The sequence below is a fragment of the Pseudactinotalea suaedae genome (assembly GCF_009733815.1).
In the GTDB taxonomy this organism is placed as follows: domain Bacteria; phylum Actinomycetota; class Actinomycetes; order Actinomycetales; family Beutenbergiaceae; genus Pseudactinotalea; species Pseudactinotalea suaedae.
In genome coordinates this window covers 112,474-169,314 of record NZ_WNXY01000013.1, presented here as the reverse complement: position 1 = coordinate 169,314, position 56,841 = coordinate 112,474, and the positions used below count along the sequence as shown (strand labels likewise).

Genomic DNA, 56,841 nt, shown 5'->3' with positions numbered 1-56,841 from the left:
GTGGGGCTCGACCGTGACGGTCTTGTCCAGGGTCACCAGCGGCAGGTCACCGCACTCGGTGTCCACGATGTCCTCGTGGTTGCTCGGATCGAGCGTGGCCACGTTGAACAGCCCCGTGGTCACATCACCAGGAGCCTGATCCGGGGTGCACTCCAGCTGCTCCGGCTCCACGAGCGCCTCACCAGTCGCAGGGTCGGTCGTCAACGCGACCGTCACCCGGATCAGGTACACGTGCTCAGAACCGTTCTCGATCGTGGACTGCGCATCGATCGGCTGCTCGGCAGTGATGACCCGCAGGTCCTCCACACCATCCCAGTCCGGGTTCAGCGCAGCACCCTCAGGCCCGGAGACCACCTCGGTGTCGACCACCTCGATGCCCTCCCCATAACCAGTCAGGTCATCGGTGAGCCCATAAGCACCATCGATCATGCCGGTGTTCTCAGCCACCAGCTCGTACTCCAGCACCCACGTGCCGTCATCATCCGGGCTCTCCGTCGGACCGGAAACCGTCCGCTTGTCGAACTCGTAGTCGATCTGGGCATACCCGAAGTCGATCGTGTGATCGTTCTCCCCCGGACCACCGGTCGTGATCGCGGCATACGGGAACGAACCCGCCTCGGACTCCTCCACCAGACCATCGGAGTCATTCCGGTCAGCATCAACCGAAGCCGCATCACCGGTGTCCGGAACCGTCGGATACCAGTCCTCCAGCGGCCCGCCGGCTGCGTAGTCGGCCGGGTTGTCGACACCCACCACATAGTCGGTGTTGGTCCGCAGCGCGTACCCGTTCTCATTCAGAGCCGGGTTCGAGGAGAAGTAGTACTCACCCAACGCACTCGTGGTCGTCGAGCTGACCAGCGTCCGGTTCCCCTCACCATCCACCTCATAGAGGTTGACCGTCGCACCCTCAACAGGGGCCTCATCCGGATCCTGCACACCGTCGTAATCGACGTCGTACCAGACATAGTTACCGATCTCGATCGGCGCAGCCGAGGCCAGCGCGGTCAGCTCACCCAGACCGTTGCCCTTGGTCGTCGCACCCAGGACGTTGGTACCCGTGATGACGGCTGCCCCGCGCGGCTCGACGACCGCACCGGTGTCCTGGTAGAAGCGCCGAGTACCGACCTGGAAGGAGCCTTCGGCGACGTGGATGCCGGTCTCCATGATGCCGTCCTCGCGGCTCGGCACGACCAGGGTCGCGCCGAGGTGCTCTGCACCGTTCACCCAGGTGTCGTCGAAGAACTTGTCGTCACCGAAGGGCCCGTTGAGCATCGAACCAGTACCGGCCCCCGCGCCGGGGACGCCGTTGACGAGGCCGTCTTGCTCGATCGTCCACGTGCCGTCGCCGTCAGGACCAGCCATGAGCAGCTCGCCTCCGATGGCCCGTCCGATGACGAGCTTGTCGTCGTCCGGCGTCCTGTTGGTGTAGGACCCGAACAGGTCCCCACCGAGGTCGCGGATGCCGATCACCAGGTCACCGTGAAGGAAGCGGGCGTCCGCCACGATCGGGACCGACGTCGTCATGATGTCGGTCGTGGCGTTGTACGCGAGGCTGAACTGCATCCAGTCCGCGGTGTCGGTGCTCCACGGCTGGTAGTCGGCGTTGTGGGCGCCCCCACCGAAGAACCCGCGGGTGTAGTCGAGGGGGAACTCGAGGACCTCGCGCAGATCTGTCGGGTCGGCCGGGTCGAACGCGTACACGTACGCGTGCAGATCGGCGCGATCACCGGTCGACTCAGCGGTGTTGGTGACGGTGAGGTACATCTCGTTCGTCAGGGGGTTCGCGGAGACGCCGTGAGGGCGGAGGTCCGAGCCGTCCGGGAAGTAGGCGTCGAGCTCGTGCTCGACGACGTCCAGGACGGTCGTGCCGTCACGACTGATCTCGATCTCGATCAGTGACCGGTTGTAGAGGTTGACCGCGAACAGCGACTGCTGGTCGTTGGAGATCTCCATGGCGCCGAGCCCGGTGCGTCCGACGGTGTCCCAGGCCTGCGCGTCCCGGATCCAGTCGTAGCTCGGGTTCTCGGCGGTGGTTGCGGGGCGCAGCCCGTTGGGGTCGCCCGGCAGCGCGCCGGGGTCGGAGTCGCTGCCCAGGTCGATGCCCCAGTCGGTCAGATCCACCAACAGGTCGGCGCTGGCCGTCGGCGACGTGAGCTGACCGGAGTCGGGAACCACGCGGTAGATGGCACCGATGCCGTCCGGGCCGAGACCGGAGTGCCGTCGGACGTAGGCCGACGCAAACACCGTGCCGACCCCGCCCGGTTCCTCCGCCTGCTGCCAGGCCGTGCCGTATGTCGCTCCAACCTGGGCGAACGGGACCTGCATGGTCGTCGGCACCGTGGAGTTGGTGTCCGGGCTGACGGCCTCGTACAGGTGTGCCACTCCGGCGAACAGCCCGCCCTGGTCGCCGTCGCTCGCTCCGTAGCGGTACGCCGGCAGGTAGACGTTGGGGTTGTTCTCCACGAAGGTGCTCGGGACCTGGAAGGAGAAGTCCACCCCGGTCGCGCCCGCGCCGTCGACCACGTCGACGAACTGCACCGTGGTGCCGTTGGAGGGATCACCCGCGCGGCCCACGACGGAGTCGCGCCACTCCTCCCACTGCGCGGTGTCGGGGACGTTCGCCTCCACGCGCCAGCGAGCGGCGTCGCTCGTCACGGCGAGCACGTAGCTGCCGTCAGCGCCGGTGAGCGCAGGGCCGGCGACGTTCCCGTCGGAGTCGTAGGCGTACACCTCGATGCCGGCCAGGCCGGCTTCGTAGCTGTCGAAGCTGCCGTTGGCGTCGTTGTCCTGCCAGATCGATCCCGTGATCTGGTCGCCCTCGGCGGCCACCGCTGGAGCGGCACCGGCGACGACGGCGGCCGTGCCGACCAGACTCAGCACTCCCGCCGCGGCTGCCGCCCGTGACAGCGCCCGGATCCGGCGCCTCATAGCATCGCTTCGCTTCGCCACGCTGTTGTTCCTCTTCCCGTTCCCCGACCACGCGCAGACACGGCGCATGCGGTGCACACAGCACCGCCGCTCAGCATCCGGGACAGCGATATCCACGGGCTAATCGCCGGAGGGTGATCCGAGAATGAAATCAGGGTGATCGGGGAACCAAATATGGCCCGGCGATCGGTGTTTTTCCGCCGTCTGGGCGGACGGGACCGTGAGAGGAGACTTCGTACACTTCGCTCATGCCACAGAGACGCGCGCGACGAGCGGCCGGGACGATCGCCGTCCTGGCCGGGGCGCTCGTCGTCGCCGCGTGCGGCGCCGGAACCGATCCCGCGCCGGGTGGGGGCGATACCGGCGCGAGCGACGTCATCCGCGTCCCGGACGATGCGGCCACGATCGGCGAGGCGATCGACCTCGCCGACCCCGGTGACATGGTGCTGATCGCCGCCGGCACCTACCCGGAAGAGGTGACGGTCGACGTACCGGACCTCACGCTGCGGGGCGAGGACCGCAACGGCGTGATCATCGACGGCGGCGGGGTCCGCACCTTCGGCGTGTTCGCCTCCGCCGACGGGGTACGGATCGAGAACCTCACCGTGACCTCGACGCTGTTCTACGGGGTCCTCGTCACCGGCATGCACGACGAGAACGGCCCCATCGCCCACGGCGGTCCCGGCTACACGACCCTGGACCCGGAGGCGTTCCCCCCGGTGCAGCGGTTCTCGATCGATCACGTGACCGCGGCCAACAACGGCCTCTACGGCATCTATGCGTTCAACGCCCAGCACGGCGTCATCGCCGACTCCTACGCCTCCGGGTCCGCCGACTCGGGCTTCTACGTCGGGCAGTGCGAGCAGTGCGACATCCTGGTCACCGGCAACGTCGCCGAGCGGAACGCGATCGGCTTCGAGAACGCCAACGCCTCCGACTCGGTGGTAATCGCGGGCAACCGCTTCTCCCACAACCGCATCGGGATGACCCTCATCTCGAACTACCAGGAGGCGTTCACGCCGCAGCGCGGCAACCTCGTGATGGGCAACCTGATCTCCGACAACACCAGCGCGGACTCTCCCGCGCACGCGTTGGGCGGCTTCGGCGTCGGCCTCTCGCTGGTCGGCGGCCAGGACAACACCGTGGTCGCCAACCGGATCGAGGGAAACCCGCTCACGGGCATCCAGCTCGGCAACACCGAGGACATCGCCGCCTCCGGCAACACGTTCACCGGCAATGTTCTCGGTGACAACGGCCTCGACCTCGGGGACGCGTCGGCGGACCGGACACCCTCTGCCGAGAACTGCTTCGAACCCGCGCCGGCCACGGTCTCACCCAGCTCCCTGGCTGAGGCGGTCTGCCCCAGCGGCAACGAGGGCGGCGGCGTCGACACCACTGACTGGCCCACTCCCGAGGTGCCGCCCGGCATCAGCTTCCTCGACGTCCCGATGCCGCCCTCGCAGCCCGAGATGCCCGACCCCGAGACCTCTCCGTCAGGGCCACTGCCCGAGACCGTGACGATGCCGGAGGCCGCTGGAGCGGTCGTGCCCGACGCCGAGCTTCTCGCCGACCGCTCGGGGGCCTCATGACACGCAGTGCCGTCGCCGCACTGCTCGCCCTCCTCACCTTCGTGGCGCTGGCGGCGTGCACGAGCGAACCCGACAACGAGCCCGAGCCGGCGCGGCCGCTCACGAGCGAGGAGGCGCAGCACCTCGCCCTGGTGCGCTTCCGGAACTTCGACGCCGGGACCCGACCGGTCTCGTTCGAGGTCACCGACAGCGGCCTCACGTATGTGGTCGAGGCGAGCGTCGACTTCGCCGCCGGGCTCGGTTACGGGCTGGTGAGCGACCCCGCGGGCAGCGAGACCCTGCTGCTGGGCTGGAGCTCCACGACGGTGAGCACCACCCCCTGGGCGGGCGGCGAGCCCGCCCCGCTGCCCGCGCCGCCGGTCGACGAGTCCTGGACCACCTCCGCGCTCTCCGTGGAGCAGTCCCGGCTCCACGCCACACTGGCGATCCTGCTGGAGCTCGGCGCCGACCGGCCCGACAACGCGCTGCTGCTGCAGCAGACCGACGCCCGCTGGCTCCGCGACGACGAGGTGACCATCGACTCCGACTCCGACTCCGACTCCGATTCCGTGGCCGTGAGCGTGATCGCCGGACCGACGGCCGACGTCGTCTACGACCCCGAGTCCGGCCTGCCCGACGACGGCAGTGCGGCCACCCTCCGGTACTGGGTCGACGACACCGGCGTGGCCCACCGCGTAGAATTGCGGCTCGGGGCGGGTGGGGACTGGACCGTCGTCGACCTGGGAACGGGAACGGGGAGCGGCATGGCCGATCAGCTCGGCGAGCTCGCCGACGTGCTGGCTGCGTCATGACCGGCAAGAAGAAGCCCGCAGCCGCACGGAGCGCACTGCCGCGCCGTGCCGTGCTCGGCGGCGCCGGGTCAGGTCTTGCAGGGCTGGCGCTGGGCTTCGCGGCCGGCGGCGGCGGGCGAGAGGAACCCGCGAGGGCCGACGGCGGCACGGACGCCCCGGTCGCCGTCCCCGTTTTCGGCGCGCACCAGGCCGGCATCGCGCGCCCGGCCACGCCACAGACCTTCTGTGCGCTCGCCGTCCTCGAGCACACGAGCCCCGGCGCGTCGTCGATCGGTGAGATCGGCGCGGCCGCCGGCCGCGCCGTGCGCACGGCGACCTCGCCCGAGACCTGCGCTGAGGCGGGCCTGCTCGACGGGCCGGGTGACCTCACGGTCACGATCGCCGTCGGACCCAGGCTCGTGGCTGCTCTCGACGACACGCTCCCGGGGGCGACCGCGCTCCCCCTCTTCCAGGGCGACGAGGCCATCCCGGCCGAGCGGCGTGACGGCGACGTCCTCGTCATCGCCTGCAGCAGCGACGCCAACGACGCGGCCACCGCGCTCCAGCACGTCACCGGGGCGCTGCCCTCGACACGGCTGCGCTGGACACAGCGAGGGTTCCGCGCGCGCGGCCAGGGCACGATCACGCGCAACCCGCTGGGGTTCCACGACGGTGTCATCGTGCCGCGCAGACCCGAGGAACTGGACGAGAACGTCTGGATCCCGAGCGGGCCAGCAGCGAACGGAACCAACCTCGTGGTGCGGCGGCTGCGGCTCGACACCAGCGCCTTCCACACCCTCCCGCACGAAGGGCAGGAGCGCGTGATCGGCCGGCGGCGCACCGACGGCGCCCCGCTGTCCGGCGGCGGACCGACCGACGAGGTGAACCTGCTGGCCAAGACACCCGAGGGCGAGCTCCTCGTGCCCGCACATTCGCACGCGCGCGCCGCGCACCCCAGCTTCACCGGCAGCCACCTGATGCTCCGGAGGGGTTACGCCTTCGACGACGGCCGTCGCGTGGACGAGAGCGGGCTCGAGGTCCACGACGCCGGCCTGCTGTTCCTCTGCTACCAGCGCGAGCAGTCCACCTATGTCCGCACCCAGCACCGCCTGGACGAGGTGGACGACCTGATGGACTACGTCACCCCGACCGCGAGCGGCAGCTTCCTGGTGCTGCCCGGGTTCGACGACGATCGCCCCATGGGCTCGACGCTCGCGGGCGCCTGAGGGAAGTTCTGCCCCGAGCCCTCTCAGGGAGCGCCAAGGCTGGTGGGGCATAATCGCCGGGTCCCGCGAACTCGAGACTGGCCGGATGTCGGCGCTCCGTCGGCCGCCAGAGGAAACGCCCGCACACCACCGCGACCATCAGTCGGAGACCATGTCCACCACCTCATCGAGCCTGGCACCGCAGACCTCGCCGATCTCCTACGACGACTCCCGGCGCGCCACCGAGTTGCTCGCGCAGATCGCGCGGGTCTTCGACCAGCGGATCGTCGGCCAGCAGGGCCTGCGCACCGCGCTCGTCAGCTCCCTGCTCGCGGGCGGTCACGTGCTGCTGGAGTCGGTGCCCGGGTTGGCCAAGACCACGGCGGCGCAGACTCTCGCTTCCTCGGTGGGTGGCTCGTTCCACCGCATCCAGTGCACGCCGGACCTCATGCCCAACGACATCGTGGGCACGCAGATCTACAACCAGGCCACCGGGGAGTTCTCGACCCAGCTCGGCCCGGTGCACGCCAACCTCGTGCTCCTGGACGAGATCAACCGCTCGAGCGCGAAGACGCAGTCGGCGATGCTCGAGGCGATGCAGGAGAAGCAGACCTCCATCGGCGGCGAGATGTTCCCGCTGCCCAAGCCGTTCATGGTGCTCGCCACCCAGAACCCCATCGAGGAGGAGGGCACCTACGTGCTGCCCGAGGCCCAGATGGACCGGTTCCTCATGAAGGAGGTGCTCACCTACCCCGCCCCGGACGAGGAGGTGGACATCCTCGAGCGCATCAACAACGGCTCGATGACCGCGCCGCTCACGGTCCAGCCGATCTCGCTCGTCGACGTGGAGTTCCTGCAGCAGCTCGTGCAGAAGGTCTACGTGGACACCTCGATCAAGCAGTACATCGTCGCGATCATCAACACCTCCCGCGGCGGCGGGCCGCGGCCGCTGCCGAACCTGTCCCAGCACGTCCGGGTCGGTGCGTCACCGCGTGGTGGCATCGCGCTGATGCGGATCGCCCAGGCCCTCGCCGTGCAGGCGGGCCGCTCGTACGTGGTGCCCGACGACGTCAAGGCGCTGCGCCACTCGGTGCTGCGTCACCGCATCGTGCGTACCTACGACGCGCTCGCCAACAACGTCGCACCGGAAGCGCTCGTCGACGCCGTGTTCGCGGCCGTGCCGAGCCCCTGAGCGGTACCCCGCCGGCCGCCGGACACGAGAGGACGAGAGCAACCATGGGTCCTGCGTCGTCGACCTCACGACTGGCCAAGGTCCGGGCACGCCTGGACCTGCCGACGGTGCGCCGTGCCTCCGGGCTGCTCGAGGGCCGGCACCGCTCGATCTACTCCGGCCACGGCCAGGACTTCGACGAGATGGCGCTCTACCAGTTCGGCGACGACGTCTCCGACATCGACTGGAAGGCCACCGCCTCGACCGGGCAGCCGGTGATCCGGCGGTTCGTGCGCGACTCCAACCTCGCGATGGTGCTGGCGATCGACACCGGCCGCAACATGGCCGCCACGGCACCGGACGGCAGCAGGAAGGCCGACCTCGCGGTGTTCGCCGCGGAGGTCATCTGCTACCTCGCCCGCAACCGGGGTGACACCGTGGCCCTGGTCGCCGGTGACGACGAGCGCACCGTCCAGATCCCTGCCCGCGGCGGCGGCTCCCACATGGAGATGCTGCTGCGCCGGATCGACGCGATGTTCGACCTCGAGAGCCCGCCGAGCAACCTCAACCGCGTGCTCGACCGGGTGCTCACGTGGTTCACGCGCAAGTCACTGGTGGTCATCATCACCGACGAGGCGCGCCCCGAGCCCGAGCACGAGCTGGCGCTCAAGCGGCTGCGCACCCGCCACGAGGTGATGGTGGTCCAGATCGCCGACCGGCTGCCCACCGACGACCCGAACGAGGTGATCGACGACGTCGACACCCCGCTGGACATCCCGGAGTTCCTCCGTTCGCGCAAGGACCTGGTCAGCGAGGCCGAGGAGTACGCCACGCGCCGCCGTCTGGACGCTGCGGCGCTGCTGCGCCGTCGAGGGGTGGAGTCCGTCACGGCCACCAGCGAGGACCAGCTGATCGACGCCCTGATCGACATCCTGAGGAGGCAGAAGCGTGTTCGCGGCTGACCTCACCCTCGCACCGGTGTGGGCCGTGGAGGTCCACGACCCGGTCGCGCCCGCCGCGTACTCCACGTGGGTCCCGATCGTCGGCGGCGCGCTGCTCGTGCTGATCGGCGCCTGGCTCTGGTGGGTGCTCTGGTACACGCGGGAGCGCCCCTACGACGCCAAGGGCAGCCGCGGCGACCGGTTCTCCGGGCTCCGCCAGCGCACCCTGGCCGACATCGCCAGGGCCGAGGACCGCTACCGCGAGGGCGAGACCGACCTGCGCACGCTGCACCTCGACCTCAACCACATCATGCGCGAGTTCGCCAACGGCCGGCTCCGGATGGACACCAGCTCGCTCACCGTCGCCGAGATCGCCACGATCGCGGGCACCGACCGGCTGACGGCGCTGCTCACCGAGTACGAGGAGCCTGCCTTCGCGATCGACTCCGACGCCGAGGCGCTCGCCGCGACCTCCGACGCGCGGGCGGTGGTCGAGCAGTGGTGAACCACTACATGCACGGCTGGGCGCTGTGGGTCGTCATCGGCGTCGTCGTCGCGATGGGCATCCTCGGCTGGTTCGCGCGCAAGCCCAAGAGCGAGCGCCGCAACGTCACCTGGGTGGCGAACGCGGGCTACCTGCCGACGCTGCCCTCGTTCCGGAGCCGGCTGTCGCGCTACAAGCTGCTGCTGAGCGTCGTGGCGGTGGTGCTGCTCGGCACTACGGTCGCCGCCGGGTTCCTCGTCTCCCGGCCGGTCGACCGGCAGGTCCGCTCCGAGGAGCTCGCCACCCGCGACATCGTGCTGTGCCTCGACGTCTCCGGGTCGATGCTCGAGTTCGACACCGAGGTCGTGGAGCGGTTCCTGGAGCTGCTGCCCTCCTTCCAGGGCGAGCGGATCGCGCTGTCGATCTGGAACTCGACCTCGCGCACCGTGTTCCCGCTGACCGACGACTACCAGCTCGTCGAGGAGGAGCTCCGCTACGCCGCCGAGGTGCTCGACTTCGACGTCGACTCCCTCAGCGACTGGTCGTTCGACCCCGGTCACTACGACCGCCTGATCGACTACCTCACCGGCACCACCGGCATGGGTGACAACGAGTCCTCGCTCGTGGGCGACGGGCTCGCCACCTGCGGTCTGATGTTCGACGAGCAGGAGACCGAGCGCTCGCGCTCGATCATCCTCGCGACCGACAACCAGCTGCTCGGCAACCCCGTGTACACGCTGGCCGAGGCAGGCGATCTCATCGCCGAGCGTCAGATCTCCCTGTTCGGTATCTACGCGGGCGAGTCGACGGCGTCGTCCGCCGCCGAGGAGAAGGAGTACCGCGACGTCGTCCAGGCCCATGACGGGCTGTTCTTCGAGGCCTCCGACCCGAACCTCGTCTCCCAGGTCGTCGACCAGATCGCGGCCCAGCAGGCGGTCGACCTCGACGCCGACTCCGACGTGGTGATCACCGACAGACCCGAGCGCTACTTCGCCTGGTTGGTGGTGGCGCTGGCTGTGTACGTGCTGGCGGTCTGGAGGCTCAGGACATGAGCACCCCTCAGACTGCTCCTCCCCGGCTCCGCTCCTCCGGACGCGTCTGCGGGGAGCTCGCATGACGCTCCGGATGCTCTGGCCCCTGTGGGCGATGATCGCGGTGTTCGTGCCGATGCTCGCGCTGTGCGTGTGGCGGCTGCGGGTCTCGACCGGGCACCGCCGGCTGGACTGGGTGCGCAGGACCGCGATGGTCGCGTGCGTCGCCGTCATCGGGTTGTGCCCGGCGATCCCGAGCACGGAGAACGACGGGCTGGTCTCCAACGCCGAGCTGTACTTCGTCGTCGACCGGACCGGTTCGATGGCCGCCGAGGACTACGACGGCGACCAGCCGCGGCTGGCGGGCGTCACCCAGGACATGGTCGCGCTCACGCAGGCGTTGCCTGGCTCGCGGTACGCGATCATCGCGTTCGACTCCCAGTCCACCCGGCAGCTGCCGCTGACGACCGACTCGCGCGCGGTCCGCTCCTGGGCCGAGACCGTGCGCCAGGAGATCACCGCGTACTCGGCCGGTTCCTCGATCGACCGCCCGCTGGAGCAGCTGCGGACCACGTTGGAGGCTGCCGAGGAGCGCAACCCCTCCAACGTGCGGCTCGTGTTCTTCCTGTCCGACGGCGAGAACACGAACGGGTCGAGCTCCGACGCCGGTGACGGGTTCGCCTCGTACGCCGACCTCGCCCCGTTGGTCGACGGCGGCGCGGTGCTGGGGTACGGCACCGCCGAGGGCGCCCGGATGCGCAGCTACGACGGCACGTCCAGCACCGGCTACGGCACCGACGCCCCCTACATCACCGACGACAGCGGGGCGGACGCGATCTCCCGCATCGACGAGACCGCGCTGCGCACGCTGGCCGACCAGCTCGGTGTGCAGTACTCGCACCGGATCACCCCGGACGACATCACCCCGTTGGTCTCCGACATCAACCTCGAGGCGATCGCCGACGACGGTCGGCGGGACCTGACGACATTTACCGATGTGTACTGGCCCGCAGCCGTGCTGCTCGGGTTGCTGCTCGCGTGGGAGGCCTGGGACCTCTCGCGCGAGGTGCCCAAGCGCAAGCGCGAGGGCGAGCCGCAGCGCCGTGACCGGCAACGTGCCATGGCCATGAGCGGAAAGGGAACGTAGGTATGTCTCTCGACGTCCTGCCACCTCCAGGCGAGTTCAGAACCACCGAAGAGATCCGCGACGCCAGGTACGCGGAAGAGCTGCGGACCAAGCGCAGGCGACTGCTGCTGTGGTCGCTGCCGCTGATGCTGATCGCGTTCATCGCGGCGGTCAAGCTGCTCTCTGCCGTCGCTCTGAACATGGCCGGCAGCTCGGCCTACGAGAACGCGAACCACAACACGGCCGCCGACCGCTTCGCGTCGTTGGAGTTCTTCAACGTCATCGAGCCGTGGAAGGCGCACTTCAACCAGGGCACGGCGATCTACGCGAGCGGCCAGTTCTTCCGGGCGACGCAGCAGCTGGACGTCGCGCTCGACCTGGTGCCGAAGGCTCCGCAGGGCGAGCCGCCGGGCGAGGACGAGTGCTCGGTGCGGACCAACTACTCGCTCGCGCTCGAAGGGCTGGGCGACGAGGCGATGGCCGAGGGCGATCCCGCCATGGGTGCCGCGCGCTATGCCGAGGCCCAGGAGATGCTGGCCAGCTGCGGTGAGAGCGGCGGCAACGGCGGCGAGGAGGCCCAGGAGGCCGAAGAGCGCCAGCAGGAGAGCCAGGAGCAGGCCGAGGAGCAGCAGGAGCAGCAGGAGCAGGAGGGCGAGGGCGAGGACCCGACCGACGGCCCCACCGACGGCGAGTCCGAGACACCCACCGACGGCGAGAGCTCCGGTGGTGAGACCCCGACCGACGGCGAGAGCTCCGGTGGCGAGACCCCCACGGATGGGGAGTCCTCGGGCGAGGGCGGCGAGAGCGAGACCCCGACCGAGTCGACCGACCCGCAGCAGGAGGAGCTCGAGTCCCGCAACGAGGAGGCCCAGCAGTCCGCCGACGCCGAGGAGCAAGCCTCCGGCGGCGGCGACGGCTCCGGCCAGAACTGGTAGCAGCGCACCCGGCGTCCCGAGGATCCTCATGACCATGCGGTCGCAGCGGCGGACGGGCGTTCAGCGCGCCCTCCTCGTGCTCGCGGTGCCGCTGGGGGGTACTGGCGCTCGTCGCTGCCCCGGCAGCTGTCGCGGGTGTCGTGCTCGGCACCGGGATCGTGCAGGGCGTGGTCGACGAGGGCGCCGTCCCCGCCGCCTCGTCGCTGCCCGACGTACCCGCGGGCGCGGAGGTGATCAGCCAGGAGAAGCGGTGCGGCTCGGGTGACTGCTGGTGGGAGCTGCGGCTCCACACGGTCGACGGGCAGTCGCCCGCAGAGCTGGCTGCGGCGATGGGCCTCGACGAGGCGCAACGGCTACCGGGCACCTGGCTCGACCCCCGCGTCGCGCACCTCTCCTCGAACGTGCGCGAGGACGAGCTGCACGTCTACCTCGGCTACGCGGACCCGTTCCCCTGACCCTGCCGGGGTGCGGCGCCGGGGTGGGCAGAAGTCGACGCTGATCGCAGGGAGAGCGCCGAGACAACCGGTTGCCACCCTGATCAGCGACGAGTTCTGCCCGCACCGCGGCGTGCCGTACGCAGAGGTGGGAGGCGAGGTGGAGGCGTCGGCCCCAGGTCGGGCTGCGGGTGCGGGGCGGGTGCGGGTGTGGGTGCGCCCGACGCTGCTGGGATGCGGCCCACGGGTGGGCAGAAGTCGACGCTGATCGCACGGAAAGCACCGAGACAACCGATTGCCACCCGGATCAGCGACGAGTTCTGCCCACCGGGTGCGCCCGGCCGAGCAGCGTGCCGCGCCGCAGGTCGGCGAAGTTCCCCGCCAGGCCGGCCGGGACGATGATGCAGGTGTCAGCCCCAGACCAGGCCGCGGGCAGGATCGTTCATGGTCGCGGCGACGTCCTGGAGCACGCGGGAGCCGAGCTCGCCGTCGACCAGCCGGTGGTCGAAGCTCAGCGCGAGCCGCGTCACCCAGCGGGGCTTGACCTTGCCCTTGTGCACCCAGGGCCGCTTGGTGATCGCCCCGACGGCGAGGATCGCCGACTCCCCCGGGTTGAGGATCGGGGTACCGGTGTCGATCCCGAAGGTGCCGATGTTGGTGATCGTCACGGTGCCGCCGGTCATCGCGGCCGGCGTGGTCTTGCCCGCCCGCGCTGCCGTGGTCAGCTCGCTCAGCGCTAGCGCGAGGTCGTGCAGGCCGAGCCGGTGCGCGTCCTTGATGTTCGGCACCACCAGACCCCGCGGCGTCGCGGCGGCGATCCCGAGGTTGATGTAGTGCTTGTAGACGATCTCCTGCGTCTCGTCGTCCCACGAGGCACTGATCTCAGGATGACGGCGGATCGCCAGGATCAGCGCCTTCGCCGCGATCAGCGTGGGCGTGACCTTGACGTCGGCGAAGTCCCGCTCCTCGCGCAACGTCTTGACGAGCTTCATCGTCTTGGTGACGTCGGTCGCGGTGATGACCGTGACGTGCGGGGCGCTGAAGGCGCTCGCGACCATCGCCTCGGCGGTGCGGCGGCGCACGCTGCGCACCGGCACCCGGGTGGTGCGGCCATCGGCGGCGACCGTGCCGCCGTCGAGCCACGGGCGTTCGTCACCGGGGTAGACGGCCAGCCGCTGGGGCTGCTCGTTCTCCACCGCGGCGTTGACGTCCTCGCGCGTGACGATCCCGCCGGGACCTGTGCCCTTCAACCGCGACAGGTCGACACCGAGGTCCTTCGCCAGCTTGCGGACCGGGGGCTTGGCGAGCACCGCGGTCGACGGCGCTGCTGGCCTCGCCGGTTCTGGTTCCGCTCGTGGCGGGGCCAGCTCGGGAGCGGGCTGTGTCGCCACGGGCTCCGGCGCGGGTCGCGTCGCAGGCTCGGTGGCCTGCGGCGCCGCCGCTGAGGGCGCGTGTCGCCGTGCCCGGCGAGTCTGGCTGGCGGCCTTGGTGCCGTAGCCGACGAGCACGTCACCGCTGGTCTCGGCATCGTCGCCGGGCGCTGCCGGCTCGGCCGGCTGACCGGTGGGGTCGGTGTCGATCACGATGATCGGGCTGCCGACGTCCACGGTGGCGCCCGACTCCACCAGCAGCTCGTGCACCACCCCTCCGTAGGGGCTCGGCAGCTCGACCAGCGACTTCGCGGTCTCGATCTCGACGATCGTCTGGTTGACGGTCACCGTGTCACCGGCCGCCACCTTCCACTCGACGATGTCGGCCTCGGTCAAACCCTCCCCCACGTCGGGGAGGTTGAAGGACTGATAGGCAGGCATGGGTCTCCGGTGCTCAGTATCCGAGGGTGGCGTCGACGGCGTCGAGCACCCGGTCCAGGCTAGGCAGGTACTCCTCCTCGATGTTCGCGACCGGGTACGGCGTGTGGAAACCGCCCACCCGCAGCACCGGGGCCTGCATCGAGTAGAAGCATCGCTCCGTCACGGCCGCCGCGAGCTCGGCGCCGGCTCCGAAGAACGTCGGCGCCTCGTGCACCACGACGAGCCGACCGGTCTTGGTGACCGACGTCGCGACGGTGTCGATGTCCAGCGGCGAGATCGATCGCAGGTCGATCACCTCGAGGCTGCGGCCCTCCTCGCCTGCGACGCGAGCCGCCGTGAGCGCGGTCCGGACGGTCGGGCCGTAGGCCGCGACCGTCACATCCGTGCCCGAGGTGAGCACACGCGCACGCTCCAGACCCGCCACACCGGGCGCGACGCCGTCGGGCCCCTCGATCAGCCCGAGAGCCGCGTCGTCGGCATGGGTGTCGATCTCCTCCTTGTCCCAGTACCGGGCCTTCGGCTCGAAGAACAGCACCGGGTCGGGGCTCGCGATCGCCTGCTGGATCATCGTGAAGGCTTCCGAGGGCGTCGACGGGGTCACCACGCGCAGGCCGGCGGTGTGCGCGAAAAGCGCCTCGGGCGACTCGCTGTGGTGCTCGACGGCCCCGATGCCGCCGCCGTAGGGGACGCGGATGACGATCGGCATCTCCACGCGACCGCCGCTGCGGTAGTGCACCTTGGCGAGCTGGGTCGTGATCTGGTCGAACGCGGGGAAGATGAAGCCGTCGAACTGGATCTCGCAGACCGGGCGATAACCGGCGAACGCGAGCCCGATGGCGGCCCCGACGATCCCCGACTCAGCGAGCGGGGTGTCCACGACGCGGGCGTCACCGAAGTCCTTCTGCAGCGCGTCGGTGACCCGGAACACGCCGCCGAGCGGCCCGATGTCCTCGCCCATCAGCATGACCTTGCTGTCGCGCTCCATCGCGCGGCGCAGGCCCAGGTTGATCGCCTTGGCCATCGCGACCCGTTCGAGCGTGGGCTGCGTCGTCATCGGGCCACCCCGTCCTCGAAGGAGGCCTGGTAGTCGCGGAACCACGCGCGGTCGCGCTCGATCTGGGAGTGCGGCGTCGCGTAGACGTGGTCGAACATCGACTCGGCGTCGGGCTTGTCGAGGGCGCGGCAGTAGCTCCGGGCGTCCTCGCCGAGCTGCTCGGCCTCGGCCTCGAGAGCGGTGAAGAAGTCCTCACCGGTGCCGATGCTCTCGAGGTGGGTGCGCAGCCGCGCGAGCGGGTCACGCTGCCGCCAGTGCTCCTCCTCGGCCCGGCTGCGGTAGCGGGTCGGGTCGTCGGAGGTCGTGTGCGCACCCATCCGGTAGGTGACGGCCTCGATGAAGGTCGGGCCACCGCCGCTGTGGGCACGCTCCAGGGCCTCGGCCATCACCGCGTAGCAGGCGATGACGTCGTTGCCGTCGACCCGCACCGAGGGGATGCCGAAGCCCTCACCCCGGTGCACCAGCGGGATCCGGCTCTGCTTGGCGGCCGGCACGGAGATCGCCCACTGGTTGTTCTGGCAGAAGAAGATCACGGGGGCCGAGACGGCAGCGGCGAACACCATGCCCTCGCTCACGTCGCCCTGCGAGGTGGCGCCGTCACCGAAGTACGCCACGACCGCTCGGTCACGATCGCGGTCGCCGGTACCGACGTCGCCGTCGCGCTGGATGCCCATGCCGTACCCGGCGGCGTGCAGGGCGTGCGAGCCGATCACGAGAGTCGGCACGTTGTAGTTGTGCGCGCGGGCGTCCCAGCCACCGTGCTCACGACCGCGGTACAGCAGCAGCAGCTGGCGCATGTCGACGCCCCGGACCCACGCGACGCCGTGCTCGCGGTAGGAGGGGAACACGAAGTCCTGAGGCCGCAGCGCCCGGGCGGAGCCGACCTGAGCCGCCTCCTGCCCCAGGCACGGCGGCCACAGCCCGAGCTCGCCCTGCCGCTGCAGCGAGGTCGCCTCGGTGTCGAAGCGGCGGGTCAGGGCCATGTCCCGGTAGAGGCCCTCGAGCGCCGCGCGGTCGAGGTGGTCCGCGCGGGCCGAGTAGACCGCGTCCGTGATCCGTTCGCCGGTGGGCGAGAGCAGCTGCACGGTGTGGTCCGGCGAACCGGACCCAGTATCGGGATGGTGTGATCCGACAGTGTCGCTGTAGGGGGTCGCCCCGCTCGTGTCGGTGGTGATCACTTCCGGTCTCCTTCGAGGGGTGATGAGGGTGACGGGATGTCGTACCTACGCCAGCGTAGGCTACGGAAGCGTAGGTTCCATGTTGTTGTGCTGAACGACGCCGTGGCGTCAGCCTTGTAGGGATCCTCCAACTCTGATGGTGTCGCCGGCGTCGCTGCCGGCTCGCGCGACCCACCGTGCGGTGAGCTCCAGGACGATGTCGTTGGCCTCGGTCTCCCCGATGCTGACCCGCACGCCGTCGCCCTGGAACGGGCGCACGGTCACGCCCGCCGTGAGCGCGTCGGTGGCGAACGAGCCGGCCATGTCCCCCAGCGGCAGCCAGAAGAAGTTCCCCTGGGGGTCGCCGGTCTCCCAGCCCTGCTGCCGGAGCGCGGCGACCACGCGGTCACGCTCGGCGACGATCTCCTCGACGCGCTCCGCGACGAGCCGCTGCTGCCCGAGCGCAGCGAGCGCGGCGGCCTGGGCGAGCCCGTTGACGCCGAACGGGGTCGAGGCGGTCCGCAGGCTGCGCGCCAGCCGGCGGCGGGCGACGGCGTAGCCCACCCGCAGCCCCGCCAGCCCGTAGGCCTTGGCGAAGGTACGCAGGATCACGAGGTTCTTGTGGTCGCTGAGCAGGGCGAAGGAGTCGATCGGATCGGCAGACCGCACGAAGTGGGTGTAGGCCTCGTCGAGCAGCACCATGACGTTGCTCGGGACCTTGTCGAGGAACGCGAGGAGCTCGGTCTGCGTGATCGCGGCACCGGTCGGGTTGTTGGGGGTGCACAGGATCACGATGCGGGTGCGGTCGGTGATCGCTGCCGCCATCGCCTCGAGGTCGTGGCGGCCGTCGGGCGAGTTCGGGACCTGCACCGAGGTGGCGCCGGCGACCTGCACCAGGATCGGGTACGCCTCGAACGAGCGCCACGCGTAGACGATCTCGTCGCCGGGTTCGCACATGGCTCGGATGATCAGCTCGGCGACGGCGACCGACCCGTTGCCGACGACGACCCGGTCCGCCGGCTGGCCGTGGTGCGCCGCGATCGCCTCGGCGAGCCGGTCCGCGTACATGAGGGGGTACCGGTTGACGTCCTCGGCCGCGTCCGCGATCGCCGTCAGCACGGCGGGCAGCGGCGGGAACGGCGCCTCGTTCGAGGACAGCTTGTAGACACCCGGGCTCGACCCGGCCGCTCCCGGCACGTATGCCGGCAACGTCTCGAGCGACTCGCGCAGTCGCACTGACGGCCGCTCCGCAACCGACGACGGCTTCTCTGCCTCGTCGAGCTCGGACGGACCAGGGATGCCCATCGCCATCCCCTCAGCATGCCACCCCCGCCCCCCTTCCGGTTTCAACACGATTCCGTCCACCTCCGGGTTTCAACACGATTCTGTTCAGGCGTTCCGACGACTGCGCTCAGCCTGGCGAGGGTCGTGTCGCACTCACGACGGCGGATGGCAAGATCTGAGGATGCTCCGCTTCATCCTCAAGGTCCTCATCAACGGCGTCGCGATCTGGCTGGCCTCCCTGTGGATCGGCGGGATCGACATCGTGGCGGGTTCCGACGCACCGGAGACGGGTGAACCGGTGCTCAACACGGTCATCGTGGTGGCGGTCGTCGCCCTGATCTTCACGCTGGTGAACGCGATCGTGAAGCCGATCGTGAAGATGCTCGCGCTCCCGCTCTACCTGCTGACGCTCGGCCTGTTCTTCCTCGTGGTGAACGCACTGATGCTGATGCTGACGAGCTGGATCAGCGGCCAGACGAGCTTCGGACTGACGGTCGACGGCTTCTGGACCGCCGTCCTCGGCGCGCTCGTCATCTCGATCATCTCGCTGGTGCTGTCGGTCATCCTCCCGGACGGGGAGCGCAAGACGAGGTAGTCCGACGTGCACGGAATCCTGTTGAAAGCGGGGTGTGCACGGAATCGTGTTGAAAGCGGTCAGGGGACGCGGGCGCCCTGGTAGTAGCTGCTGGTCGCCGTGGCGTCGGGGTCGAGGACCGAGCCCACGGTGGTGAGATAGTCGAGCACAGCGCCGTCGTCGGAGGCGTCGACGAGGCGGGCGGTGTCGGCATACGTCGGGGTGTCGTGGGAACCGCCGGGGTGCCAGACGCCGTTGGCATCGGCGTCGATCGAGCTCGTGAGGGTGCGCTCGACCGTCGTCCAGCTCTCCGAGACCGGGTTGGCCGTGTTGTCGGCACCCGGGGTGGGGTCCTCAACGTGCTCGAGGCTGAGCACCTCGGTGCCGGCGGGCGCGTCGAGCAGGCCCACGGGCGCGCCGACGGTCAGCACCCCGCTGACCTCGTACTCCTCGGCGACGGCGTTCGCCGCGTTGAGCGCGACCATCCCACCCTGGGAGTGGCCCGCCAGGACGACGGGCTGCCCGGGGCGGATCCCCGCCAGCCGCATCGCCTGCACCACCATCGCGGTCGCACCGGTGACGTCACCGATCATCGCTCCCGGGTTGCCGGCCCAGTCGAAGGGCTGCTCACCGACCAGCTCTCCTTGCGTGCCGGGCACCAGCACCAGCCAGGACTCCCGCCCATCGGCGCCGACCACGCGGTCGATCCTCACCGTCCCGGAGGAGACCTGCCCGTTGTCCGGGTACAGCCCGTCGATCGCGGTCACCACCCCTTCGAGGTCGCCGATCGCGCCGTGCTCCTCGACCCCCGAGCCCGCACCTGGCGCTCCGACCCCCGGCGGGTTCACCTGCTCCACGCGCACCCGGTGCGAGACCACCAGCCCGATCGCGTCGGCGACCATCCGGGTCACGGTCGGGATCGGGCGGTTCAGCCCGGTCAGCCCCCACAGCGTCTCCTCGACGAGCATGCCCACCCCGTGCCGCGTGGGAAACGCCTGACCGTGGGCCCAGGCGTCGAACCAGGCCGCCTGCCAGGCGACCCCGATGTGCACCCACGCAGCGGGTGTCCACGCAGGTGCCAGCGGCCGAGGGATCCGCCAGATCCGCGCCTCGTTGGCCGCTTCGGCCTCGTCGTAGCGCTGCGCCGTGTCGTCGAGCCGGTCCGCCAAATCTTCGAGCTCGACGGCCCGCCGTTCGCCGTCGGCGACCGAGAGCCAGCCCTCCGCCATGGCGGCGGGACCGCTCGAGGTGAGCTGCGCCGTCGCCGACACGCCGTACAAGGCGACCCGTAAGGACTGCGCTGCGGCACGGACCCGCCCGGCGAGCGTCCGCAGCCGCGTGGCGCACGCGCGGATGTCGATCGTGCTGACGTCGAGGTCGACCGCGCTGCCGATCCCCTGCCCGAAGATGTCCAGCTCGCGATCGGACTGGAGCCCCTCGCCGCTGGCCGGCGAGCCATCGATCACCGGCGCCCCGCCGCTCATACGGCCGCCATCCCACCGCCCGCGAGCGCAGCCCTGACCGCCGCCGCCTCCTGCTCGTGCCGGTGCACGAGCCGCGCCACCCCGCGGATCCGCTCCCCGTACATCCCCAGCCCGGCGGCCAGGTTCGTCGCGCTCTGCTGGTACCGATGCGCTGCCCGCCCGGTCCAGTGCTCGGGCACCGCTCCACGGAGCGCTGCCGACACCTCCTCGACCTGCCCCGCCACCACCGACACCACCGCCGCATGCCCCATGCCACCCCTCCTTCGTCGCTCTGTCCGGTTCAGGACGCTAGGTGCCGCGAGGCGCCGGCCGCCCGCTCCCCGAGGGGTGCTGTGGACAGGGGGACATCAGCCCGCCCCTGTGGACAGCCGACGCCCGGCAACGGTGTGACAATGGCTGGCATGGCCGAGGACTACTCGATCTGTGTCGTGTGCAGCGGAAACATCTGTCGCTCCCCTCTGGGCGCGGCCGTCCTGACGGACGCGCTCGCCCGTGCCGGGCTCGAGGAGCGGGTGTCGGTGTGCTCTGCGGGGACCGGAAGCTGGCACGTGGGTGAAGGCGCGGACCACCGCGCCTGCGCCGTCGCGCCAGCCACGGGCTCGACCTCGCGGAGCACAAGGCGGGCGTGTTCGCGCCCGACCACTTCGCGCGTGTGGACCTCGTCCTCGCGCTCGACTCCGGTCACCTGCGCTCCCTGCGCGACCTCGCGCCCGACGACGCCGCTCGCGACAAGATCCGACTGATCCGCTCGTTCGACCCGGAGTCGGTCGCCGATGGCGACCTGGAGGTCGCCGACCCGTACTACGGCGACAAGCGCGACTTCGAGATCGCCTATCACCAGCTGGTCGCGGCGGCCGCGGGGATCGTCGAGCACGTCGAGCACCAGCTCCGGCGCAGCGTCCGCACCTGAGACCGGCGAGCTAGCGTGGGGCGGCGTGACGGTCTTCCGGAAGACACACTTCCCCACTCCTGACGCCGCCCTCTTCGAGGCCGCCGGGCTCGCCTGGCTCGGCGAGGTCGACGGCGGAGCTCGGGTCGCGCAGGTCGTCTCGGCTCAGCCCGGTCTGCTCGAGCTGGAGCTGATCGAGGAGGTCGGTGCCGAACCGGCGGCCGTTCGCGGGTTCGGGGAGGCGTTGGCACGCACGCACGCGGCGGGCGCGCCCGGCTACGGGTTCGTCCCGGGTGACACCCCGCTCTTCATGGGTCGCCTCGCGCTGGCGGCACCGGACCCGGCGCCGACGAGCTGGGGTGAGTTCTACGGCACCGAACGGGTGCTGCCCTACCTGCGTCGCGCCGTCGAGCAGGGACGGATCGGCGGCAGCGGCCAACGCACGATCCTGGTGGCGAGGCTGCTCGACGGCGACCTCGACCACCCGCAGCCCGCGCTCGTGGGCGACGGTGCGGCCCGACTGCACGGCGACCTGTGGAACGGGAACGTGCTGTGGCCGGCCGGCGGCGACGCGGTGCTGATCGACCCCACCGCTCACGGCGGCCACGCCGAGACCGACCTCGCCATGCTGGCGCTCTTCGGTGCTCCGCACCTGGTGGAGACCATCGCCGGGTACGACGCAACCTCACCGCTCGCCGACGGCTGGCGCGACCGGGTCGACCTGCACCAGCTCAACCCGCTGCTGGTCCACACCGTGCTGTTCGGCGGCAGCTACGCCGCGGCGGCCATCGCGGCTGCCGCCCCCTACGCCTGAACCCGTGCGTTCTCGTCGCGTGCGCGAGGTCCGTGATCACCAGCAGGAGCCGCCATGGCCAACCCGGTGCACCACATCGAGCTGTGGACCCACGACCTCGCCACTGCCGAGCCCGGCTGGCACTGGTTGCTGGACTCGCTCGGGTGGGAGCGCGAGCTGGTCGAGGGCTGGCCGAACGGCCGGATCTGGCGGCACGCGAGCGGTGTGTACGTGGTGCTGGAGGCGTCGGCCGCGGTGATCGGGGACCGGCACGACCGGTTGGCGCCCGGGCTGAACCACCTCGCCCTGCGCACGGGCGACCGCGCCGGCCTGGACGCCTTGCGCGCCGCCGCGCCCGCGCACGGCTGGTCGGAGCTGTTCACGGACAAGTACCCGCACGCCGGCGGCCCCGACCACACGGCGCTGTATCTCGAGAACGCCGAGGGCTTCGAGGTCGAGCTCGTCGTGGACTCGTAGCGGCGGCGTGGGCTGTTCCGGGGGTTCGCTCTCCCGGCTGTGGCGGTGAGATAGCGCCCACCCGGCCGCAGCGGCGGTGAGATAGCGCCCACCCGACCGCAGCGGCGGTGAGTTAACGCCCACGCGACCGCAGCGGCGGTGAGATAGCGCCCACGCGACGACACTGGGTTCAAGGGTTCGATGCAACACCTGAGTGTTGAGGGGTGTTGTGATGCCGACTGGTCGTCCTCATTCGGTGGCGCTTCGTCGCCGGTTCTGGGAGCAGATTCGTGCAGGGGCCTGGCCGCGGGAGGCGGCAGCGGCGGTGGGCGTGTCGCATCAGACCGCTAAGGAGTGGTACCGGAAGGCTGGCGGTGTGATGCCACCGGTAGTGGAGCCAGGTAGACGGCGTCCGCGGTTGAGTTTCGAGCAGCGGGAAGAGCTCGCGATCCTGCTGGCTCAAGGCGTTCATCCAGCGCAGATTGCCCGTCAGGTCGGCTGTCACCGGTCCACGATCGGGCGGGAGATCGCGGCGAACTCGACCCGGCCCACCGATGGGCATCGGCCCTGCTATCGGGCCTCCTCAGCGCACAAGCGTTCGCAGTGGAAGGCCCGCCGGGCCGGTCGCCTGCCGACGAAGCTAGCCTCGGACAACCGGTTACAGAGGGTGGTGCAGGAGCAGTTGGAGCAGGAGCACAGCCCTGAGCAGATCAGCGCCCGGCTCAAGGTCGACTATCCCCACGATGATTCGATGCGGATCAGTCACGAGGCGATCTATCAGGCCCTGTATGTCCAGGGCCGCGGTGGCCTGGCCCGTGATCTGCATAAACGTCTGCGGACCGGGCGGGCGCTGCGCAAGACCCGTCGGGCCGTGCGGCAGCGGGATCGGCGCATCGTGGGCATGGTCAACATCAGCGAACGGCCTCCCGAGGTCGAAGACCGCGCGGTGCCGGGGCACTGGGAAGGGGACCTGATCACCGGGCAGGAGAACAAGACCGCGATCGGGACCCTGGTCGAACGGGCCACCGGATTCGTGATGCTGCTACACCTGCCCGATGACCACGGCGCTGACGCGATCCAGCAGGCCATGGTGGCGGCGATGGCCCAGCTGCCGGCCACGCTGCGGCGCACGCTGACCTGGGACCAGGGCATCGAGATGGCCAACCACGTCCAGATCGCGGCAGCGACCGACCTGGACATCTACTTCTGCGACCCCCACTCACCCTGGCAACGCGGCAGCAACGAGAACACCAACGGGCTCCTGCGCCAGTACTTCCCCAAGAGCGCCGACTTGTCCATCTTCGCCCCCGACTACCTCGACCACGTCGCCACCAAGCTCAACCGCCGCCCCCGGAAACGCCTCGCCTGGCGCACCCCCGCCGAAGCCCTCGACCAACTACTCTCCGAACCGTCCGATCCATCTGTTGCATCGACCGGTTGAATCCGCCGACCGCACGTGGGCGCTAACCCACCGCCCCCTGCGGGAGGTGGGCGCAAACTCACCGCTCCCCACGGGAGGTGGGCGCAAGCTCACCCGCCCCCGCGACCCGGCCACCCGCCGGTGGTGCGCACCGCAGTCAGCAGGTCCCCGAAGGTCCGGGCGACCTGGGAGGATGAGGCACGTGACATCGCGCATCTCGTTCGCCGCCCTCGAACCGCCGATCGCTCTCGGGCCTCTCGACGGTCGCTACCGCGCCGCGGTGGCACCGCTGGTGGACCACCTGAGCGAGGCCGCGCTCAACCGCGCCCGCCTGCAGGTCGAGGTCGAGTGGCTGATCCACCTCACCTCCCGCGGCGTGCTCCCGGGCGCCCCCACGCTCTCCGAGGCCGAGATCGCCTACCTGCGTGAGGTCGTCACCACGTTCGGCGCGGCGGAGATCGCTGAGCTGGCGGAGATCGAGGCGGAGACCCGCCACGACGTCAAGGCGATCGAGTACTTCCTCAAGCGTCGCCTCGCCGCCGCGGCCGAGACCGTCGGTCCCGACACCGCGCTGACCGGGGTCGGCGAGATCGTCCACATCTTCTGCACGAGCGAGGACATCAACAACCTCAGCTACGCGCTCACGGTGAGGGACGCCGTCGGGCAGGTGTGGCTGCCGGCGGCGACCGGGCTGGTCGAGGACATCGCGGCCATGGCGCGCGCCAATGCCGACGTGCCGATGCTCTCCCGCACGCACGGCCAGGCGGCCACGCCGACCACCCTCGGCAAGGAGCTCGCGGTGCTCGCGCACCGGCTCGACCGTCAGATCGGGCGCATCACGAAGGCCGAGTTCCTCGGCAAGATCAACGGTGCGACCGGAACCTACGGCGCCCACGCGATCTCCATCCCGGAGGTGGACTGGGAGGCCGAGGCGCAGGCGTTCGTCGAGGGGCTGGGTCTGACCTGGAACCCGCTGACCACCCAGATCGAGAGCCACGACTGGCAGGCCGAGCTGTACGCCGACGTCGCGCGCTTCAACCGCGTGCTGCACAACCTCGCCACCGACGTCTGGACCTACATCTCGCTCGGCTACTTCGCGCAGCGGCTGAGCGCGCAGGGCTCCACCGGTTCCTCGACGATGCCGCACAAGGTCAACCCGATCCGGTTCGAGAACGCCGAGGCGAACCTCGAGATCTCGTGCGCGCTGCTGGACACGCTGTCCTCGACGCTGGTCACCTCGCGGCTGCAGCGCGACCTCACCGACTCCACGACGCAGCGCAACATCGGTGTCGCGTTCGGCCACTCGCTGCTCGCGATCGACAACGTCCGCCGCGGGCTGGCGGGTCTGGACGTCGACGCCGCCGCGATGGAGCGTGACCTCGACGCCAACTGGGAGGTCCTCGGCGAGGCGGTGCAGTCCGCGATGCGCGCGCTGCAGGTCGCGGGCGTCCAGGGCATGGCGGACCCGTACGAGCGGCTCAAGGAGCTCACCCGCGGCCGTCGCGTCGACGCCGAGGGCATGCGTGCGTTCATCACCGGTCTCGGACTTCCCGACGGCGTCCGGGAGCGCCTCCTGGCCCTCTCACCCGCCGGGTACACGGGTATCGCGGCGCGCCTGGTCCGCCACCTCGGCTGACCTCAGGCGGTCGCGGTGACCACCCACACGGCGCCGGGAATCCGTACGACGCCGTCGACCCTCGCCGCCCGGATCTCCTCACGGGCCGCCTCGAGGAGCGCGGCCCACTCGGCGTCCGGCATCCTCGGACGCAGCTGCGCGGTCGCGATGCGCCCCGTGCCGCTGGCGAGCGTGACCGCCAACCGTTCCTCGACGCCGTCGCTGCCGTCGAGCCCGTAGTCGAGCGTCACGTCCAGGGGCGAGATCTCGACGGCGGTCCACCCGGCTCCCTCGAGCACCCCTCGGGTGCGGGTCGGGTCGGCGAGGGCGGTCGGGCCGGGTGCACCGGGTGCGGGCGAGGGCACCTCGATGCGCTCGAGCAGCGGCCCGCTGCCCAGGGTGAAGACCGGGTTCTCCTCGGCCGAGCGCCACACCGCCGCCGCGAGGCGCCCACCGGGCGAGGTGGCGGCACGGATGTTGCCGAACGCCGCCGTCGGGTCCGAGAAGAACATGACGCCGAACCGGGAGACCACCCGGTCGAAGGCGGGACCGCCGCCTGCGAGCGCGAGGAGGTCATCCGTCTGCGCGTCACCCACCGCGACGAGCGCCCCGGGGACCCGGGCCTGTGCGGCCTCGGCCATGCCGGGCGCGATGTCGACCCCCACGGCGTCCGCCCCGCGCTCCACCGCGGCCGCCAGCAGCGTGCCGGAGCCGCAACCCACGTCGAGGACACGCAGCGTCGGCCCCAGCTGAGCCGCCTCCAGCACCGCCCCGGTCACCGGGACGAACGCGTGGTCGACGATCCGCTCGTTCGCGACCCAGCCGCTCGCGCTCTCGGCCCAGCCGCGGCGCATCTCCTCGTTGGGCTCGGCCATGGCCATCATTCTGCCGCTGGGACGGGCGCGCTACGAGCGGTCGAGGTGCCGCAGCAGCGCGCCCTCGCGCAGCGCCCACGGACTGATCTCGACCGTCTCGACACCCAGCCGCGCGAGCACTCGCTCGGCGACGACCGCGCCGGCCACGATCTGATAGGTCCGCTCGGGCGTGATCCCGGGCAGCTCGACACGCTGCTCGGCCGGGATGCGCGCGAGCCGCGGCACCCAGTCGGCGAGCTGCTCGGCGCTCATCCGCCAGCGGGGCTCGGGGCCGACGCCCGGCGTCCGCATCCCCGCGAGCCGGGCCAGCGAGCGGAACGTCTTCGAGCTCGCGACCACGTGGTCGGGAGCCGGCAGCTGTGCCATCCGGCCGACCAGCGGGTGCAGCTGCTCGTCGACCACCTCGACCAGCCGGGCGAGCTGACCCGGTGTCGGCGGGTCGTCCGGCAGCAGGTCGTGGGTGAGCCGGCCGGCGCCCAGCGGCAGCGAGACCGCCAGCTCGGGCTCCTCGTCGACGCCGGTCGCGATCTCCAACGACCCGCCGCCGATGTCGAGCACGAGCAGCCGCCCGGCCGCCCAGCCGTACCAGCGCCGCACCGCCAAGAACGTCAGGCGTGCCTCGTCGGGCCCGGACAGCACCTGCACGTCCAGACCGATCTGCTCCCGCAGCCGCGCGAGCACCGCCTCGCCGTTCGCCGCGTCGCGGATCGCCGAGGTCACCATCACGAGCAGCTCGTCGACCTTGGCCTTGCGCGCCCGTGCCATCGCTGCCGAGACGGCGGTGCTCAGGGCGCCGATCCCCGCCTCGGTGATCGCGCCCCCGTCGTCGACGTACCGCATCAGCCGCACCACGCTGCGGTCCGAGACCGAGGGCACGGGCATGCGCCCTCGCGTGGTGTCGAAGACGAGCAGGTGAACGGTGTTGGAGCCGATGTCGAGCACGCCGAGCCGACCGTTCGTCACCGGCACAGGCTAGCGGTGCGCCGGTGCCGCCTCAGGCGTGGGCGGCCTCTCGGCGGATCCGGCGCGAGCGGCGGCGCAGCCCGGAGGCCACGAGCACGCCGGTCAGGACCACCACCATCGCGATGAACGTCAGCGCCGGTCCCGCGGGGATGCCGGCGATCTCCCGCATCCGGGTCTCGTAGACACGCTCGCGATAGGCCTCGTCGTTCGGCGCCTGCCCGAAGGTGAAGTCGGAGACGATCTCCGCGCTCGGTTCCTGGAAGTACTGGTCCAGCACGGTCAGGTAGGAGCGCTCCGCGGCGATCGAGACGAGCGCGTCCGAGGTCATCGCCGTCGCCGGCACCTCACCCGCGAACCGCACGTCGAGCACACCGGCGTCCGCGGTCTCGTCCGTGCGCTGCATCCGGTGGTCGGAGAAGACGTAGGTGCGCACGAACTGCGAGGACGTCGCCGCCGCTGACAACCGCATCGGGTAGATCAGCTGCTGGGAGGCGAAGGTCAGGTCGAGCGGCTGCAGCGCGCCGCTGAGGCTATCGGCGTCGGTGGTCAGCCGGATCGCGATGTAGTACCAGCCCTCGGAGACGTAGGGCATCAAGGCGTCGGCGAGACCGTCGCGCATCACGTAGTTGTGGGAGTCGAGCCAGTCCGCGAGCTGGTCGGCATCGTTCGCGGCCAGGACGGTGACCTCGAGGTCACCGAGCTGCTGGGTGTCCAGAACCGAGACGGCGCCCGTCGGAGCTCCCTCGGGCGCCCCGCCCGCGCCGTCGCCGGAGCCGAACCCGAGGTCGGGCCACCACTCGTAGGTGACGACCTCCTCGGGCTTGATGACCTCCTCGAGCTCGCCGAACACCGTGGTCTCGGCCAGCGCGGCCTCGGCAGGTGACGGGGTCGGGATCAGCAGCGCCGCGTCGGTGCTCTGGGTGAGCGCCTCCATCGACAGCACCACGCGCTCGACCTCGCCGTCCCAGCTCAGCACGGCGTACTCGGCGCTGGCAGCGACGTCCTCGCCGTCGGCGGCCACGAAGCCGCCGCAACCGCAGGCCTGGGCGGCCGGCATCACCGTGACGCCCACCATCGCCGCGAGGGTGGTGGCGAGCGCCAGGCCAGCGAGCTTGAGCCGTCTCATACGGGTCAAACTAGGTGGGCCGATCGGCCCGTTCCGCCGTCGAGACCGAACCGAGACGTTCGCTCGGTGAATCGTGACCGAACCGTAGCCCAGCGCGCACGACCTCTTCACGGGAATACCCCGGGGGGGTATGCTGTTGCACGAAGCGAAGGAGGCACCATGACCGAGCACGAGCACGAGCCCCCGCCGGGCTACGAGGACGACAAGGCCGCCTACCTCAAGCGGCTGCGCCGCGTCGAGGGCCAGGTGCGCGGGATCGCGCGCATGGTCGAGGAGGACAAGTACTGCATCGACGTCCTCACCCAGATCTCCGCGGTCACCAAGGCGCTCCAGGCCGTGGGCCTCGGACTCCTCGACGACCACATGGCGCACTGCGTCGTCGACGCCGCCCGCACCTCGCCCGAGGCAGGCGCGGAGAAGGTCGCCGAGGCCTCCGCCGCGATCGCCCGCCTCGTCCGTTCCTGACCGCAGCACCCCACCCGAGGAGAGACACCATGGACAACACCGACCGCACCACCACCGTCGACGTCGAGGGCATGACCTGTGCCAACTGCGTCGCCCACGTGACCGAGGCTCTCGAAGGCGTCGACGGCGTCCTGAACGTCTCGATCGAGCTGCGCGCCGGCGAGGCCTCGCCGGTCACCGTCGTCAGCAACGCCCCGCTCGACGAGCAGTCCCTGCGCGCCGCCGTCGACGACGCCGGGTACAGCGTCGCCGGCATCCACTGATCCACCGCGGCACCGCCGCCCAGGAAGGAACACACCATGGCCACATCCCAGGTGCACGCCCAGCGTGAGGTCGAGCTCGCGATCGAGGGGATGACGTGCGCCAGCTGCGTCGCCCGGGTCGAGAAACGGCTCGGCGAGGTGGCCGGCGCGGAGGCGACCGTCAACCTGGCACTGGAGTCCGCTCACGTCGAGCTCGACGACGGCGTTCCCACCGAGGATCTTCTCGCCGCGGTCCGCAAGGCCGGTTACGACGCCCGGGTGACCCGCGACTCCGGCGCGATCGCGCAGCCGGCGCACGCCGGGCACCACGACCACGGGGCGCACGGGAGCCACGGGGCCCACGAGGCCGGCCAGCCGGGCCACGAGCACGCCGGTCACGACGAGACCGAGCACGCACTGTCCGGTCACGCGATGGCCCCCGGTCACGTGATGCTCGAGGGCGAGGACACCTCCGCCCCCACCGCCGACCGCGGCACCGAGCTGCGCAGGCGGCTGCGGGTCGCCGTCGTGCTGACACCGCCGGTGGTGCTGCTGTCGATGATCCCGGCCCTGCAGTTCACGGGGTGGCAGTGGGTCGTCGCGGCCCTCGCGCTGCCCGTGGCCACCTGGGCGGCGTGGCCGTTCCACCGGGCCGCGTTCCGTGCGGCGCGGCACCGCTCCTCGACGATGGACACGCTGGTCTCGATCGGCGTCATCGCCGCGACCCTCTGGTCGCTGTGGGCGCTGCTGCTCGGCGGTACGGGCGAGCTCGGGATGCGGATGCAGCCGAGCCTGCTGCCGCGCGCCGAGGACATGGGCCCGCCGGAGCTCTACTTCGAGGTGGCAGCGGTCGTGGTCACCTTCCTGCTCGCCGGGCGGTACGCCGAGCACCGGGCCCGGCGGCGCAGCGGCGACGCGCTCCGGGCGCTGCTGGACCTGGGCGCGAAGGATGTCGCGCTCGTCACCGAGCACCAGGGCGAGCGCACCGAGCGTCGCGTCCCGGTAAGCGAGCTCGCGGTCGGTGACCTGTTCGCCGTCCGCCCGGGCGAGAAGATCGCCACCGACGGCACGGTGGTCGAGGGCCGCTCCGCCGTCGACGCCTCGTTGGTGACCGGCGAGCCGGTACCGGTCGACGTGTCCGAGGGTGACGCGGTGACCGGCGCGACCCTCAACACCAGCGGTCACCTGCTGGTCCGCGCCGACAGGGTCGGCGAGGAGACCACGCTCGCCCAGATCGGCCGGCTCGTCACCCGCGCGCAGACCGGCAAGGCGCCCGTGCAGCGGATCGCCGACCAGATCTCGGCCTGGTTCGTGCCGATCGTCATCGTGCTGGCGCTCGGGACGCTCGCGGTGTGGCTGCTGCTCGCCGCGGAGGGCGGCCTGACCGGCGGTGAGGTGCAGAACGCGTTCACAGCCGCGGTCGCGGTGCTGATCATCGCCTGCCCGTGCGCCCTGGGTCTGGCGACGCCGACCGCGCTGCTGGCGGGCACCGGGCGCGGCGCCCAGCTGGGCATCGTCATCAAGGGCCCGGAGATCCTCGAGGCCACCCGTGGCATCGAGGTGGTCGTGCTGGACAAGACCGGCACGGTGACCGAGGGCCGGATGTCCGTGGTCGACGTGCTGCCCGTCCAGGGCACCGACGCGGCCGAGGTGCTGCGGCTGGCCGGCGCCGTGGAGGCGCGCAGCGAGCACCCGATCGCCGCGGCGATCGCGGCTGCGGCCCGCGCGGCAGGACCCCTCCCGGAGGCGTCAGACTTCTCCAACCACGCCGGGCGCGGCGTGAGCGCCGACGCGGAAGGCCACGAGGTCGCCGTCGGGCGTCCGGCGTGGCTCGCCGAGCGCGGCGCGGCGGGCGAGGCGCCTGAGGTGGCCGAGGGCACGGCGGTCGCGGTGGCCTGGGACGGCCAGGTGCGCGGCGTGATCGTCCTCGACGACGCGATCAAGGCGACGTCGGCCGAGGCGGTCGGGCAGCTGCGAGCCATGGGGATCGAGCCGGTGCTGCTCACCGGTGACGCCGAGGCCCCGGCGCGTGCGGTCGCTCGCGAGGTCGGCATCGACACGGTGATCGCGGGCGTGCTGCCCGAGGCCAAGGTCGCGGAGATCGAGCGGCTGCAGGCGCAGGGCAAGCGGGTCGCGATGGTCGGTGACGGCGTCAACGACGCCGCGGCGCTCGCCCAGGCCGATCTCGGACTGGCGATGGGCACCGGCACCGACGTGGCGATCGAGGCCAGCGACCTGACGCTGGTGCGTGGCGATCTGCGCACCGTGCCGCAGGCGATCACGCTGTCACGCTCGACCCTGCGGGTGATCAAGCAGAACCTGTTCTGGGCGTTCGCCTACAACGTGGCGGCGATCCCGCTCGCCGCGCTCGGGCTGCTGAACCCGATGATCGCCGGCCTGGCGATGGCGTTCAGCTCGGTGCTCGTGGTCGCCAACTCGCTGCGGCTGCGGCACGTCGGGCGGTAGCTCCCGGCGCAACGACGAAGGCCCGCACGCTCTCAGCGTGCGGGCCTTCCTCGTGCGTGCGTCAGGCAGCCTGCTCCATCGAGTCCTGCTCGACGGCGGAGCTGACCTGGGCGGTCGTCACCTCGACCTTGCGCGGCCGGGACTGCTCGGCGACCGGGACGGTCAGGGTGAGGACACCATCGGCGTAGGCGGCGGAGATGCGCTCGGCGTCGACGGTCTCGCCCAGCGTGAAGCGGCGGGCGAAGGTGCCGGCCGGGCGGCCGCGGACGAGCCAGCGCACGTCGCCCTCGGGGCGGGGGCGCTCGGCGCGGACGGTGAGGACGCGGCCGTCGACGTCCACGTCGATGCTCGCCGGGCTCACGCCGGGCAGGTCGATCGTGGCGACGAAGGCCTCGTCGGTGCGGTAGAGGTCAAGAGCCATGGGAAAACCACCTTCGGGTTCGGTCGAGCCGCCCTTGCTGGCGGCTTGCGCTACACCAGGTGCAACGCCGAACCATGCCCAAAGTTGAGCGTGGTTCACTCAAGGCGAACGAGGCTCAGCCACGGAGGTCGGCGATCACCTTCGCCACCCGCCGGGCACGGGTGTCCTCGCCCTTGGCCTGCCCGATCGGCTCGGCGAGGCGACGCTGGTTCGAGTAGGACAGCGCGCGCCACGCCTCGATGAGCGCAGGTTCGGCGGCGAGCGCGTCCGCGAGCTCGGGCGGGAGCTCGACCACGCGCGGCGCGGTGTCCAGCTCAAGCTCGACCTCGTAGGAGCTCCCCGGCGTCACCCCGGCCGGCTCGCGGTGCGCGATCGCGACCCCGACCCAGTACTCGCCACCCATCGGCGCCACCGACGTGCGGTAGCCGTAGCCGTTCAGCGTGACGTTGACCTTGGGCCGCTTGCCGCCGCCGAGCGCCGTGACGACCTCCTCCGGCACCCGGAACCCCGCCGTGTTCCCGCTTCCGCTCTCCAGCTCTGCTGTGAACCTCATCCGTCGATCATCACAGCGGGCCGCCGCGACCGCAGGAGCTTCGGCCGCCGAGGTGGTCAGCGACGCCGGTTCCGCAGCCCGCGCAGCACGCGGCCGATGGCCCCTGCGGGTGCGCCCAGCTGCGTGAGCACCTCGGAGCGCGCACCGTCGACCAGCTCGCGCGCGGCGCGCTCGGCGCGGTCGGCATCGCGCACCGCGATCGCCTCGGCCACCTCCTCGTGCAGGGCGAGCACGTCCTCCGAGATCTGGTGGGGCAGGGTGCCGAGCTCCTCACGGGCGCGGAGCAGCGCGGCGAAGGTCCCTTCGAGTCGCACGAAGGCGGCGTTGCCGCTGGCGTGCAGCAGCCGGGCGTGGAACGCGACGTCGGCTGCCGTGAACCCGCCGAGGTCGCCGCGCGAGCCCAGCCGGCGCATCGTCGTGGCCAGCAGGCTCAGCTCGGCGACGTCGGCCGTACCGCCGTCGTTCTCGCAGCACAGCCGCGCGGCACGGGGCTCGACGGCGGCCCGCAGCTCCTCGAGGTCGCTCACCACAGCGAGCCGTTCGGGTCCCTGGACGCGCCAGCCGATGACGTCGGCGTCCAGGGCGTCCCACCGGTCCGAGGCCAGCACCCGGGTACCGACCCGCTGCCTGGGCTGCACCAGACCCTTGGCCTCGAGCACCCGCAGCGCCTCGCGCACCACCGACCGGGAGACGCCGTGCTGCTCCGCGACCTCCTCGGGCACCACCCGGCTGCCGGCCACCAGCTCGCCGGTGGCGATCCGGAGCCCGAGATCGGCGACGACCGGGTGCTGACGAGACTCAGGCACGCGCTTCGCGGATGGCGGCCAGCAGAGCGGTGACGGCCGCTGCGGGATCGGCCGCTCGGGTCAGCGAGCCACCGACGCCGACCGCGGCCGCACCCGCACGAACCCAGGCGGGCGCGGACTCGGCGCTGACGCCGCCGGTGGGGACGCAGCGCAGCTCGGGCATCGCCTCGAGCATGCCCGCCAGCGCCGCAGGGCTCCAGAGGTGGGCCGGGAAGATCTTGACGAGCTGCGCGCCGGCGCGCTGCGCCGTCGCCATCTCGGTGGGGGTGAGGCAGCCGGGCAGCGCGACGAGGTCGTTCTCGACCGCGTATCGCACCACCTCGACGTCGAGCAGCGGGCTGACGAGGAACGTCGCGCCCGCCGCGCGGACGTCGCGGGCGTCGGCGAGGGTCCGGACGGTGCCGGCGCCGACAGCGGCGCCGCCGGCGGTCAGGCTCTCGATGGTCTCGAGGGCGCCGGGGGTGGTGAGCGAGACCTCGACGGCGGCCAGGCCGGCGTCGAGGAAGGTCCGGGCTGCCGTGCGGCCGGCCTCGGCGGTGCCGGCGCGGACGATGCCGACCACGCCCTGCTCGGTGATCGCCGCGAGCGTCTGGTCAGCGGTCATCGGGCTACCTCCTGGGATCCGGCGAGCAGTCGGTCGCGCGTGGCGGGGTCGGGCAGGCCGGGGACGTCGCCGCGGGTGCCGACCACGCAGGCCGCGACCGCTGCCGCCTCGGCCAGCCGGCGGTCGGGCTCGAGCCCGCGCAGCCACGCGCTGAGCCAGCCGGCGGCGAAGGCGTCACCGGCACCCACCGGGTCGACCACGTGCGGCACCGGCAGCGCCGGCTGCCGCCAGGTCCGGCCGTTCCGGTGGCTCTCGGTGGCGCCGCGGGCGCCGTCCTTGAGCACCACGGTGGCGACGCCCCGCCCGTGGGCCCAGGCGATCGGGTCGTCGATGCCGACGGAGGCGGCGTCGTCGGCGCCGATGAGCAGCACGTCGGCGAGATCGGTGAGCTGCTCCACGATCTCGCGCCATCGCTCGGCGCTCGCCAGGCGCATGCGCACGTTGGGGTCGACCGTGACGGTGACGCCGGCCTCGCGTGCGGCGCGCGCCGCCGTCAGCACGGTCTCGCACGCGGAGGCGGAGATCGCCGCCGTGATGCCGGTCAAATGCAGCACCCGGGCACCGCGGATCGCCTCGAGCGGCAGGTCGGCCGGCTGCAGCCGCGTGGCGGCGCTGCCGGCGCGGTGGTAGTCGACGGAGATGCCGTGGCCCAGGCCGTCGCGCAGCAGCAGCCCGGTCGGGGCGGTCGGGTCGAGCACCAGCGCGCCGACGTCGATGCCCTCGCCACGGAGGTCGCGCCGGATCCGCCGCCCGAGGCGGTCGTCCCCCAGCCGTGAGACGAAGGCGACCTGGTGGCCCAGCCGTGCCAGGCCGACGGCGACGTTCGACTCCGCGCCGGCGTGGCCCTGCTCGTAGCCGGCTGCCTCGCCGAGGGGCACACCCGCGGGCGCCAGCAGCAGCGCCATCACCTCGCCGACGGCCACGACCTCGTTCTGCGCCACGCTCCCACTATAGTCTGACTATTCGACGAGAGAGGTCGTGAACGCCGTGAAGATCGCGCGCATCGAGACGTTCCTGGTGGCTCCCCGCTGGCTGTTCTGCCGGATCGAGACCGACGACGGCGTGGTCGGCTGGGGAGAGCCGGTCGCCGAGGGCAGTGCGGAGGTCGTGCGCGCGTGCGTGCACCAGCTCGGCGAGCTGCTGATGGGCCAGGACCCGCTGCGCATCGAGGACCACTGGCAGACGATGACGCGGTCGACGTTCTACCGCGGCGGCGTGATCCTCGCCAGCGCCGTGTCGGGCCTCGACCAGGCGCTGTGGGACATCGCGGGCAAGGTCCGCAACGCCCCGGTGCACGAGCTGCTCGGCGGGCCGGTCCGCGACAAGGTGCGGATCTACGGCTGGATCGGTGGCGACGACCCCGCGGAGATCGCCGACCACGCCGCGGCGCAGGTCGAGGCAGGGCTGACGGCGATCAAGATGAACGCGGGCGCCTACCTCAGCCCGATCGTCACCCGGGACGAGATCACCGGCGTCGCCCAGCGAGCCCAGGCAGCGCGGGACGCGCTCGGATCGGGCCGGGACTTCGCCGTCGACTTCCACGGCAGGGTCACCCGACCGAGCGCACCTCGGCTCATCGAGGCGCTCGAGCCCTCGGCGCCGATGTTCATCGAGGAGCCGCTGGTGCCCGAGCAGTCGCACCTGTTCGGCGGGCTGGTCGAGCGTACGAGCATCCCGATCGCCACCGGTGAGCGGCTGTACTCGCGGCAGGAGTTCCTGCCGGTGCTGCAGCAGGGCGTCACGGTGCTGCAGCCCGACCTGTGCCACGCCGGCGGCATCTCCGAGGTGCGCCGGATCGCGGCGCTGGCCGAGACCTTCGGTGCGTTGCTGGCACCGCACTGCCCGCTCGGGCCGATCGCGCTGGCCGCCAGCCTCCAGGTCGACTTCGCGACGCCCAACTTCCTGATCCAGGAGCAGAGCCTGGGCATCCACTACAACGTGGGCAACGACCTGCTCGACTACCTGGTGGACCCCACGGTCTTCACGTTCGCCGAGGGCTACGTCGCCCGCCCGACCGCCCCCGGTCTGGGTATCGAGGTGGACGAGAACGCCGTCCGCGAGGCCGACAAGCGGGGCCACGCCTGGCGCTCCCCGCTCTGGCGCATGCCGGACGGCTCGCTCTCGGAGTGGTGAGCGCCGGGCCTTCGCCGGGCGTTCGTCGTCGCCCTTCCGTTCAGTACAGCGTCTGCTGTACTGTCGCGGCATGGTCACGACCGCGAACCCGACAGCTCCCCTGAACGAGTCGGTCACCCTCACGCACACGGCCGCGCTGGCGCGGCTGGGGTACGCGCTGTCCGACGACACCCGGACCCGGATCCTGCTGATGCTGCGTGAGGCGCCGGGCAGCCCATCCGACATGGCGGACGCCCTCGGGGTCTCCCGGCAGGTGATGTCGAACCAGCTCGCGTGCCTGCGTGGCTGCGGGCTGGTGGAGGCCGTGCGCGAGGGGCGGCGCACCTGGTACCGCCTGGCCGACCCGCACCTCGCGCCGGCGCTCACCGAGCTCGTCAAGCTCGTGGTCGTCGTCGACCCCGGCTGCTGCGACGAGAGCTGCGGCTGCGCATGAGCGCGACCCGGCTCAGCCCGCCCGCACCGTCCGCCCCCCGGCAGTCGGTGCTGGTCCGCCGGGTCCGCTGGATCGTGGCGGCCACGATCGCCTACAACGTGATCGAGGCGGTCGTCGCGATCACGGCGGGCAGGCTCGCCTCGTCCGCGGCGCTCGTCGCGTTCGGGCTCGACTCGGTGGTCGAGGTGCTCTCCGCCGCGGCGGTCGCGTGGCAGTTCGCCGCCACCGACCATCGACGCCGCGAGCGCGTCGCGCTGCGGTTGATCGCCTTCTCGTTCTTCGGACTGGCCCTGTTCGTCTCGGTGGACGCGATCCGCTCGCTCCTCGGCGTCTCCGAGCCCGACCACTCCCCCGTGGGCATCGCGCTCGCCGTCGTGAGCCTGGTCGTGATGCCGTTCCTGTCCTGGTTCGAGCGCCGCACGGGCCGAGAGCTGGGTTCGGCCAGCGCGGTGGCGGACTCCCGGCAGACCCTGCTCTGCACCTACCTGTCCGCGGTCCTGCTGATCGGGCTGCTGCTCAACGCGACGCTCGGCTGGGCCTGGGCGGACCCGGTGGCCGCCCTGATCATCGCCGGTGTCGCCGTCAAGGAGGGCGTCGAGGCCTGGCAGGGCAAGGGTTGCTGCGCACCCTCGGCAGCGCTGATCGGCACCGATACCGCACGGGGCGAGGACGGCTGCACCGACGGCTGCTGCACCCCGCAGCAGCTCAGATGATCCGCGGGTCGTCGAGGTCGGTGTAGACCCGGTACGGGATCCGGTCGGGCACGTCGGCGAGCGGGCGCAGCGAACCGAGCGGCAGTCGAGCGGTCCCGACACCCACCGGCCGGTAGCTCAGCGCACCGTCCTCCCGCGTGAACGCGGCGTCGAGATCGACCATCTCCCACGGCGTCGCCAGCGAGATCGGCATCGTCCAGTCGGCGTTCTGCGCCAGCACCACCGGACCGTGCGCGAACGCGACCCGGTTCGGGTGCCACCGATCGACCGGCAGCACCCGCAGCCCGGCGCCCAGGCGCACGCCGACCTCGTCGCCGTCGGCCCAGTCGCGGTCCAGCTCGCGCCAACCGCCCTCGACCGTGGGCGCCTCGACGACCTCGCCGTTGACCCGGACCGCGAAACCACTGCTCCATGGCGGCACCCGCAGCCGCAGCGCGAACCGACCCGTGCCCGCGACTGTCAACGTCGTGACGTCGCCGTCGGGGAAGTCGGTCCGCTGGGCCAGCCCGTGCTCGCGGCCACCCTGGGACCACGTGACCTCGGAGGGGACGTACAACGCCACGGCGATCCCGCCGTCGTACTGGTGGTAGACGAGATCGGGCAGGTGCGAGACACCCTGCACATAGGTGCCGGAGCAGCACGGCCAGTCGTCCCAGTGCGGCAGCTTGGTCGCGATGCCCAGCCGGTAGTCGTGGTAGTACGGCGAGCGGCCGCCCGGACGCACCGGTGTCACGGCACCGAGTCCCGAGAACACGAGCTGCTCGACCCAGTCGGCGTAGCGCGCCTCACCCGTGAAGCGCAGCAGCGCGGTCGACAGCTTGAACGCGGCCCAGCTGCCGCACACGATCTCGGCGGTGTCGGTGCGCCACTCCAGGCTCCGCCCCAGCGCGCCGTCCTCGGGCAGCGTCAGCTCGCTCGGCCCGTACCCGCCGGTCGCATAGGTCTGGGTGGTGGTGACGTAGGAGTAGGCGTTCCGCAGCACCTCGAGGTGGTACGGGTCGCCGCTCACCTCGTACGCCGCGGCGGCCGAGGCGAAGGTGTTGACGTGCGAGTAGACGTGCAGCCACACCGGCACGTCCCAGGGCCGGCCCGGCTCGGGTGCCTGCGCGAAGGTGTCCCAGTACGCGTCGTAGTGCCACAGCCGCGCGACGTCCTCGACCGAGGCGTCCGCACCGGCGAGGTAGCCACGGTGCAGGTTCTCCGCCAGCGTGTACCACTCGATCGTGCGGGCGTGCGAGGTCGGCGTGATGACGCCGCCGGCGAAGTTGGCGGCGTGGGCCGGGGGCCGGTCCCGCTCGAACGTGCGCGCCGCCCACTCCACCGTGCGCTCGAGCAGCGCGAGCGCCTCGGCCCGCCCCTGGGGGGCGTAGCGCGCCACGTCGACGAGCCCGCACACGAGCTTCTCGTACCCGTAGAGCGACATCCGCACGTCGCCGTCCGGCCCGACCGTCTCGGCGTAGCCCGCGACCAGCTCGACGGCGCGTGCGGTCGCCTCGGCCGCACCGGCGGTGACGCCGAGCCTGGCCAACCCGGAGACCCACTGCCCGAAGGTGGGCTGTGTCGTCACCCGCGACCACCCGGTCATCGGTGCTCCGGGTGCGGGCAGCCCCGCCTGCTGGCGAAAGCCGTGCAGCACGTCGTCCGGTGCCATGCCGAGGTAGGTCTCGACCGCGTCGGCGATCCGCTCGCCGAGCGCGCCCGAGAGCCGTACCCGCCCCTCGTAGCCGAGCGAGCGGAGCACGGGCTCGACGGCGGAGCGCGAGTTCTCGTGGTTCATCGGGTCCCTACCGGCTCGAGCGAGGCACGGGCGGTCGCCGGTGCCGTGGGCGCTGCTGCCAGCACCTGGGTGCGCCACAGGCACGCGGTGGCGATCGCCGCCGGGGCGACGATCCCGAAGACGGGCACCAGCCCGGGCAGCAGGTAGTAGGCGCACAGCACCAGACCGGCCCCGGCACCGGTGAGCAGCGCCGTCGCCGGCCTGCCGATCACCAGCACGAGGGCGCGTCGCAGCAGGGCTGTGGCGCCCTCGTCGAAGTGGGCCTGCAGCGGCCACACCAGGATGGTGGCGAGCCCGAGCACGATGCCGAGGACGGTGTGGGCGCCGGCGAGCAGCGGGCCGGCGGCGCCGAGGTCGATCCGCTCCACGACCGACCGCGAGAACAGCAGCACCGACCAGGTCAGCACGAGCACCAGCCCGAGCCGGTTCGCCGGCCACAGCTCACGACGCCGGTGCGCGCCGAACGAGGCCCGCACGGTGCGCCAGCTCGGGAGCTCGTCGTCGACGCCGCCCTCACGCTCGTGCTCACGCAGCACGGCGTGCACCGCGGCGGTCGCGGGGAAGACCCCGAGCAGCACGGCCCCGCGCAGCGTCCATCCCAGCCACAGCAGCTGCAGGTAGAGCAGCCGCAGCCCCAGCCGCCCGAGCCGCTGGTGCCAGTCCAGGAGCCGCTGCATCAGCCCTTCACCGACCCGATCATGACGCCCTTCTCGAAGTACCGCTGCATGAAGGGGTAGAGGATGATGACCGGCAGCGTCGAGACCACGATCACGCCGTACTTGATCTGGTCGGCGTACTGCTGGGCGTAGCTGCCGCCCCCGGATCCTCCCGAGCCGCCGGCACCTCCGGAGAAGGCCTGGTTGGAGATCAGGATGTCGCGCAGCACGATCTGCAGCGGCTGCTTGTCGTAGGTTCGAACGAACACCAGGCCGGTGAAGAAGTCGTTCCAGTGCTGCACGAGGTAGTACAGGCCGATCACGGAGATGATCGCCATCGACAGCGGCACCGCCATCCGGGCGAAGAACTGGAAGTAGGTGGCGCCATCGATCGTGGCGGCCTCGTACAGCTCCTCGGGCAGCGAGTTCTCGAAGAACGCCCTGGCGATGATGAGGTTGTAGACGTTCACCGCGCTGGGCAGGATGAACACCAGCCAGTTGTCGAGCAGGCTCAGGTCCCGCAGCAGCAGGTACATCGGGATCAGGCCGCCGTTGAAGAACATCGTGAAGGCGAAGAAGAACATCAGCACCCGCCGCGGCCGGAACTCCCGCCGCGAGAGCGCGTACGCCGCCGGCAGCGTGACCAGCAGGTTCACCGCGGTGCCGACCACCGTGTAGATGATCGTGTTGCGGTACCCGGTCCAGATCCGCCCGTCCTCCAGGATCTGCTCGTACCCGAACAAGGAGATGTTCTGCGGCCAGACCCACACCCGCCCGGTCGCGACCATCGTCGCGTCGCTGATCGAGGCGATCATCACGAAGTAGATCGGGTACAGCGTGACGAACAGGATCACGGCACAGACGATCACCAGCCCGATCGTGAAGGCGATGTCGCCGGGGCTGCGTGTACGCAGAAAGCTGAGTCGCATCATCGTCACCACAGGCTCGTGTTGGACACCCGCTTGGCCACCTGGTTCGTGACGACCAAGAAGGTGAAGTTGATGAGGGTGTTGAACAGCCCGATCGCCGTGCCGTAGCTGAACTGGTTCGACAGGATGCCGATCTTGTAGACGTAGGTGGCGATCACCTCCGAGACCCCCAGGTTCAGGGGGTTCTGCATCAAGAAGATCTTCTCGAAACCGGTGTTGAGCACGTTGCCCATGTTGAGGATCAGCAGCACGATCATCGTCGGGACCAGCGCGGGCACGTCGATGTGACGGATGATCGTGAACCGGCCTGCGCCGTCGATCCGGGCCGCCTCGTACAGCTGGGTGTCGACGCTGGCCAGCGCGGCCAGGTAGATGATGCTGTTCCACCCGCAGTGCTGCCACACCTCGGAGATCACGTACACCGACACGAACGTCGAGCTGCCCAGGAAGTTGACGCCCGTGACGCCGAAGAACTCCGCCACCCGCGTGATCAGACCCGACGAGGGTGACAGGAACACCTGCAGCATGCCCACGATCACCACGATCGAGATGAAGTGCGGCAGATACGTGGCCGTCTGCAGGAACTTCTTGCGGGTCCGGCCGACCACCTGATTGACGATCAGCGCGAGCGCGATCGGAGCCACGAAGCCGGCGACCAGCGTCGTCAGGCTGATCACCACGGTGTTGCGGATCAGCGTCCAGAACTGCGGGCTGTCGAAGAACTGCTGGAAGTACTTGAGGCCGACGAACTCACCACCGGTCAGCCCGGCGGAGAAGTCGAACTCGCGGAACGCCAGCTGGAGCCCGTACATCGGCACGTAGGCGAACACCGCGACGAACGCGATCGCGGGTGCGGCCATCACCCACAGCTGCCAGTACCGGCGCGCGTGCCGGACCAGGGCAGCCGCACCACGCTGCCGCGGCCGAGATTGTGCCGGCGAGGCTGCCGTCACGGTGATCTCCTTCGATCGGGGTGCGGTTCGCCCACGACCGTGGGCGAACCGCACCTGAGGTTGGTGTCAGCCGTCAGCGCTGACGTGCTCGCGCTACCCCTGCGAGGAGCTGAACTCGTCGTAGTAGCTCTGGTGGATCTCGATGTTCTGCGCGAGTCCCGAACCCCCGACCTCGGCGACGTAGCCGTCCCAGCCGCTCTCGACCCCGCCCTCGGTGATCCAGGTGGCCCACCGCTGCATGGCGATGGTGAAGACCGCGGTGTTGTTGATCGAGATGGTGTTGAGGTCTTCCTGGCTCATCTTGATCAGCTGGCCCGGGAAGATGTCGGCGTCCGGGTCGACGTTCGCGATCGCCGCCTCCAGCGGCTGGGACTGCTCGACCGCCTCCGCGAGGTCGCTCGGCAGCACCACGTCGATGTCGTCCCTGATCCAGCCCGGCCCGTTGTCGGCCAGCGTGGTGGTCCACTTCCACGTTGAGGGGTCGACGGTCTCGTCCGTGGGCGGCAGCACCTCGTAGGAGGTGTCGTCGACCTTGGTGATGTTCTCGTCGAAGTCGCCCCAGAGCACCTCGAGCGAGATGTCCTGGTCGTAGAAGGCGTTGATGACCGCGAGCGCCGCCTCCTTGTTGTCGGACTGCGCCGACATCGTGATCGAGTTGACGCCGTAGTTGAGCATGTAGGAGTCGTAGGACCACGTCAGGTCGGCCTCGGACATGGACTCGTCGGCCCGCAGCGGCGGGAGCGCCGAGTACTGGCCCACGAGCTGGGCGCCCACGCGGTCCGAGCCCGCCCAGCCCCAGGTGAACCCGACGCGCGCGGTGTCACCCTCGCCGCGAGCCACCGACTGGTAGGCGGAGTAGTCCTGGGTCATGACGTCCTGGCTGATCAGACCGTCGGCGTAGAGCTCGTGCAGGAACGCGATCAGGTCGCGATAGCGCTCGTCGATGAGGAAGTTCTTCACCTCACCGTCCTCGACGAAGTAGCCGGCACCGCCGCCGTCGGAGATCGGCATGCCCATGCTGCCCAGCAGCACGGTCGGCTGGAAGAGGCCGAAGCCGGTCTCACCCACGGGTGCCCAGTCCATGGGGATCTCGTCGTTCGGGTCCCCGTTGCCGTTGGCGTCCTGGGTCTTGAACGCCAGCAGCACCTCGTGGAGCTCGTCCCAGGTGGTGGGCTGCTCGAGCCCCAGGTTGTCCAGCCACTGCTGGTTGATGAACTGGCGGGTGCCGGTCTCGGGCCAGAACCGCCGGTAGCTGGGCAGCGAGAAGATCTCGCCCTCGGGCTGGGTGGCCATCGACTCGGTCGCGGGCACCGCCTCGAACATGCCGGTGACGTTCGGCAGCGACTCGAGGTCGTCGCTGAGGTCCTCGAAGAGTCCGTTGAAGGTGGCGAGGTCGCCGTTGGTGATGGCGTTGGTGCCGACGATGAGGTCGGGGATGTCGCCCGCGGCGAGCATCGTGGGCTTCTTCTGGTCCCAGTCGGCGGACACCTCCTCCCACTCGATCGTGACGCCGGCGGCCTCCTCGATCTGACCGACCCAGGCCATGTCGGCCATCGCGCCGGTCAACGGGTGCTTGAGCGCAAGGATCTGAAGGGTGCCGTCACCTCCGCCGCCACCACCGTCGCCGTCGCCGTCACCACCGCCGCTGCACGCGGCGAGCGCCAGCGCCCCCACGGTCAGGGCGGCGAGTGCGGGAACCGCACGCCGCCGGAACTGTCCTGCTCTGCTCATGACTCCTCCTTGAGTATGTGCGCGACCACGCGGTCGTGCTGTCCAGCGATCTAGATGACAGGCAGCCACACCCGCATGGCGGTGCTGCCTCGGTTTCCCCATGACGCGAACGGGATGGCGACGACATCGACTGTCCGGTCGTCACCGCTCGTCGAGGGGTGCTCAGGTCGGGCGTACAGGCCGGCCGACGACGGCGACCGGACCGTTCCCTGCAGGCTCACCTGGGGTGAGCCCGAGTCGGATCGGATCGTGAGCGGTGCGCCCTCGGCGACCATCACGTCGTCCAGCGCGACGCCGTCGGGCAGGTCCACCTGCTCGACGCAGTAGACCCGAGGTCCGACCTCGATCGCGCGCGCACCCCGCAGGGCGTCGACGCGGTGGTGCGCCCGGGTCCAACGCGGCGTGAGGTCGAGAGCGAGCGTCCGTGAGCCGCTGAGCTCCAGTCGGAGGTAGCCGTCGGCGTCCGGCTGGACCGGGTCGCCGTCGAGCGTGGACCGGCTCGACCAGCTCGGGATCCGCACCGCCAGACGCAGCGGGGCGGCACCGTCGTAGCTGAGGTGGACCGCTCCGTCGTCGGGATAGCGGGTGGAGACCGCGAGCGTCCCGCCGCCGAGGTGCTCGGGGACGTCGATCTCGGCGTCGGCGTGCAGGTGCAGCGCGAGCTCGCGCTCGGTGCTGGTGGCGACGTACGCCGACATCTGCGCGAACAACCGCGCGAGGTTGGGCGGGCAGCAGGCGCACGAGTACCAGGGCTGGCGCTCGCGGGGGGCGTTCTCCTCCGAGAACCGGTCTGGGCGCAGCTGTAACGGGTTGGCGTAGAAGAAGGTGGTGCCGTCCTCGCCCACGGCAGCGGCCAGCGCGTTGTGCAGCTCGCGCTCGATCGTCTCGGCATAGCGGGCGGGTGCGTCACCGGCGAGCAGCATCCGCCAGGCCCAGTGGACGTCGGCGATGCTGGCGCAGGTCTCGGCGTAGGCGCGGTCGGACGGCAGCTCGTAGTCGTCGCCGAAGGCCTCGTCGCGGTGCCGCGAGCCGAAGGCGCCGGTCAGGTACATCTTGCGGTCGTGCGCGCTGTCCCACTGCACGTGCATCGCGTCCAGCAGCGCCTGCTCACCGGTCTCGAGGTGGACGTCGGTCACGCCGGCGTTGAGGTAGAGCTGCCGCACGGCGTGGCCGACGGCGTGCTGGGACTCCCGTACCGGGGTGTGGTCCTGGAAGTAGGAGGCGCCGAGGCCGCCGACCTTGAGCAGCCCGTGGCCGCGCAGGTCGATCATCCGCTCGGCCAGCACGAGGTACCGCCGCTCGGCCGTGTGCCGGTACAGCTCCACGAGCGCGGTCTCGATCTCGGGGTGCCCGCAGATCCCGTCCTCGCGTCCCGGACCGAACCGGCGGTCGACGAGATCGGCGAAGGCGCGAGCGAGGGTGAGCAGGTCGTCGCGACCGGCTGCCCGGTCGAGCGCCACCGCGGCCTGGATCATGTGGCCGAGGACGTACATCTCGTGGGTCCACTCGAGCTCGGCGAACCGCTTCTCCGGGTGCAGCCCCTGGATCCAGGTCATCACGTAGCCCGACGGCTCCTGGACCCGCGCGACCAGTTCGATCACCTGATCCAGCCAGGAGTCCCAGCGGGAGGTGCCGCTGCGGGAGATCTCCCACGCGACCGCCTCGATCGTCTTGTACAGGTCGGAGTCCGCGAAGACGAAACCCCGGTAACCGGCACCGGACTCGCCGATCACGCGGCGGAAGTTGTCGAGCACCCCCGAGCTCTCGAGGTTGCTGATCAGGTGATCGATCGTGGCGTCGGCGTTGCGCTGCTGCCAGCTGCCGAGGGGCCCCTGCCCGCCGAGGCGCACGGACGGCACCGCCAGCGGTCGGTGGGGCGCGCGTCCGCTGCGAGGCAGTGCGGGCGTGGCGCTCGACGCGCCGGCCGGGTGAGTCAACGTCCGCTCCCTTGTCGGATGGGGTGACGACGAGAGACTAGGAGCGATCATTCAGCGTTGTCAACAGCAAGACATCGTCGTGATGTGATCGTTAACATCGGGTCCAGCCGCACCCGTATCCCGGCGAGCAGGCGGTTTCGCCCGGTGTGACGGCCGAGACCGGGCAGAACGCCCTGATCGGGGCGGTACGGCCGAGACCGGGGCAGAATCCCCTGTTCGGCGTGGGCAGCCGGTCAGCTGCGGGCGGCGCTGGAGGCGCGCGGCACCAGGTGCGCGCCGGTGCGGCGGGTGCGGCCGGGGGCGTCGAGCCCGTTCAGCCGTTCGAGGAGCATGTCGACGGCGTTCCTGGCCATGTCCTCGCTCTCGGGGCTCACCGAGGTCAGCGGTGGCACGGTGAACGCGGCCTGGTCGGTGTCGTCGAACCCGGTCAGCGCCACGTCGTCCGGCACGCGGAGACCGTGGCTGCGCAGCGCCCGCAGCGCCCCCACCGCCACGGCGTCGTTGATCGCGACGACGCCGTCGAAGGTCCGGCCGGTGCGGATCAGGCCGGCGATCGCCTCGTACCCGGAGGCGCGGCGGTCCCAGTCCGAGCCGGAGACCATCAGGTCGGGGTCGGGCTCGAGGCCCCGCGCCCGGTGCGCGCTCACGAAACCCTCGTAGCGCGACCCCTCGGGCTCGCCGCTGCTGAAGGGGTTCCAGACCAGCGCGAGCCGGCGCCGCCCGGTGTCCAGGAGGTGCCGCGTGACGGCCTCGAACCCCTCCCGCTCCCCCATCACCACGGTGTCGACCACCCCGGCCGGCGCGCCCCCGAGCTGCACGATCGGGCGGTCGGGGAGCGCGGTGTCCACGAAGTCCGCCACGAAGTAGTGCGGGCAGATGATCACGCCGTCGGCATCGGCGGTGGTGCGGGTGAGCACGGCGTCGCGCTCGGACGCCGCATCGGGTGCGATCCGCAGCGTGCTGGTGAAGCCGCGAGCCGCGAGCTCGAGGATCAGCCGCTCCGCCGTCTCGGCGAAGTAGGGCTGGTGCAGGTTGGGCACCACGATGGCGATGCGGCCGCTGCGACCGGAGGCGAGGCCTCGTCCCGCACGGTTCACCCGGTAGCCCACGGTCTCGACCGCCTCCAGCACCCGGTCCCGGGTGGCCGTCGCGACGTGCGGCCGCTCCAGCAGCACGTTCGAGACGGTCTTGGCCGAGACCCCGGCCAGCGCGGCCACGTCGTCGAGGGTGGGGCGTCTCATCAGCCACCTGCCCCGAGCGTCGACTCCCGGCGCACCAGCGTCACCGGCACGAGCACCTCGGTCGGGACCGCACCGCCGTCGTCGGCGAGTCGGCGCGCCAGCAGGTCCACGGCGCTGCGCGCCAGCACCCGTGGCTCGGGATCGATCGTGGTGAGCGACGGCGTGGCGAACCAGCCGTCGTCGAGCGCCCCGAAGCCGATGACCGCCACCTGCTCGGGCACTGCGAGCCCGGCCGCGTGGAGGCCGGCGAGAGCACCGAGCGCGACCTCGTCGGTGCCGCAGATCATCACGTCGACCCCGGGGTGCGCCACGACGGCCCGCTGGGCGGCGCGGTAGCCGGCAGCACGCCCGACGTGCTCGCCCAGCTCGACGACCGGGATGTCGTCACGGGAGGCGAGCGGCCCGGGGCCGAGCTGCACGGGGTGGCGGCGGCCCATCACCGCCAGGTGCCGGGTCACGAGGTCGGCCGCCTGGTCAAGGTCGGTCGCGACGCGGTCGCCGCCGTGGCCGCCACCTGCCTGCGTCACGTCGACGCGGACCACCGGGCCGGCATCGGCACCGCCCGCGCCGGCCGAAGCAGTCGGCTGTTGCGGCAGGTCGACCGCCAGCAGCCCGTCGAACGTCGAACCCCGCTGCGCCCAGACCTGGGCGAGGCGGTCGCCGTCGTCGTGCGTCGGTTCGACGGCGGCGTTGAGGCCGCGCGCGTTCACCTCGGTCACGAGGGTCTCGACCAGCTCCGCCAGCAGCGGCCGCCGGAGCTCGGTGACGACGATGCCGATGACGCCGGTGCGGCCTGTCCGCAGGGTCCGCGCGGCGGAGTTGGGGATCCACCCCAGGTCCTCGATGGCCGCTCGCACCAGCTGCTGGGTCTCGGGGCGGATGTGCGGCTCGCGATTGACCACGCGCGAGACGGTCTTGAGCGAGACGCCCGCACGAGCGGCAACATCACGCATCGTCACGCGCATGGTGAGCATGCTAGGCGCACGGCACCGCCCCGCCGCACGCTCCGCCCCGCCGAGATCTGCTCGCCGAGGCGTCACGGTGCGGCCGTCAGCGGAAGCGTCGCCCCTCGTCGCGGCGGTAGGCCCAGACGGCGAGGGCGGTGAAGGTCACGCCCCAGGCGAGCAGGACGGGCAGCGCGTGGGCGTACACGTCGGTGCCGGTGAAGGCGCCGATGACCAGGTCGCGGCCGGCTCGGCTCGGCAGGAACGTGCTCAGCCGCTCGAGCCAGCTGGGGAACATCTCGGCCGGCATGAACAGCCCGCCCGCGAACGCCAGCGGGAACAGCACCACCTGCACGACGGCGATCGCCGCCTTGCTGCTCAGGCTGTACCCGATGAACAGGCCCAGCATGAGGAACGGGATGCCGGCGGCCAGCAGCGTCACCACGCCGAGCAGCAGCTGGCCCGGCGTCGGAGCAGCGGCGGTGAAGATCCCGGCGACCAGGCCGAGCGGCACCAGCGCGACCAGGGCGAAGGCGCACGCGCTGACGATGCGGCCGACCATGCGGGGCGCCGCACCCGCGGGCATGGTGCGCAGATAGGGGTCGAACGGCAGTGCCCGGTCCTCGGCGACGCCGACGCCGAACGTGAACAGGAACGTGCTCATCACCGAGAACATCGCGAGCCCGCCGACCGAGATCATCGACCACACCGGGTCGCTGGTCACGGACGACTGCGGCACCACGAAGAAGAACATCGCGAGCGTGGGGAACATCAGGTTCCCGATGACGGCGATCGGGATCCGGATGGACTCGAGGATGTTGTACTTCGCGTGCAGCAGCGTCAGCCGCAGAAAGCTCACCGAGCGCGGTCCGGTCGCTGCGGTCCGGGTGCGGTCGATCGTCTGGGTGGTCATGCTGCCTCCGTCGTGGTGTCGGTCAGGCTCAGGAACGCTTCCTCCAGCGAGGCGCCGCGCACCTCGAGCCCGCTGAACGCGGCGCCTCCGGTGACCAGTGCTCGCACGAGGGCGTCGGAGTCGCCGGTGAGCAGGGAGTAGCGGTCGCCGTCGGCCTCGAGCGCGGTCACACCGGGCAGCCGGGCGAGCTGGTCGCGATCGGTGCCGCTGCGGAAGGTCACCCGGTGCGACTGCACGCGGGAGATGACGGCGTGGAGGGTGTCGTCGGCCAGGATGGTGCCGCCGCCGATGACGACCACCCGCTCGGCCAGCGCCTCGATCTCCTCGAGGTAGTGGCTGGTCACGATGACCGTGGCGCCCTCGGCGTGGTAGTCCCGCAGCGCGGTCCACAGCGCCCGGCGGCCCTCGACGTCGAGCCCGGTGGTGGGCTCGTCGAGCAGCACGAGTCGCGGCCGTCCCGCCAGCGAGAGCGCGACGGCGAGGCGTCGCTTCTGACCTCCCGAGAGGCCACCCGTCTGGCGGTTGTCGAGGTCGGTGAGGTCGAACCTCGCCAGCAGCTCGGCGCGCGGCATCGGGTCGGGGTAGTGGCCGCTGATGAAGTCGACGACCTCCCCGACCTTGAGCGATGCCGGCAGCCCGGTCTCCTGCGGCGTGATGCCGAGCCCGATGCGGGCGGCCGGGGTGCGCGGGTCCTGCCCGAACAGCCGCACGGTGCCCGAGGTCGGCTTGCGCTGTCCGTTGATCAGCGAGAGCAGGGTGCTCTTGCCGGCACCGTTCGGGCCGAGCAGCCCGACGATCTCGCCGGGGTGGACGCTCAGGCTGACGTCGTCCAGAGCGACGACGTCACCGAACATGCGGTGCGCGTGCTCGACCGTGACGACGGGAGCATCGGTGGCGGTGGTCGTGCTGGCGGTCGTGCTGGTGGTGGTCGTGCTGGTCATTCCAGAGCCCCCTTCAGGAGTGCCTCGAGCGAGGCGGTGTAGGTCTCGAAGGCCCGGCGGCCTGCGGCGGCCAGGGCCACGTAGGTCACGGGGCTGCGCCCCTCGAACGTCTTCTCGACGACGACGTACCCGGCGTCCTCGAGCTTGCGCAGGTGGGTGGACAGGTTCCCGGCGGTCATGCCGAGCACGTTCTGCAGCCGGGTGAAGGCGATGCGATCACCGCCCGGGATGCCGGCCAGCGTGGCGACGACGCGCAGCCGCGCCTGCACGTGGATGACGGGATCGAGCTCGAGGTCGGTCACCTCGACCGCCACCGCTCGATCAGCTGAGCAGCCACGGCTGCGACGAGGAAGCCCCCACCCCCGGCGATCGCCTGCACGAGGTAGCCCTCGGGCGGTGCCACGATCGCGGCGATCGATCCGACGACGGCGAACCACGCACCGAGCGCGAACATCCGCCACTCTCCGAACAGGGCGCCGCCCGCCATGTAGAGCGCGGCCACGATGAGCAGGGCGACCGCGTTGGTGAGGATCGACATCGCGAGCGGCGGCGCACCGGCGTCGGCCACGGCTCCGAAGATCACCATGGCGAACACGAAGCAGATGCACCAGGACCAGCCGTACATGGCGCCGACCCTGGAGCTGGTGCCGCGGATGCCCGAGGTGCGTCGGGCGATGTGGATGGCGGTGAACACCATCGCACCCACCACGCAGGCGCCCAGCACGGCCATCGACCAGCCGCGGGGCATCTGCGCGGACTCGGAGTAACCAAGGTAGAGCGAGGAGTAGGAGATCAGGAACGCGACGCCCCAGACGGTGAACATCGCCGTGGCGCTCGGGTGGGTCTGCTGCCGCACGGCCTCCTGCGAGGCCTTGATGGCCGCCAGCGCGGCGGCGGGCGAGACGGTCACCTCACCGTCGTCCTCGGCGTCGCCCAGCGGGGCGTCGGCCTCTCGAGGCTCGGTCATCGGCTCTCCTTGCGCAGCTGCAGAGTGGTTTGTGCTGCAAACTACTCTGCCGCAGCCGCGGAGCGATGTCAACCATCGCCGGCGGGGCCTTCGCCCCGTCCGCTACGGCACCTGCGGGAGCCCGTCCCGGCGGCGCACCCGGAACCACGTGTGGCCGTACCCCTCGAGATTGACCTCGGCGGGCTCGCTCGAGAGCCCGAGCCGCTTGTGCGTGAAGGCGTCGACCAGGTCGTGGTCGTCGTCGGTGATCGCCGGCACGGTGGCGGTCACGGCGTCCGGGCTGAGGTTGTGCAGCGCCACGAGCGAGGCCTGCTCGAGATCGCAGCGGTGGGCGAACACCTGCGAGCTGCCGACGTCGAGGACCGTGTGCGCGCCCCACCCCACCTCGGGGCAGGCGCGCCGGACCGTGATCAGCGCCCGCATGAAGCTCCACAGGGAGTCGGCGTCCTGGACCTGCTCGGCGGCGTTCACGTGCTCGGGTCCGTACCCGTCGCCGACGATCGGCCGGGTGAGTCGGCGCGGCGGCGCCGTCGAGAAACCGCCGTTGCGATCGGGTCCCCACTGCATCGGCGCCCGCACCGCGACGCGGCCGGGGATGTCGAGGTTCTCGCCCATCCCGATCTCCTCGCCGTAGAACAGCGTCGGGCTGCCCGGCAACGAGAAGAGCAGGCTGTACGCCATCCGGACGCGGCGCGGGTCGCCGTCGAACATCGTCGGCAGCCGGCGGCGCAGCCCACGCCCGTAGAGCTGCATCTCCGGGTCGGGACCGAAGGCGTCGAAGACCTCCTGGCGCTCCTCCGGTGAGAGCTGATCGAGGGTCAGCTCGTCGTGGTTACGCAGGAAGGTCGCCCAGGCGCAGGTCGGGTGGATCTCGGGCCGGGCGGCGAGCGCCGCCGTCAGCGGCCCGGCGTCCCCTCGCGCGAAGGACAGGTAGGTCGCCTGCATGGCCGCGAAGTCGAACATCATGTGCAGCTGGTTGCCGTCATCGCCCCCGAAGTAGCGCACCTGGTCCGGGTAGGGCAGGTTGACCTCGCCCAGCATCACCGCGTCGCCCCGACGGCGCCCGAGGAACGCCCGGATCCGCTCGAGCAGGGCGTGCGGGTCGCCCGCGTGCGCGCCGTCACCGGTCTCGACGTCGGAGAGGAAGAACGGCACGGCGTCGACCCGGAAGCCGTCGAGCCCCAGCTCGAGCCAGAACCCGATCACCCGCAGGAGCTCGTCGACCACCGCCGGGTTCGCGATGTTCAGATCCGGCTGGTGGTGGAAGAAGTGGTGCAGGTACCACTGCCCGCTGCCCTCGTCGAGCGTCCAGATGCCGTCCTCCTTGTCGGGGAAGACGACGTGGTCGGAGGTGTCCGGCGGCTCGTCCTCGCGCCACACGTAGTAGTCGCGGTACGGCGAGCTCGTGCTCCTGCGGGCCGAGACGAACCACGGGTGCTTGTCGGAGGTGTGGTTGACCAGCAGGTCGGCGATCACCCGCATGCCGCGGTCGTGCGCGGTGCGGATCACCTCGACCAGGTGGCCGTGGTCGCCGTAGCGGGCGTCGACGCCGTACATGTCGGTGACGTCGTAGCCGTCGTCGCGCTGGGGGCCCGGGTAGAAGGGCATCAGCCACAGACAGGTGACACCGAGCTCGGCGAGGTAGTCGATCCGCTTCGCGAGGCCGGCCAGGTCGCCCACGCCGTCGCCGTCGGAGTCCAGGAAGGTCTCGATGTCGAGGCAGTAGATGATGGCGTTCTTCCACCACAGGTCGCTGGTGTCGGTGATCTGCATGCCACCACCCTCCCAGAGGAGGGGTCAGGCGACGGCGGGAATCACCTCGGCCGCGAAGGCGTCGATGAAGGCGGTCTGCTCGGTGCCGACGTGGTGCAGGTAGATGTCCTCGAACCCCAGCTCGGCGTACTCCCGCAGCCAGTCGGCGTGCTGGGACAGGTCGGAGGAGACGCGCACCGCCGTCAGCACCGAGGCGAGCGGCATGTGCGCCGCGATCGCGTCGAAGCCCTGCGGGGTCTCGACGTCCCAGGCGATCGGAGCGCCGACGACGTTGCTGCGCCACTGGTCCATCGCGATCGTCTCGGCCTCCTGCTGCGTGCTCGCCCACGCGAGGTGGACCTGCAACGACAACGGCCCGCGCCCACCCGCGCCGCGGTAGGCCTCGACCAGCTCCCGCAACGTCTCGTGCGGCTGGTTGAGCGTGACCAACCCCTCGGACCAGGCCGCGACCCTCGCCGCGGACTCCGGGGACACCACGGGCGCGATCAGACGCGGCCGCGGGTCCGCCCGCTCCCAGACCCGGGCCCGGTCCACCGTGACGAGGCCGTGGTGGCTGACCTCCTCGCCGTCCAGCAGCCGGCCGATGACGTCGACGCACTCCTCGAGCCGGCGTTCGCGCTCCACCTTGGCTGGCCAGCGATCTCCCGTGACGTGCTCGTTCGCCGCCTCACCGCTGCCGAGCGCGACCCAGAACCGCCCGGGGAACATCTGGCCCAGGGTGGCGATCTTCTGCGCCATCACGGCCGGGTGGTAGCGCTGGCCCGGTGCGCTGACGCAGCCCAGCTCCAGCTCGGTGGTGGCCAGCGCAGCGGCCAGCCACGACCACGCGTACCCGGAGTGGCCCTGGCGGGCGCTCCACGGCGCCAGGTGATCGGAGCACATCGCCATCTGGAAACCAGCGCGTTCGGCGTGCTGGACGTCCGCGAGCAGCTGCCGCGGCGAGATCTGCTCGTGGGAGGCGTGGAACCCGATGCGCACCATGGCAACAGGAGACCACATCTGCCCGCGCCGCCGCGGCGGTCCGCCCCGACCGCCTCGCTCCTCGCGGTGCACGAGATCGCGGCGAGCGCTTTCCCAGTGGCGGCATCCGTGACAGGGTTGTCGTCATGTTCGAGAAGACAGGCGTCGTCAACGCCAACGGTGGCTGGTGCTGGTTCCAGGACGAGCGGTCGCTGGTCGATGCTGCGAGCGGTACGGCCGTGATCGGCTCGGTCGCCTCCCCCACAGGGGTCGACGGCGCTGATCGGAACGGCGACGTCGAGGTCACCGTCGTCGACCTGGACGCCGCCGAGATCACCGGCACCCAGGCGGTCCTGCACGCCGGCTTCGAGGCCGACGACCACGACGACCCGGCGCTGTGGCTGCGCGCCGACGGCCGCTGGGTCGCCGTCTACTCGCGCCACAAGACCGACGAGCACACGTTCTGGCGGCTCTCCGCGCCGGGCGACCCCACGAGCTGGGGACCCGAGCAGTCCTACGTGTGGACCCCGCACTTCGGCGCCGAGTTCACCGGCCGCGCACCGGGCCGCGGCGTGACCTATCAGAACGTGCACCCGCTGGGCGACCGGCTCTGCTGCTTCGTGCGCGCGATCAACGACGACCCCTGCTACCTGGTCTCCGACGACGACGGCGCCACCTGGACCTTCGGCGGCCGCCTGCTCACGCGGGAGAAGGTCGGCTACGTCAACGGCTACGCGCGCTACACCTCGGGTCCGCACCCGAAGCGAGCGGAGGGCGCTGAGGACCGCATCGATCTCGTCATCACCGAGCACCACCCCCGCGACTTCCCGACCTCGATCTGGCACGGCTACCTCGCCGGCGACAGCCTCCACCGCGCCGACGGCACCGTGGTGGGCGCGCTCGGCCGCGGCGTCGAGGACGAGACACCCCGCGCCGAGGACCTCACCCAGGTGTTCGCCAACGGCACCGAGGTCGACGGCCAGGTGATGACCCACTGCTGGACCGCCGACATCCGCCGTGACGCGACCGGCCGGGTGGTGGTGCTGTTCACCGCCCGCACCGACGACACCCTCGGCCTCGCGCTGCCGTTCCGCACCGAGGAGCCGCTCCCCCACGCGCTGCTGCGCGCCGAGCTCGCGCCCGGGGACGGGCAGTGGCAGGTCACCAAGGTGGGCGACGCCGGCCCGCAGCTGCTCTCGCACGAGACCGACTACACCGGGCTCGGCTCGATCGACCCCGACGATCTCGACGCGCTGTACTTCTCCACCACCGTCGACCCGCGCGACGGCAGCGACCTCGGTGTGCACGAGATCTTCCACGGCACCACGTCCGACGGCGGCGCCAGCTGGACCTGGACCCCGGTCACCGAGGGCTCACCGGCCTCCAACTTCCGCCCGATCGCGATCCCGGGCGATCCCGCCCGCCGCGTGCTCACCTGGTACCGCGGCGACATGCAGTCCTCGCAGAAGTACGCGACCGAGGTGGTCCTCGCGGTCGGGTCGCGCTGATCGCGTGCTGATCGACCGCCCGACGGCGGCCCTCGCCTCAGCTCCTCGGCTCACCCCGGTCCCTCGGCCCAGCCGCGCCCAGCTCGCGTGGCAGCGCGAGGAGCTCGCGATGTTCGTGCACCTCGGCATGAACACGTTCACCGGTCGCGAGTGGGGCGAGGGCACCGAGGACCCGGCGATCTTCGACCCGCAGCATCTGGACGCCCGGCAGTGGGCCCGCACCGCGCACGAGGCCGGGTTCGGCACGCTCGTGCTGACGGCCAAGCACCACGACGGCTTCTGCCTCTGGCCGAGTGCGACCACCAGCCACACGGTGGCCGCGAGCCCGTGGCGCGGCGGCTCCGGTGACGTGGTCCGCGAGGCCGCCGAAGCCTGCGCCGCCGAGGGCATCAGGTTTGGCATCTACTGCTCGCCCTGGGACCGGAACGCGCCCAGCTACGGCAGCGGGCGTGGCTACGACGACCTCTACATCGCCCAGCTCACCGAGCTCCTCACCGGGTACGGCGACGTCGCGGAGGTCTGGTTCGACGGCGCGGTCGGCGAGACCGCACGCGGGCGGCAGTCCTACGACTGGGACCGGATCTTCGGCACCGTGCGCGCGCTGCAGCCCGACGCGGTGATCTTCTCCGACGCCGGTCCGGACGTCCGCTGGGTCGGGAACGAGGACGGCGTCGCCGGCGCCACCTGCTGGTCGAGCATCGATCCCGCCCGGGTACCGACCCCCGGCCGGTCCGACCCCTGGAGCCTGGACTCGCTGCGTTCCGGCGACCCCGACGGCCAGGTGTGGCGGCCCGCCGAGACCGACGTCTCGATCCGGCCCGGGTGGTTCTGGCACGAGCACGAGAACGGCTCCGTGCTCGACGGCGGAGCTCTCCTCGACCTGTATCTCGCCTCGGTCGGCCGCAACAGCAAGCTGTTGCTCAACGTGCCGCCGAACCGCGACGGGCTGCTGGAGCGGACCGACGTGGCCGCGCTGCGGTCCTTCGCCCGGCTGCGCGAGGAGGTGCTGGGCACCGACCTGCTCGCCGGCGCCACGATCTCCGAGGACCGCGGCGCTCTCGTGATCACGCCACCGGCCCCGGTCGTCGCCGATCTGGTCACCCTCGCCGAGGACATCGAGCAGGGCCAGCACGTCGCGGCGTTCCGGCTCCAGGTCGAGGTGGCCGAGGACGAGGCCGCGGCGGACGGCGAGCGTTGGCGCCCCCTGACCTCCGGCACCACGATCGGCCACCTCCGCGCGCTCCGGTTCCCACCCATCGGGGTGCGCCGGCTGCGTCTCGTCGTCGATCTCACCTACGGACCCGCTCGGGTGCGGAGCGTGAGCCTGCACCGCGACGCCCGGGGTGAGCACCGCCGTCGGGCCGACAGCCATGACTGACGTCGCTGCGCCACACTGTCCGTGATGGAACCGGGAGACGTCCGCACCAACCCACCGCCGCTGCGACAGCGGCCGGTGGTGCCGCACGTGCCCAGCGAGGCCGGTGTGATCCCCGCGCAGGAGCGTGCGTTCTTCGTCGAGGAGTTCCGCGGCGTCACGATCGTCGTCTCGCTGCCGGTGCTCACCGACGCCGCGGTGTCCGCCGTGGCGCGGACCGTGTCGGGCTTCGTCCCGGGGGACACGCGGTTCGTGCTGGTCGTGAACGAGGCCGAGGACGCCGACCGGCTCGCCCGGGCCCTGCCCAGCCCACCCGCCGTGGTCACGTCGCCGACGGTGTGGGAGGACGCCGGGATGGCGGGGCTGTGGCTCACGGTCGCCGACGAGGACCGCGTGGTGGTGGTCGCGAACCCCGACGGCGTCGCGGAGACCGCGGGGTTCCTCGCGGCCGGGCTGCGCGCCTCGAAGGTGGTGCTGACCGACCCCGGCGGCGGCTGGGGCGACCCTCCACGCAGCTTCGCCGACCTGCAGGTCTACCGGCTGGGGCTGCTCGGAGAGCTGACGCGGCGGGGCATCGGCAACCTGCTCCCCGCTGCCGAGGCCGCGCTGCGGGGCGGCGCCTACAGCGTGAACCTGTGCCGTGCGGAGGACCTCGAGCTCGAGCTGTTCACCTTCGACGGCGCCGGCACGCTGCTGACGCTGGGCGGCTACGTCAGGCTCGCGCAGCTGCGGGTCGACGACCTGCCCGCGGTCGAGGCGCTGGTCGCGCAGGGCGTGCGCGACGGCGTCCTCAAGCCGCGCAGCCGCGCCGAGATCGCCCGCATGGCTGTCGGCGGGCTCGGCGCCCGGGTGGTGCGCACCGGTCATCTCGCCGGTGTGGTGGGTCTGGAGACCGACCTGTACGCGGGCGAGGGGGTCGGTGAGGTGGCCGGCCTGATCACGGTGAGCGAGTTCTCGGGCGCGGGCGCGGGCGGGATGCTGCTCGAGGGTCTGGTCGAGCACGCCTCGACGATCGGGCTGCGGGCGCTCTTCGCGGTCACCGTCTCGGCCGACGCCGCCGCGTTCTTCACCCACCGGGGCTTTCGCGAGGTGCCCCGCAGCGCGCTCCCTGAGGCCAAGTGGCGCGGCTACGACGAGGCCCGGCTGGCCCGTGCCCGCTGCTTCTGGCGCGACGTGACGTCGGCGGACGCATGACCGGCACGGCGGCGGTGGCGGAGCCCGACCCCACGCCGGCGCGGCGCAGGCGGCTGACGGCGGAGATCTGGATCGTCCTGGGCCTCTCGCT

54 protein-coding genes and 1 pseudogene (2 of these 55 cut by a window edge) are annotated in these 56,841 nt (G+C 71.3%); 26 read left to right on the top strand and 29 right to left on the bottom strand.

The annotated features are described in order from the left end of the window. Positions 1-2,928 carry part of the coding region annotated (locus GPA04_RS19935) for an SdrD B-like domain-containing protein (protein WP_277754331.1) on the bottom strand (this coding region is incomplete at its 3' end). Its footprint begins 298 nt before the window's first position, so 2,928 of the 3,226 annotated nt are shown. A gap of 248 nt (positions 2,929-3,176) precedes the next feature. Between GPA04_RS19935 and GPA04_RS19930 the strand changes: the two genes are divergently transcribed. The 10 genes from GPA04_RS19930 to GPA04_RS19885 all read left to right on the top strand — a co-directional run bounded on the left by GPA04_RS19930 (position 3,177) and on the right by GPA04_RS19885 (position 12,635). Then, a complete protein-coding gene (locus tag GPA04_RS19930) occupies positions 3,177-4,517 on the top strand; it encodes a right-handed parallel beta-helix repeat-containing protein (RefSeq protein WP_156225960.1) in 1,341 nt (446 codons plus the stop codon). Next, on the top strand, positions 4,514-5,308 hold the full coding sequence (locus GPA04_RS19925) for a hypothetical protein (protein WP_156225959.1): 795 nt from the start codon (positions 4,514-4,516) through the stop codon (positions 5,306-5,308). Before GPA04_RS19930 ends, GPA04_RS19925 begins: the two co-directional genes overlap by 4 nt. Then, entirely contained in the window at positions 5,305-6,513 is a 1,209-nt protein-coding gene (locus tag GPA04_RS19920; protein ID WP_156225958.1) for a Dyp-type peroxidase, read from the top strand. The genes GPA04_RS19925 and GPA04_RS19920 overlap by 4 nt, the downstream gene beginning before the upstream one ends. Before the next feature lie 151 nt (positions 6,514-6,664). Beyond that, the gene (locus tag GPA04_RS19915; RefSeq protein ID WP_206674296.1) at positions 6,665-7,684 is read left to right on the top strand and encodes an AAA family ATPase; all 1,020 of its coding nucleotides are present in this window, start codon (positions 6,665-6,667) and stop codon (positions 7,682-7,684) included. A 44-nt stretch (positions 7,685-7,728) separates the two neighbouring features. After that, positions 7,729-8,625 carry a DUF58 domain-containing protein gene (locus GPA04_RS19910; RefSeq protein WP_156225956.1) on the top strand — a complete coding sequence of 299 codons (897 nt, stop codon included), beginning with the start codon at positions 7,729-7,731 and terminating at the stop codon, positions 8,623-8,625. Next, a complete protein-coding gene (locus tag GPA04_RS19905) occupies positions 8,612-9,109 on the top strand; it encodes a DUF4381 family protein (protein ID WP_156225955.1) in 498 nt (165 codons plus the stop codon). Before GPA04_RS19910 ends, GPA04_RS19905 begins: the two co-directional genes overlap by 14 nt. Then, positions 9,103-10,140, top strand: a complete 1,038-nt coding sequence (locus tag GPA04_RS19900; protein ID WP_156225954.1) for a vWA domain-containing protein — start codon at positions 9,103-9,105, stop codon at positions 10,138-10,140. The genes GPA04_RS19905 and GPA04_RS19900 overlap by 7 nt, the downstream gene beginning before the upstream one ends. Before the next feature lie 61 nt (positions 10,141-10,201). Continuing rightward, positions 10,202-11,266: a vWA domain-containing protein gene (locus GPA04_RS19895; RefSeq protein ID WP_156225953.1), complete on the top strand. Its 1,065-nt coding sequence runs from the start codon at positions 10,202-10,204 to the stop codon at positions 11,264-11,266. 2 nt (positions 11,267-11,268) lie between these two features. Then, the gene (locus tag GPA04_RS19890) at positions 11,269-12,180 is read left to right on the top strand and encodes a hypothetical protein (protein WP_156225952.1); all 912 of its coding nucleotides are present in this window, start codon (positions 11,269-11,271) and stop codon (positions 12,178-12,180) included. 140 nt (positions 12,181-12,320) lie between these two features. Then, positions 12,321-12,635 (top strand): hypothetical protein, encoded by a 315-nt coding sequence (locus tag GPA04_RS19885; protein WP_156225951.1) that lies wholly within the window; start codon positions 12,321-12,323, stop codon positions 12,633-12,635. 389 nt (positions 12,636-13,024) lie between these two features. Here the strand turns inward: GPA04_RS19885 and GPA04_RS19880 are convergent, their stop codons facing one another. The 4 genes from GPA04_RS19880 to hisC form a co-directional block, all read right to left on the bottom strand. Further along, complete coding sequence (locus tag GPA04_RS19880; RefSeq protein WP_156225950.1) at positions 13,025-14,425, bottom strand: dihydrolipoamide acetyltransferase family protein; 1,401 nt, start codon at positions 14,423-14,425, stop codon at positions 13,025-13,027. Between the two features lie 13 nt (positions 14,426-14,438). After that, positions 14,439-15,479 (bottom strand): alpha-ketoacid dehydrogenase subunit beta, encoded by a 1,041-nt coding sequence (locus GPA04_RS19875; RefSeq protein ID WP_156225949.1) that lies wholly within the window; start codon positions 15,477-15,479, stop codon positions 14,439-14,441. Beyond that, complete coding sequence (gene pdhA / locus GPA04_RS19870; protein ID WP_194238974.1) at positions 15,476-16,657, bottom strand: pyruvate dehydrogenase (acetyl-transferring) E1 component subunit alpha; 1,182 nt, start codon at positions 16,655-16,657, stop codon at positions 15,476-15,478. Before pdhA ends, GPA04_RS19875 begins: the two co-directional genes overlap by 4 nt. 108 nt (positions 16,658-16,765) lie before the next feature. Then, complete coding sequence (hisC, locus tag GPA04_RS19865; protein WP_366465030.1) at positions 16,766-17,947, bottom strand: histidinol-phosphate transaminase; 1,182 nt, start codon at positions 17,945-17,947, stop codon at positions 16,766-16,768. Positions 17,948-18,101: 154 nt separating this feature from the next. Between hisC and GPA04_RS19860 the strand changes: the two genes are divergently transcribed. Beyond that, complete coding sequence (locus GPA04_RS19860; RefSeq protein WP_156225947.1) at positions 18,102-18,515, top strand: phage holin family protein; 414 nt, start codon at positions 18,102-18,104, stop codon at positions 18,513-18,515. A 59-nt stretch (positions 18,516-18,574) separates the two neighbouring features. On the opposite strand, the gene GPA04_RS19855 is transcribed toward GPA04_RS19860, so the two are convergent. After that, positions 18,575-19,978: a WXG100 family type VII secretion target gene (locus tag GPA04_RS19855; protein ID WP_156225946.1), complete on the bottom strand. Its 1,404-nt coding sequence runs from the start codon at positions 19,976-19,978 to the stop codon at positions 18,575-18,577. Continuing rightward, entirely contained in the window at positions 19,975-20,229 is a 255-nt protein-coding gene (locus GPA04_RS19850; RefSeq protein WP_156225945.1) for a hypothetical protein, read from the bottom strand. Before GPA04_RS19850 ends, GPA04_RS19855 begins: the two co-directional genes overlap by 4 nt. Here GPA04_RS19850 and GPA04_RS21565 point away from each other — a divergent pair. The 5 genes and pseudogenes from GPA04_RS21565 to purB all read left to right on the top strand — a co-directional run bounded on the left by GPA04_RS21565 (position 20,125) and on the right by purB (position 25,172). Then, positions 20,125-20,888: pseudogene (locus GPA04_RS21565) on the top strand (low molecular weight protein-tyrosine-phosphatase). The gene GPA04_RS19850 and the pseudogene GPA04_RS21565 sit on opposite strands and share 105 nt — an antisense overlap. 25 nt (positions 20,889-20,913) lie before the next feature. Then, positions 20,914-21,681: a fructosamine kinase family protein gene (locus GPA04_RS19840; RefSeq protein WP_170299376.1), complete on the top strand. Its 768-nt coding sequence runs from the start codon at positions 20,914-20,916 to the stop codon at positions 21,679-21,681. 54 nt (positions 21,682-21,735) lie between these two features. Beyond that, positions 21,736-22,137, top strand: coding sequence for a VOC family protein (locus GPA04_RS19835; protein WP_156225943.1), 402 nt, complete (start codon positions 21,736-21,738; stop codon positions 22,135-22,137). 211 nt (positions 22,138-22,348) lie between these two features. Further along, a complete protein-coding gene (locus tag GPA04_RS19830) occupies positions 22,349-23,557 on the top strand; it encodes an IS30 family transposase (RefSeq protein ID WP_436277934.1) in 1,209 nt (402 codons plus the stop codon). Between the two features lie 181 nt (positions 23,558-23,738). Continuing rightward, entirely contained in the window at positions 23,739-25,172 is a 1,434-nt protein-coding gene (gene purB / locus GPA04_RS19825) for an adenylosuccinate lyase (RefSeq protein WP_436277933.1), read from the top strand. A 2-nt stretch (positions 25,173-25,174) separates the two neighbouring features. Here the strand turns inward: purB and GPA04_RS19820 are convergent, their stop codons facing one another. From GPA04_RS19820 to GPA04_RS19810, 3 genes are read right to left on the bottom strand one after another with little or no spacing between them, the layout of a single operon-like run. After that, the gene (locus GPA04_RS19820) at positions 25,175-26,026 is read right to left on the bottom strand and encodes a class I SAM-dependent methyltransferase (RefSeq protein WP_206674295.1); all 852 of its coding nucleotides are present in this window, start codon (positions 26,024-26,026) and stop codon (positions 25,175-25,177) included. 30 nt (positions 26,027-26,056) lie between these two features. Continuing rightward, the gene (locus GPA04_RS19815; protein ID WP_241680937.1) at positions 26,057-26,989 is read right to left on the bottom strand and encodes a Ppx/GppA phosphatase family protein; all 933 of its coding nucleotides are present in this window, start codon (positions 26,987-26,989) and stop codon (positions 26,057-26,059) included. A 31-nt stretch (positions 26,990-27,020) separates the two neighbouring features. Then, a complete protein-coding gene (locus GPA04_RS19810; RefSeq protein WP_156225941.1) occupies positions 27,021-28,115 on the bottom strand; it encodes a DUF2330 domain-containing protein in 1,095 nt (364 codons plus the stop codon). Positions 28,116-28,274: 159 nt separating this feature from the next. Between GPA04_RS19810 and GPA04_RS19805 the strand changes: the two genes are divergently transcribed. From GPA04_RS19805 to GPA04_RS19795, 3 genes are read left to right on the top strand one after another with little or no spacing between them, the layout of a single operon-like run. Next, the gene (locus GPA04_RS19805) at positions 28,275-28,580 is read left to right on the top strand and encodes a metal-sensitive transcriptional regulator (RefSeq protein WP_156225940.1); all 306 of its coding nucleotides are present in this window, start codon (positions 28,275-28,277) and stop codon (positions 28,578-28,580) included. 29 nt (positions 28,581-28,609) lie between these two features. Beyond that, a complete protein-coding gene (locus GPA04_RS19800; protein WP_156225939.1) occupies positions 28,610-28,843 on the top strand; it encodes a heavy-metal-associated domain-containing protein in 234 nt (77 codons plus the stop codon). A 36-nt stretch (positions 28,844-28,879) separates the two neighbouring features. After that, the gene (locus GPA04_RS19795; RefSeq protein ID WP_156225938.1) at positions 28,880-31,288 is read left to right on the top strand and encodes a heavy metal translocating P-type ATPase; all 2,409 of its coding nucleotides are present in this window, start codon (positions 28,880-28,882) and stop codon (positions 31,286-31,288) included. Positions 31,289-31,349: 61 nt separating this feature from the next. On the opposite strand, the gene GPA04_RS19790 is transcribed toward GPA04_RS19795, so the two are convergent. The 5 genes from GPA04_RS19790 to GPA04_RS19770 form a co-directional block, all read right to left on the bottom strand. Continuing rightward, positions 31,350-31,709 carry an Hsp20/alpha crystallin family protein gene (locus tag GPA04_RS19790; RefSeq protein WP_156225937.1) on the bottom strand — a complete coding sequence of 120 codons (360 nt, stop codon included), beginning with the start codon at positions 31,707-31,709 and terminating at the stop codon, positions 31,350-31,352. A 115-nt stretch (positions 31,710-31,824) separates the two neighbouring features. Then, the gene (locus GPA04_RS19785) at positions 31,825-32,262 is read right to left on the bottom strand and encodes a YdeI/OmpD-associated family protein (protein ID WP_156225936.1); all 438 of its coding nucleotides are present in this window, start codon (positions 32,260-32,262) and stop codon (positions 31,825-31,827) included. Positions 32,263-32,318: 56 nt separating this feature from the next. Further along, entirely contained in the window at positions 32,319-33,068 is a 750-nt protein-coding gene (locus tag GPA04_RS19780; protein ID WP_156225935.1) for a FadR/GntR family transcriptional regulator, read from the bottom strand. Beyond that, a complete protein-coding gene (locus tag GPA04_RS19775) occupies positions 33,061-33,672 on the bottom strand; it encodes a bifunctional 4-hydroxy-2-oxoglutarate aldolase/2-dehydro-3-deoxy-phosphogluconate aldolase (protein ID WP_156225934.1) in 612 nt (203 codons plus the stop codon). Before GPA04_RS19775 ends, GPA04_RS19780 begins: the two co-directional genes overlap by 8 nt. Further along, entirely contained in the window at positions 33,669-34,613 is a 945-nt protein-coding gene (locus GPA04_RS19770; RefSeq protein WP_206674294.1) for a sugar kinase, read from the bottom strand. The genes GPA04_RS19775 and GPA04_RS19770 overlap by 4 nt, the downstream gene beginning before the upstream one ends. 37 nt (positions 34,614-34,650) lie before the next feature. Here GPA04_RS19770 and dgoD point away from each other — a divergent pair, with 37 nt between their 5' ends. From dgoD to GPA04_RS19755, 3 genes are all read left to right on the top strand, one after another. Continuing rightward, positions 34,651-35,805 (top strand): galactonate dehydratase, encoded by a 1,155-nt coding sequence (gene dgoD / locus GPA04_RS19765; RefSeq protein WP_436277932.1) that lies wholly within the window; start codon positions 34,651-34,653, stop codon positions 35,803-35,805. A gap of 70 nt (positions 35,806-35,875) precedes the next feature. Further along, a complete protein-coding gene (locus tag GPA04_RS19760) occupies positions 35,876-36,238 on the top strand; it encodes an ArsR/SmtB family transcription factor (protein ID WP_156225933.1) in 363 nt (120 codons plus the stop codon). Next, a complete protein-coding gene (locus tag GPA04_RS19755) occupies positions 36,235-36,951 on the top strand; it encodes a cation diffusion facilitator family transporter (RefSeq protein ID WP_156225932.1) in 717 nt (238 codons plus the stop codon). Before GPA04_RS19760 ends, GPA04_RS19755 begins: the two co-directional genes overlap by 4 nt. Here the strand turns inward: GPA04_RS19755 and GPA04_RS19750 are convergent. The 14 genes from GPA04_RS19750 to GPA04_RS19685 form a co-directional block, all read right to left on the bottom strand. Further along, positions 36,944-38,728, bottom strand: a complete 1,785-nt coding sequence (locus tag GPA04_RS19750) for a beta-L-arabinofuranosidase domain-containing protein (RefSeq protein ID WP_156225931.1) — start codon at positions 38,726-38,728, stop codon at positions 36,944-36,946. The two genes, GPA04_RS19755 and GPA04_RS19750, sit on opposite strands and share 8 nt — an antisense overlap. Continuing rightward, positions 38,725-39,405 carry a YesL family protein gene (locus GPA04_RS19745; protein WP_156225930.1) on the bottom strand — a complete coding sequence of 227 codons (681 nt, stop codon included), beginning with the start codon at positions 39,403-39,405 and terminating at the stop codon, positions 38,725-38,727. Before GPA04_RS19745 ends, GPA04_RS19750 begins: the two co-directional genes overlap by 4 nt. Further along, entirely contained in the window at positions 39,405-40,316 is a 912-nt protein-coding gene (locus tag GPA04_RS19740; protein ID WP_156225973.1) for a carbohydrate ABC transporter permease, read from the bottom strand. Before GPA04_RS19740 ends, GPA04_RS19745 begins: the two co-directional genes overlap by 1 nt. A gap of 2 nt (positions 40,317-40,318) precedes the next feature. Then, positions 40,319-41,266: an ABC transporter permease gene (locus GPA04_RS19735; protein WP_241680936.1), complete on the bottom strand. Its 948-nt coding sequence runs from the start codon at positions 41,264-41,266 to the stop codon at positions 40,319-40,321. A gap of 93 nt (positions 41,267-41,359) precedes the next feature. Then, positions 41,360-42,997 carry a type 2 periplasmic-binding domain-containing protein gene (locus GPA04_RS19730; protein ID WP_156225929.1) on the bottom strand — a complete coding sequence of 546 codons (1,638 nt, stop codon included), beginning with the start codon at positions 42,995-42,997 and terminating at the stop codon, positions 41,360-41,362. A 50-nt stretch (positions 42,998-43,047) separates the two neighbouring features. Then, positions 43,048-44,934 carry a glycoside hydrolase family 127 protein gene (locus tag GPA04_RS19725; RefSeq protein ID WP_241680934.1) on the bottom strand — a complete coding sequence of 629 codons (1,887 nt, stop codon included), beginning with the start codon at positions 44,932-44,934 and terminating at the stop codon, positions 43,048-43,050. A gap of 233 nt (positions 44,935-45,167) precedes the next feature. Further along, entirely contained in the window at positions 45,168-46,175 is a 1,008-nt protein-coding gene (locus tag GPA04_RS19720) for a LacI family DNA-binding transcriptional regulator (protein ID WP_156225927.1), read from the bottom strand. After that, on the bottom strand, positions 46,175-47,140 hold the full coding sequence (locus GPA04_RS19715) for a LacI family DNA-binding transcriptional regulator (protein WP_156225926.1): 966 nt from the start codon (positions 47,138-47,140) through the stop codon (positions 46,175-46,177). Before GPA04_RS19715 ends, GPA04_RS19720 begins: the two co-directional genes overlap by 1 nt. Positions 47,141-47,225: 85 nt before the next feature. Then, on the bottom strand, positions 47,226-48,032 hold the full coding sequence (locus GPA04_RS19710; RefSeq protein ID WP_156225925.1) for an ABC transporter permease: 807 nt from the start codon (positions 48,030-48,032) through the stop codon (positions 47,226-47,228). Further along, positions 48,029-48,973, bottom strand: coding sequence for an ABC transporter ATP-binding protein (locus tag GPA04_RS19705; protein WP_156225924.1), 945 nt, complete (start codon positions 48,971-48,973; stop codon positions 48,029-48,031). The genes GPA04_RS19710 and GPA04_RS19705 overlap by 4 nt, the downstream gene beginning before the upstream one ends. Further along, positions 48,970-49,275: a transcriptional regulator gene (locus GPA04_RS19700; protein ID WP_156225923.1), complete on the bottom strand. Its 306-nt coding sequence runs from the start codon at positions 49,273-49,275 to the stop codon at positions 48,970-48,972. Before GPA04_RS19700 ends, GPA04_RS19705 begins: the two co-directional genes overlap by 4 nt. Continuing rightward, a complete protein-coding gene (locus GPA04_RS19695) occupies positions 49,272-49,940 on the bottom strand; it encodes a hypothetical protein (protein ID WP_156225922.1) in 669 nt (222 codons plus the stop codon). Before GPA04_RS19695 ends, GPA04_RS19700 begins: the two co-directional genes overlap by 4 nt. 102 nt (positions 49,941-50,042) lie before the next feature. Then, positions 50,043-51,713 carry an alpha-amylase family protein gene (locus GPA04_RS19690; RefSeq protein ID WP_156225921.1) on the bottom strand — a complete coding sequence of 557 codons (1,671 nt, stop codon included), beginning with the start codon at positions 51,711-51,713 and terminating at the stop codon, positions 50,043-50,045. 24 nt (positions 51,714-51,737) lie between these two features. Beyond that, on the bottom strand, positions 51,738-52,694 hold the full coding sequence (locus GPA04_RS19685; protein WP_156225920.1) for a TIGR03885 family FMN-dependent LLM class oxidoreductase: 957 nt from the start codon (positions 52,692-52,694) through the stop codon (positions 51,738-51,740). 125 nt (positions 52,695-52,819) lie between these two features. Between GPA04_RS19685 and GPA04_RS19680 the strand changes: the two genes are divergently transcribed. The 4 genes in view from GPA04_RS19680 to GPA04_RS19665 are tightly spaced (at most 24 nt apart) and all read left to right on the top strand, a layout consistent with a single transcriptional unit that may run on beyond the window. After that, a complete protein-coding gene (locus GPA04_RS19680) occupies positions 52,820-54,181 on the top strand; it encodes a BNR-4 repeat-containing protein (protein WP_156225919.1) in 1,362 nt (453 codons plus the stop codon). Between the two features lie 4 nt (positions 54,182-54,185). Next, entirely contained in the window at positions 54,186-55,559 is a 1,374-nt protein-coding gene (locus GPA04_RS19675; protein ID WP_206674293.1) for an alpha-L-fucosidase, read from the top strand. 24 nt (positions 55,560-55,583) lie between these two features. After that, a complete protein-coding gene (locus tag GPA04_RS19670) occupies positions 55,584-56,750 on the top strand; it encodes a GNAT family N-acetyltransferase (RefSeq protein ID WP_156225918.1) in 1,167 nt (388 codons plus the stop codon). After that, positions 56,747-56,841 carry the 5' end (the start) of a CPBP family intramembrane glutamic endopeptidase gene (locus GPA04_RS19665; protein WP_156225917.1) on the top strand. Its footprint extends 709 nt past the window's final position, so only the first 95 of its 804 coding nucleotides appear in the window; the start codon lies at positions 56,747-56,749; its stop codon lies off the right edge, out of view. Before GPA04_RS19670 ends, GPA04_RS19665 begins: the two co-directional genes overlap by 4 nt.

Coding starts and splice junctions, on each gene's coding strand:
- GPA04_RS19930 (WP_156225960.1), top strand. CDS start 3,177: ATGCCACAGAGACGCGCGCGACGAGCGGCCGGGACGATCGCCGTCCTG.
- GPA04_RS19925 (WP_156225959.1), top strand. CDS start 4,514: ATGACACGCAGTGCCGTCGCCGCACTGCTCGCCCTCCTCACCTTCGTG.
- GPA04_RS19920 (WP_156225958.1), top strand. CDS start 5,305: ATGACCGGCAAGAAGAAGCCCGCAGCCGCACGGAGCGCACTGCCGCGC.
- GPA04_RS19915 (WP_206674296.1), top strand. CDS start 6,665: ATGTCCACCACCTCATCGAGCCTGGCACCGCAGACCTCGCCGATCTCC.
- GPA04_RS19910 (WP_156225956.1), top strand. CDS start 7,729: ATGGGTCCTGCGTCGTCGACCTCACGACTGGCCAAGGTCCGGGCACGC.
- GPA04_RS19895 (WP_156225953.1), top strand. CDS start 10,202: ATGACGCTCCGGATGCTCTGGCCCCTGTGGGCGATGATCGCGGTGTTC.
- GPA04_RS19890 (WP_156225952.1), top strand. CDS start 11,269: ATGTCTCTCGACGTCCTGCCACCTCCAGGCGAGTTCAGAACCACCGAA.
- GPA04_RS19880 (WP_156225950.1), bottom strand. CDS start 14,425: ATGCCTGCCTATCAGTCCTTCAACCTCCCCGACGTGGGGGAGGGTTTG.
- GPA04_RS19875 (WP_156225949.1), bottom strand. CDS start 15,479: ATGACGACGCAGCCCACGCTCGAACGGGTCGCGATGGCCAAGGCGATC.
- hisC (WP_366465030.1), bottom strand. CDS start 17,947: ATGGCGATGGGCATCCCTGGTCCGTCCGAGCTCGACGAGGCAGAGAAG.
- GPA04_RS19860 (WP_156225947.1), top strand. CDS start 18,102: ATGCTCCGCTTCATCCTCAAGGTCCTCATCAACGGCGTCGCGATCTGG.
- GPA04_RS19855 (WP_156225946.1), bottom strand. CDS start 19,978: ATGAGCGGCGGGGCGCCGGTGATCGATGGCTCGCCGGCCAGCGGCGAG.
- GPA04_RS19850 (WP_156225945.1), bottom strand. CDS start 20,229: ATGGGGCATGCGGCGGTGGTGTCGGTGGTGGCGGGGCAGGTCGAGGAG.
- GPA04_RS19835 (WP_156225943.1), top strand. CDS start 21,736: ATGGCCAACCCGGTGCACCACATCGAGCTGTGGACCCACGACCTCGCC.
- GPA04_RS19830 (WP_436277934.1), top strand. CDS start 22,349: ATGCCGACTGGTCGTCCTCATTCGGTGGCGCTTCGTCGCCGGTTCTGG.
- GPA04_RS19820 (WP_206674295.1), bottom strand. CDS start 26,026: ATGGCCGAGCCCAACGAGGAGATGCGCCGCGGCTGGGCCGAGAGCGCG.
- GPA04_RS19810 (WP_156225941.1), bottom strand. CDS start 28,115: ATGAGACGGCTCAAGCTCGCTGGCCTGGCGCTCGCCACCACCCTCGCG.
- GPA04_RS19805 (WP_156225940.1), top strand. CDS start 28,275: ATGACCGAGCACGAGCACGAGCCCCCGCCGGGCTACGAGGACGACAAG.
- GPA04_RS19800 (WP_156225939.1), top strand. CDS start 28,610: ATGGACAACACCGACCGCACCACCACCGTCGACGTCGAGGGCATGACC.
- GPA04_RS19795 (WP_156225938.1), top strand. CDS start 28,880: ATGGCCACATCCCAGGTGCACGCCCAGCGTGAGGTCGAGCTCGCGATC.
- GPA04_RS19790 (WP_156225937.1), bottom strand. CDS start 31,709: ATGGCTCTTGACCTCTACCGCACCGACGAGGCCTTCGTCGCCACGATC.
- GPA04_RS19785 (WP_156225936.1), bottom strand. CDS start 32,262: ATGAGGTTCACAGCAGAGCTGGAGAGCGGAAGCGGGAACACGGCGGGG.
- GPA04_RS19775 (WP_156225934.1), bottom strand. CDS start 33,672: ATGACCGCTGACCAGACGCTCGCGGCGATCACCGAGCAGGGCGTGGTC.
- GPA04_RS19760 (WP_156225933.1), top strand. CDS start 35,876: ATGGTCACGACCGCGAACCCGACAGCTCCCCTGAACGAGTCGGTCACC.
- GPA04_RS19755 (WP_156225932.1), top strand. CDS start 36,235: ATGAGCGCGACCCGGCTCAGCCCGCCCGCACCGTCCGCCCCCCGGCAG.
- GPA04_RS19750 (WP_156225931.1), bottom strand. CDS start 38,728: ATGAACCACGAGAACTCGCGCTCCGCCGTCGAGCCCGTGCTCCGCTCG.
- GPA04_RS19745 (WP_156225930.1), bottom strand. CDS start 39,405: ATGCAGCGGCTCCTGGACTGGCACCAGCGGCTCGGGCGGCTGGGGCTG.
- GPA04_RS19740 (WP_156225973.1), bottom strand. CDS start 40,316: ATGATGCGACTCAGCTTTCTGCGTACACGCAGCCCCGGCGACATCGCC.
- GPA04_RS19730 (WP_156225929.1), bottom strand. CDS start 42,997: ATGAGCAGAGCAGGACAGTTCCGGCGGCGTGCGGTTCCCGCACTCGCC.
- GPA04_RS19720 (WP_156225927.1), bottom strand. CDS start 46,175: ATGAGACGCCCCACCCTCGACGACGTGGCCGCGCTGGCCGGGGTCTCG.
- GPA04_RS19715 (WP_156225926.1), bottom strand. CDS start 47,140: ATGCGCGTGACGATGCGTGATGTTGCCGCTCGTGCGGGCGTCTCGCTC.
- GPA04_RS19710 (WP_156225925.1), bottom strand. CDS start 48,032: ATGACCACCCAGACGATCGACCGCACCCGGACCGCAGCGACCGGACCG.
- GPA04_RS19705 (WP_156225924.1), bottom strand. CDS start 48,973: ATGACCAGCACGACCACCACCAGCACGACCGCCAGCACGACCACCGCC.
- GPA04_RS19695 (WP_156225922.1), bottom strand. CDS start 49,940: ATGACCGAGCCTCGAGAGGCCGACGCCCCGCTGGGCGACGCCGAGGAC.
- GPA04_RS19690 (WP_156225921.1), bottom strand. CDS start 51,713: ATGCAGATCACCGACACCAGCGACCTGTGGTGGAAGAACGCCATCATC.
- GPA04_RS19685 (WP_156225920.1), bottom strand. CDS start 52,694: ATGGTGCGCATCGGGTTCCACGCCTCCCACGAGCAGATCTCGCCGCGG.
- GPA04_RS19680 (WP_156225919.1), top strand. CDS start 52,820: ATGTTCGAGAAGACAGGCGTCGTCAACGCCAACGGTGGCTGGTGCTGG.
- GPA04_RS19670 (WP_156225918.1), top strand. CDS start 55,584: ATGGAACCGGGAGACGTCCGCACCAACCCACCGCCGCTGCGACAGCGG.